General features: G+C 66.9%; 45 protein-coding genes (1 of these 45 only partly in view). 32 read left to right on the top strand and 13 right to left on the bottom strand.

The window, feature by feature from the left end; genetic code table 11:
- The 5 genes from motD to ACZ6YI_RS01135 all read left to right on the top strand — a co-directional run.
- A protein-coding gene (gene motD / locus ACZ6YI_RS01155) for a flagellar motor protein MotD (RefSeq protein WP_465777071.1) crosses the window boundary here: on the top strand, positions 1 to 183 show its final stretch. 705 nt of this gene lie to the left of the window's left edge; the window shows 183 of its 888 coding nt (coding positions 706–888); its start codon lies off the left edge, out of view; the stop codon is at positions 181 to 183.
- Positions 183 to 971: a ParA family protein gene (locus tag ACZ6YI_RS01150; protein ID WP_465777070.1), complete on the top strand. Its 789-nt coding sequence runs from the start codon at positions 183 to 185 to the stop codon at positions 969 to 971. Before motD ends, ACZ6YI_RS01150 begins: the two co-directional genes overlap by 1 nt.
- The gene (locus ACZ6YI_RS01145) at positions 968 to 1,546 is read left to right on the top strand and encodes a hypothetical protein (protein ID WP_465777069.1); all 579 of its coding nucleotides are present in this window, start codon (positions 968 to 970) and stop codon (positions 1,544 to 1,546) included. Before ACZ6YI_RS01150 ends, ACZ6YI_RS01145 begins: the two co-directional genes overlap by 4 nt.
- Positions 1,543 to 1,992, top strand: coding sequence for a chemotaxis protein CheW (locus ACZ6YI_RS01140; RefSeq protein WP_440324759.1), 450 nt, complete (start codon positions 1,543 to 1,545; stop codon positions 1,990 to 1,992). Before ACZ6YI_RS01145 ends, ACZ6YI_RS01140 begins: the two co-directional genes overlap by 4 nt.
- 137 nt (positions 1,993 to 2,129) lie before the next feature.
- The gene (locus ACZ6YI_RS01135; RefSeq protein WP_465777068.1) at positions 2,130 to 2,552 is read left to right on the top strand and encodes a DUF2802 domain-containing protein; all 423 of its coding nucleotides are present in this window, start codon (positions 2,130 to 2,132) and stop codon (positions 2,550 to 2,552) included.
- On the opposite strand, the gene ACZ6YI_RS01130 is transcribed toward ACZ6YI_RS01135, so the two are convergent.
- The 4 genes from ACZ6YI_RS01130 to ACZ6YI_RS01115 form a co-directional block, all read right to left on the bottom strand.
- Positions 2,549 to 6,298: a translocation/assembly module TamB domain-containing protein gene (locus tag ACZ6YI_RS01130; protein WP_465777067.1), complete on the bottom strand. Its 3,750-nt coding sequence runs from the start codon at positions 6,296 to 6,298 to the stop codon at positions 2,549 to 2,551. The two genes, ACZ6YI_RS01135 and ACZ6YI_RS01130, sit on opposite strands and share 4 nt — an antisense overlap.
- Before the next feature lie 11 nt (positions 6,299 to 6,309).
- Entirely contained in the window at positions 6,310 to 8,076 is a 1,767-nt protein-coding gene (locus ACZ6YI_RS01125; RefSeq protein WP_465777066.1) for an autotransporter assembly complex protein TamA, read from the bottom strand.
- Between the two features lie 216 nt (positions 8,077 to 8,292).
- Positions 8,293 to 10,893 carry a glycosyltransferase gene (locus ACZ6YI_RS01120; RefSeq protein ID WP_465777065.1) on the bottom strand — a complete coding sequence of 867 codons (2,601 nt, stop codon included), beginning with the start codon at positions 10,891 to 10,893 and terminating at the stop codon, positions 8,293 to 8,295.
- Between the two features lie 205 nt (positions 10,894 to 11,098).
- On the bottom strand, positions 11,099 to 11,566 hold the full coding sequence (locus ACZ6YI_RS01115) for a Dps family protein (RefSeq protein WP_247328329.1): 468 nt from the start codon (positions 11,564 to 11,566) through the stop codon (positions 11,099 to 11,101).
- Between the two features lie 116 nt (positions 11,567 to 11,682).
- On the opposite strand from ACZ6YI_RS01115, the gene hrpA reads away from it, so the two are divergent.
- Positions 11,683 to 15,654, top strand: a complete 3,972-nt coding sequence (hrpA, locus tag ACZ6YI_RS01110; RefSeq protein WP_465777064.1) for an ATP-dependent RNA helicase HrpA — start codon at positions 11,683 to 11,685, stop codon at positions 15,652 to 15,654.
- Entirely contained in the window at positions 15,651 to 17,774 is a 2,124-nt protein-coding gene (locus tag ACZ6YI_RS01105; protein ID WP_465777063.1) for a RelA/SpoT family protein, read from the top strand. The genes hrpA and ACZ6YI_RS01105 overlap by 4 nt, the downstream gene beginning before the upstream one ends.
- Positions 17,775 to 17,858: 84 nt before the next feature.
- On the opposite strand, the gene ACZ6YI_RS01100 is transcribed toward ACZ6YI_RS01105, so the two are convergent.
- Complete coding sequence (locus tag ACZ6YI_RS01100; protein ID WP_440328048.1) at positions 17,859 to 18,434, bottom strand: YggT family protein; 576 nt, start codon at positions 18,432 to 18,434, stop codon at positions 17,859 to 17,861.
- Positions 18,431 to 19,255 carry a pyrroline-5-carboxylate reductase gene (proC, locus tag ACZ6YI_RS01095; RefSeq protein ID WP_465777062.1) on the bottom strand — a complete coding sequence of 275 codons (825 nt, stop codon included), beginning with the start codon at positions 19,253 to 19,255 and terminating at the stop codon, positions 18,431 to 18,433. The genes ACZ6YI_RS01100 and proC overlap by 4 nt, the downstream gene beginning before the upstream one ends.
- Positions 19,256 to 19,373: 118 nt before the next feature.
- Between proC and ACZ6YI_RS01090 the strand changes: the two genes are divergently transcribed.
- Positions 19,374 to 20,411 (top strand): type IV pilus twitching motility protein PilT, encoded by a 1,038-nt coding sequence (locus tag ACZ6YI_RS01090; protein ID WP_440328050.1) that lies wholly within the window; start codon positions 19,374 to 19,376, stop codon positions 20,409 to 20,411.
- Positions 20,412 to 20,585: 174 nt separating this feature from the next.
- A complete protein-coding gene (locus ACZ6YI_RS01085; RefSeq protein WP_465777061.1) occupies positions 20,586 to 21,749 on the top strand; it encodes a PilT/PilU family type 4a pilus ATPase in 1,164 nt (387 codons plus the stop codon).
- Positions 21,750 to 21,813: 64 nt separating this feature from the next.
- Here ACZ6YI_RS01085 and ACZ6YI_RS01080 read toward each other — a convergent pair whose 3' ends face one another.
- The 5 genes from ACZ6YI_RS01080 to ACZ6YI_RS01060 all read right to left on the bottom strand — a co-directional run bounded on the left by ACZ6YI_RS01080 (position 21,814) and on the right by ACZ6YI_RS01060 (position 26,197).
- Complete coding sequence (locus ACZ6YI_RS01080) at positions 21,814 to 22,182, bottom strand: BON domain-containing protein (protein WP_465777060.1); 369 nt, start codon at positions 22,180 to 22,182, stop codon at positions 21,814 to 21,816.
- Between the two features lie 235 nt (positions 22,183 to 22,417).
- On the bottom strand, positions 22,418 to 24,166 hold the full coding sequence (locus tag ACZ6YI_RS01075) for a hypothetical protein (RefSeq protein ID WP_465777059.1): 1,749 nt from the start codon (positions 24,164 to 24,166) through the stop codon (positions 22,418 to 22,420).
- A 76-nt stretch (positions 24,167 to 24,242) separates the two neighbouring features.
- Positions 24,243 to 25,169, bottom strand: coding sequence for an aspartate carbamoyltransferase catalytic subunit (locus ACZ6YI_RS01070; protein ID WP_440324927.1), 927 nt, complete (start codon positions 25,167 to 25,169; stop codon positions 24,243 to 24,245).
- Positions 25,170 to 25,207: 38 nt separating this feature from the next.
- On the bottom strand, positions 25,208 to 25,627 hold the full coding sequence (ruvX, locus tag ACZ6YI_RS01065; protein WP_465777058.1) for a Holliday junction resolvase RuvX: 420 nt from the start codon (positions 25,625 to 25,627) through the stop codon (positions 25,208 to 25,210).
- Positions 25,628 to 25,630: 3 nt separating this feature from the next.
- Positions 25,631 to 26,197, bottom strand: coding sequence for a YqgE/AlgH family protein (locus ACZ6YI_RS01060; RefSeq protein ID WP_440324930.1), 567 nt, complete (start codon positions 26,195 to 26,197; stop codon positions 25,631 to 25,633).
- A gap of 91 nt (positions 26,198 to 26,288) precedes the next feature.
- Between ACZ6YI_RS01060 and ACZ6YI_RS01055 the strand changes: the two genes are divergently transcribed.
- Positions 26,289 to 26,618 (top strand): hypothetical protein, encoded by a 330-nt coding sequence (locus tag ACZ6YI_RS01055; RefSeq protein ID WP_465777057.1) that lies wholly within the window; start codon positions 26,289 to 26,291, stop codon positions 26,616 to 26,618.
- Between the two features lie 249 nt (positions 26,619 to 26,867).
- Here ACZ6YI_RS01055 and ACZ6YI_RS01050 read toward each other — a convergent pair whose 3' ends face one another.
- Both ACZ6YI_RS01050 and gshB read right to left on the bottom strand, forming a co-directional pair.
- Entirely contained in the window at positions 26,868 to 27,731 is an 864-nt protein-coding gene (locus ACZ6YI_RS01050; protein ID WP_440324934.1) for a cell envelope integrity TolA family protein, read from the bottom strand.
- Complete coding sequence (gene gshB / locus ACZ6YI_RS01045; RefSeq protein WP_465777056.1) at positions 27,728 to 28,669, bottom strand: glutathione synthase; 942 nt, start codon at positions 28,667 to 28,669, stop codon at positions 27,728 to 27,730. Before gshB ends, ACZ6YI_RS01050 begins: the two co-directional genes overlap by 4 nt.
- 303 nt (positions 28,670 to 28,972) lie before the next feature.
- On the opposite strand from gshB, the gene pilG reads away from it, so the two are divergent.
- From pilG to ACZ6YI_RS00935, 22 genes are all read left to right on the top strand, one after another.
- Entirely contained in the window at positions 28,973 to 29,329 is a 357-nt protein-coding gene (gene pilG / locus ACZ6YI_RS01040; protein WP_045831092.1) for a twitching motility response regulator PilG, read from the top strand.
- A gap of 32 nt (positions 29,330 to 29,361) precedes the next feature.
- Positions 29,362 to 29,733, top strand: coding sequence for a response regulator (locus tag ACZ6YI_RS01035; protein WP_247328299.1), 372 nt, complete (start codon positions 29,362 to 29,364; stop codon positions 29,731 to 29,733).
- A gap of 12 nt (positions 29,734 to 29,745) precedes the next feature.
- The gene (locus ACZ6YI_RS01030) at positions 29,746 to 30,291 is read left to right on the top strand and encodes a chemotaxis protein CheW (protein WP_440324938.1); all 546 of its coding nucleotides are present in this window, start codon (positions 29,746 to 29,748) and stop codon (positions 30,289 to 30,291) included.
- A gap of 171 nt (positions 30,292 to 30,462) precedes the next feature.
- Positions 30,463 to 32,493 carry a methyl-accepting chemotaxis protein gene (locus tag ACZ6YI_RS01025; protein ID WP_465777055.1) on the top strand — a complete coding sequence of 677 codons (2,031 nt, stop codon included), beginning with the start codon at positions 30,463 to 30,465 and terminating at the stop codon, positions 32,491 to 32,493.
- A gap of 4 nt (positions 32,494 to 32,497) precedes the next feature.
- On the top strand, positions 32,498 to 38,941 hold the full coding sequence (locus ACZ6YI_RS01020; RefSeq protein ID WP_465777054.1) for an Hpt domain-containing protein: 6,444 nt from the start codon (positions 32,498 to 32,500) through the stop codon (positions 38,939 to 38,941).
- Positions 38,934 to 40,667, top strand: coding sequence for a chemotaxis protein CheB (locus tag ACZ6YI_RS01015; RefSeq protein WP_465777053.1), 1,734 nt, complete (start codon positions 38,934 to 38,936; stop codon positions 40,665 to 40,667). The genes ACZ6YI_RS01020 and ACZ6YI_RS01015 overlap by 8 nt, the downstream gene beginning before the upstream one ends.
- Positions 40,664 to 41,134 carry a chemotaxis protein CheW gene (locus ACZ6YI_RS01010; RefSeq protein WP_465777052.1) on the top strand — a complete coding sequence of 157 codons (471 nt, stop codon included), beginning with the start codon at positions 40,664 to 40,666 and terminating at the stop codon, positions 41,132 to 41,134. The genes ACZ6YI_RS01015 and ACZ6YI_RS01010 overlap by 4 nt, the downstream gene beginning before the upstream one ends.
- Before the next feature lie 83 nt (positions 41,135 to 41,217).
- Positions 41,218 to 41,409, top strand: a complete 192-nt coding sequence (hemP, locus tag ACZ6YI_RS01005; RefSeq protein ID WP_465777051.1) for a hemin uptake protein HemP — start codon at positions 41,218 to 41,220, stop codon at positions 41,407 to 41,409.
- A 91-nt stretch (positions 41,410 to 41,500) separates the two neighbouring features.
- Positions 41,501 to 42,064: a hypothetical protein gene (locus ACZ6YI_RS01000; RefSeq protein WP_465777050.1), complete on the top strand. Its 564-nt coding sequence runs from the start codon at positions 41,501 to 41,503 to the stop codon at positions 42,062 to 42,064.
- Between the two features lie 285 nt (positions 42,065 to 42,349).
- Positions 42,350 to 43,621, top strand: a complete 1,272-nt coding sequence (locus tag ACZ6YI_RS00995) for an efflux RND transporter periplasmic adaptor subunit (RefSeq protein ID WP_465777049.1) — start codon at positions 42,350 to 42,352, stop codon at positions 43,619 to 43,621.
- A gap of 32 nt (positions 43,622 to 43,653) precedes the next feature.
- Complete coding sequence (locus ACZ6YI_RS00990) at positions 43,654 to 44,370, top strand: ABC transporter ATP-binding protein (RefSeq protein ID WP_440324569.1); 717 nt, start codon at positions 43,654 to 43,656, stop codon at positions 44,368 to 44,370.
- A 29-nt stretch (positions 44,371 to 44,399) separates the two neighbouring features.
- A complete protein-coding gene (locus ACZ6YI_RS00985) occupies positions 44,400 to 45,710 on the top strand; it encodes an ABC transporter permease (protein ID WP_465777048.1) in 1,311 nt (436 codons plus the stop codon).
- 12 nt (positions 45,711 to 45,722) lie between these two features.
- Positions 45,723 to 46,943 carry an ABC transporter permease gene (locus ACZ6YI_RS00980; protein ID WP_440324573.1) on the top strand — a complete coding sequence of 407 codons (1,221 nt, stop codon included), beginning with the start codon at positions 45,723 to 45,725 and terminating at the stop codon, positions 46,941 to 46,943.
- Positions 46,944 to 46,964: 21 nt separating this feature from the next.
- Positions 46,965 to 48,275, top strand: coding sequence for an ABC transporter permease (locus ACZ6YI_RS00975; protein ID WP_465777047.1), 1,311 nt, complete (start codon positions 46,965 to 46,967; stop codon positions 48,273 to 48,275).
- Complete coding sequence (locus ACZ6YI_RS00970; protein WP_465777046.1) at positions 48,275 to 49,495, top strand: ABC transporter permease; 1,221 nt, start codon at positions 48,275 to 48,277, stop codon at positions 49,493 to 49,495. Before ACZ6YI_RS00975 ends, ACZ6YI_RS00970 begins: the two co-directional genes overlap by 1 nt.
- A 49-nt stretch (positions 49,496 to 49,544) precedes the next feature.
- Positions 49,545 to 50,795, top strand: coding sequence for an ABC transporter permease (locus ACZ6YI_RS00965; protein ID WP_465777045.1), 1,251 nt, complete (start codon positions 49,545 to 49,547; stop codon positions 50,793 to 50,795).
- A gap of 1 nt (position 50,796) precedes the next feature.
- Entirely contained in the window at positions 50,797 to 52,011 is a 1,215-nt protein-coding gene (locus ACZ6YI_RS00960) for an ABC transporter permease (protein WP_465777044.1), read from the top strand.
- 60 nt (positions 52,012 to 52,071) lie between these two features.
- Positions 52,072 to 53,406, top strand: a complete 1,335-nt coding sequence (locus tag ACZ6YI_RS00955; protein ID WP_465777366.1) for a sigma-54-dependent transcriptional regulator — start codon at positions 52,072 to 52,074, stop codon at positions 53,404 to 53,406.
- Between the two features lie 13 nt (positions 53,407 to 53,419).
- Positions 53,420 to 54,811, top strand: a complete 1,392-nt coding sequence (locus ACZ6YI_RS00950; protein WP_465777043.1) for a sensor histidine kinase — start codon at positions 53,420 to 53,422, stop codon at positions 54,809 to 54,811.
- A 51-nt stretch (positions 54,812 to 54,862) separates the two neighbouring features.
- Positions 54,863 to 55,831, top strand: a complete 969-nt coding sequence (locus ACZ6YI_RS00945) for an SPFH domain-containing protein (RefSeq protein ID WP_440328747.1) — start codon at positions 54,863 to 54,865, stop codon at positions 55,829 to 55,831.
- Between the two features lie 21 nt (positions 55,832 to 55,852).
- Entirely contained in the window at positions 55,853 to 56,290 is a 438-nt protein-coding gene (locus ACZ6YI_RS00940) for an NfeD family protein (protein WP_465777042.1), read from the top strand.
- A 10-nt stretch (positions 56,291 to 56,300) separates the two neighbouring features.
- A complete protein-coding gene (locus ACZ6YI_RS00935) occupies positions 56,301 to 57,566 on the top strand; it encodes a threonine/serine exporter family protein (RefSeq protein ID WP_465777365.1) in 1,266 nt (421 codons plus the stop codon).
- Positions 57,567 to 57,671 lie beyond the last annotated feature (105 nt).

The raw sequence follows: 57,671 nt of genomic DNA, 5'->3' as shown, positions 1-57,671 counted from the left end.
CGCTTGCTCACGGAGCAGGGCGTGGACCCGCACCGCGTCGGCATCATGGGCTGGGGCGAGTTCCGTCCTTCCGCCCCGAACACGACCGATGACGGCCGCAACCACAATCGCCGCGTGGTCATCGTGGTGATGAGTGACAAGGGCGCGACCCCGCCGTTGCCGACGCAGGGAGTGGCACCCTGATGCAGGTCTGGGCCATCTCCAACCAGAAGGGCGGCGTCGGCAAGACGACCACCGCGATGTCGCTGGGCAGCATGCTCGCCGCCGATGGCAAGCGCACGCTGCTGGTCGACATGGATCCGCACGCGTCGCTGTCCGGCTACATCGGCGTCGAAGGCGGCGCACATGGCAGCGTATACGACCTGTTCGGCGTGAGCGGCAACCCGCTGCCCGTCGGTACGCTGGTGCACGCCACGCGGTGGGATCGCCTCAGCGTGCTGCCTGCATCCGCCGCCATGATCACGCTCGATCGCCATCTCGGCACCAAGCCGGGCATGGGCCTCGTGCTCAGCACCGCGCTCGCTGAACTCGCCTCCGATTTCGACCATGTGCTGCTCGACTGCCCGCCAACGCTTGGCGTGCTCATGGTCAATGCGCTGGCCGCGAGCGACCGGCTGCTCGTACCCACGCAGACGGAAGCCCTGGCCCTGGCAGGCCTCGAACGCATGCTGCGCAGCCTGTCGATGATCGAGCGCTCGCGGGGCAAGCCCATGCCGCGCACGATCGTGCCTACCTTGTTCGATGCGCGTACGCATGCGTCGCGCGCGTGCCTCGCGCAGCTGCGCGAGCAATACGGCGAGATCGTCAGCGAAGCGGTCATTCCTACGGATACACAGATCCGCGAAGCCAGTGCGGCGGGCATCCCGCTCGCCTCGTGGCCGGCGGCTCGCCGGGGCGGCCAGGCGTATCGCCAGCTGCTTGCGGAGCTGCTCGCAAAAGCGGGCACATCGCTCACGGACGCGGCAGCGTGATCGGCAATATGAACGACGCCGAGCAGATCGTCGCCCACTACCTCGCCGAGCTGCTGACGCCGGCGCCGGTCGCCGCCGATGCTCCTGCCGAGGTGAAGGTCGTCGCGATTGAATCCTGGCGGAACGCACCGGCTGCCCCCGATGTCGAGGAGGCGGTGCCGCCGCCGCGCTACCTGCTGTGTGTCGCGGCAGGCGTGAAGGTCGCGGTGTCCATGGCCGACATCACGCATATGTTGCCGATGCCGCCGTTGTCGCCTCCGCATCACGCCAATCCCATCTGCCTCGGCCGCTGGCGGCACCCCAGCGGTGAAGCCCGTGTCGCCGACCTGGCCGCGATTCTTTCGCCTGACATGGCGGGCGCGCACGCGCCTACGCTGGTCTTGCTGGGCGACAGGCGCTGGGCACTGGCCTGTGAAGTCACCGACGAGCCGGTCGAGATCGATAGCGCGAGCGTGATGTGGCGCGAAGGCGCGACCACGCGCCCGTGGCTCGCCGGCATGTCCAAAGAACTGCGGTGCGGCGTCATCGGCACCACCGCCCTCATCGCATGGCTGGAACAGGAGCTTGGCCCGTGAGTGATGTCAAACACGAAGGCCGGGACCTCTGGCTCGAATTCGGCCTGAAAGGGCAGCGCTACGCGGTGTCGCTCGCCGCCGTGCGCGAAGTGATCCGCCCCGGCGACATCACGCCCGTGCCTGGCGCACCATCCGACGTGCTCGGCATCGTGAACCTGCGCGGGCAGATCGTCCCGGTCCTCGACGGCCGCCGCCGCTTCGGCCTTGACGGTGTCGCCGCGGAAGACGAACAGGATGCCCAGCGCGTCATCGTGTTCGACGACGCCGGCACGACGGTGGGCCTGCGCATCGACGTGATCGGCGAAATGCTCCAGTTCGACGCCACCGAGATCGCCCCGCCACCCCCCGGCCGAGCGGCCCGCCGCGATGACCCCGTCAGTGGCGTGATCACCCGCGATGACGGCTTCATCGCCCTGGTGGACGTGCCCCGGCTCTGCAGGGCGTGAGCCGTTAGGAGCGCACCCCGCGTGCGGTTCGCCACGCGCCAGGCTGCGCCCGCGTAGGAGCGCGCTTGCGCGCGATCCCTAGTGCGCCACCACCCAATGCGCTACCGTGTCCCCGCTAACCCGGAGCCCACACCCGCATGAACGCTGCCGTCATTGGCTACGTGCTGATCGCACTGGCCGCCCTGAACCTCATCGGCCTGCTGCTCCTGTTCCGCCGGCTGGGCAACGTGCCCGCGCCGACGCCGAACCACGTGCCGGAAGCGACGCCCGCGGCCGCAGAGCCGGAGGCCGCGCCTGCGTCGGTAGCTGCCGGTGTCCAGCAGGATCAGTTGGCCGGCATGCTCCGCCGCCTGGAAAGCCGCCTGGGCGACATCGAAGACCAGGTCCGTCGTAACCCGACAGTGTCAGTCGCCGCAGAACCGGGCACCGCCAGCGATCGCGCGCTCGCACTCGCCCAGCGCCTGGCCCGACAAGGCGCCACACCGCAGGACATCGCCGAGACCTGCGGCATTTCCCTCACGGAAGCCGAGCTGCTTCACCGCCTACATTCGGCGCGCTAACGCTCCAACCGGTAATTCAAACTCGCCCGGCTGAAATCCGTCGCGTTCTGCGCTTCGAAGTTCCAGCGGTGGCTGAAGAGGTAGCGCAGCGTGATCACCTGGCCCGGATCGAACAGGCCTACGCCGTAGCTCAGGTAGAGGCGCGGCGAGAGGTATTTGCCGACGGTGAAGGCGGACGTGCCGCCAAGCGCATCGTTATTGCTCACGCCGATGTCGTCGACGCCGATGCGCGAGCCCACGCTCTTGGCGAGCAAATCGCCAGCCGCCGAACCCAGCGCCTGCGCGGCCGCGCCCACCATGTTCCCTTCGCCACCCTTCACCTGCGAGAGCGGCTTGCCGGTGACCAGGTAGGAGAGGGCGTCGGACTGTTCCATCACCGGGTTGGAGAACACGGTAAGGATCGGGCGGCGCGCCGTGCCGGACACATACAGGCCAACCTTCTGCCCGTCATCGATGGTTGCGTTCGGATTCAACGTGCGCGCAGCGCGGATGTTGAGGCCCGGATTATCGATCGGTGTACTCGCGAACAACAGCTGGCCCTGTTCGATTTTCAGGTCCTGTCCGTAAGCCTTGTACGTACCATCGACTGTCACCTGGCCCTGGCCCGTCGTCGCGCGGCCCGGGCGCTCGCGTACATCGATCACGCCGGTAATCCGGCCATCGATGCCGAAGCCGACCAGGTGCAGCTTCTGGCCGAGATTGACGCTGATGTCGGCGCTGATCGGCGAGGCTTCCGCCGCCGCCTCCTGGGCCTTGTCGTCGACGACCACGACATCGGACGATGCCTTGGTCGCGCCCGCGCCAGGCAGGCGTTCGACGTTCACGTCGGCCATGTCGATGCCGACCTTGCCCGTCACGTTCATGCCCTTGGCATCCTGCACGATCGTGAGGTCAGGGGAGACGATGGCCTTGGCCGCGGGAATATCGACGGCGGTGAACTTCGAGCCTTCGATGCCAAGCCGCATCTGCGCGCCCGCGCCCAGCGCGGCCGTACCCTTGATGCCCAGCGTGCCATCGCCGGAGCGGATCGTGCCATCGACGGCGTAATTGGTCGCGTCAGTCGTGCTTACGCTGATCCGGCCGTCGTGCAGTTTCAGGCCCGCGCTCGGCACTTCGGCGCCGAACCCGGCCAGCAGCGCCTGCCCGGTAACGGCCGGCGCGGCTATCGTGCCGCCGAGGTTGAAGTTGGCATCGAGACCGCCCTTTACAGCATCGATTTCCGTGGTGAACAGCTCGATGACGGAAAGGTTCTTCAGGTGCAGTGCAACGTTTCCGCCCAGCGCCTGCTGCGCACCGGTGACCGATACATTGCCGGCGAGCGTGCCGCCATCGTTGAGCGTGGCATTGAGGGTCGCGCGCTGGCTGTCGGGTGCGAGCTGGGCGTTGAGCGCGAGGTTGTCGTAGACGAGCAGGGGCTGCTCGCTACGGTCCGGGTAAACGATGGAACCGTGCGCGGAGGTGATGTTCGCCTGGCCCGACAAAGCGCCCGCCGCGGTGCGGCGGATGCTGCCGTCACCTTCGAGCATGCCTTCCGCGCGCATCGGCGTGTTGCCGGCTTCGGCCGCGGTCATGATGAGTGCGAGCGGGACGTGGCGCAAACGGTAGCTGGCGTCGAGGTTGCCACCCTTGTCCTGTTTCGCCGCGACGCACAGCAACGGATCGCCCGCGGTAAGGCACAGGTCGCTCATGCTCATGGCGCCATCCTTGAAGGCGAGCTGGCTGGCGTTCTGCAGGCGGAACTGCGGCAGGCCCTGGAAGGTGATGTTGAGCGCGGAGAGCGTGCCGTTCCAGGCGTTGTCCTTGTAAGAACCTGACAGCTTCAGGTCGGTCGTCAGCGGCTTGCCGCGCGCATCGATCGATAGCTGGTGGCGATCCTGCGTCCCGTCGGCATTTACGGCGATACGATCGAACACGAGGCCACCCGTGTTGGCACCGGTAGCGACGACATCGAGCTTGCCACCCGGCGCACTGATATCGGGGATATCGGCGTTCACGGTGAGCGTGTCGACCTTCTGTCCCGCGTAGACGATGGCGCTGCCGCGCAGATCGGCCTTCACTGCGAGTTTCGGCACGTTGCCCTTCGCATTGATCGTGCCCTGCACGCGGCCACCGGCATCCGGCAACCAGTCGCCGAGTGACGCGATGGCCAGTTTCAGCTGCGCATCGTTCGCGGTATCACCCTTCGCGTCGAGCGAAATAGTGCTGCCGCCGGAAGCCAGGTCGAGCTTGCCATTGACGACCTGGTGCGGTTTCAACTCAAGCTTGCCGTTGCCGCGCAGGGGGCGCTGGCGCAGCGTGCCGTCGAGCTTGCGCAGCTCCAGCGTGCCGAGCGGCTCATCGTTGACCAGCCGGCCTTCGGTGGAGAGATCGAGGTTCAGTGCGCCGGCCCACTCGGCGAGGAGCTGGCCCGGATCGAAGCGATCGCCCTTGAGGTCGAGCTTCCAGGCGATGCCGGGCTTGAGCGTGACGCTGCCACTGGCAGCGAGATCGCCGTTCGGCTGTTTCAGTTCCAGCGTGTGGATATCGATGACGTCCGGCTTGCCGTTCACATCCAGGGTGAACTTGCCGAGGTGATCCGGCGGGCCGATGTCGACGTCGCCCAGTGCGTGGTAGGACTCCGTGCCACCCTGGAAGGTGAGCTTGCCGGAGCTCGCCAGTACCTGTCCGGCAACGTCCTCGGGTACGAGGACATCCTTCCACTGCAGCGCAAGATCCGCGGTGAGCGGGTTGGCGGCGATCTCGACGGTGCCTTTCGCCGTGAGCGAACCCTTGACCTGCGGCGATCCGACCGTGAGTTCGTTGAGCGTGAGCCGCTTGTACTCGTGATCGAAGGCGGCATCGATCGGTGCCAGGCGCACCTGGTAGTCGTTGATGCCGACGTCGCCCGTGAGCTTCGCGCTGTAGCGGTCGCCGGAACCCCGCAGCGCCAGGCTCAACGCATCAAGACTGCCATCGCCCAGCAGTGGCTTCGGGTCGAAGCGTGGCGCATCGATCGATGCGGTCCAGGCGAAATCGCCGCTCTGCACGAGGTTGGCGTCCACCTGCGCGACGAACGGCAGGCGCAGCTTGATGATGGTGTGCGCTTTCGTGCCATCGCTGTGCGCTTCCAGGTCGCCGGCGTAGTCGATATCGCCCACCTTCCACTGGAACCCGGCCTTGCCGTCGCCTTTGTAACCCTTGCCTACGGCGAGGTTGCCCGAGAGATCGGCCTGGCCATCCGGAGCGCGCAGGGCAAGCCGGCTTACGGCGATGCCCTTGCCGGTCCACGACGCCGCGAGATCCAGTGAGTTCGATTCGAAGACCGGCTGCCCGGCTTGCGTGACCTTCACGTGCCCGACCTTCACGTTGTCGAGCACGATATCCAGCGGCGGTTCGAGCGAGAAAGGCTCGCTGGGTTCGTTCGTTTCCGGCTGGCTCGGCGGCAGCGCGACGTCAACGCCATCGACCGTCAAGGTGTAAACATGCGCCGTCTTGCCGAGCAGCGCGCTGAAGGAGAAATCCACGTGCGCTTTCGCCACGCGCACGTCGAGTCCCTTGCCATCCTTGTAGCGCACGCCCGAAAGGTCGAGCGGACCCGCGAGGCGGCCCTCGGCCTGCGTCACGCTCAGCGCGTTATCGGTGAAGCCAGCGGCCTGGCGCAGCGCGAAGCGTAGCCCGCTCGCCGTTCCCACGAGCCACCAGAGGCCCAGCGCGACGACGAGGACAAGGATGCCCAGGGCGATGCCGGCGCGGATCAACCATTTCATGCCCGCGCTCCTCACAGGTCCGGCCCGATCACGACATGCAGGTGGATGCCATGTTCGTTCTTGTCATGCACCGGCACGGCGACATCCAGGCGGATCATGCCGACCGGCGATAGCCAGCGTACGCCGAGGCCGGTGCCGACGCGCGGCCGGTAGTCGGTGCCGGTGAAGGCATTGCCCGCATCGACGAAGGCGGCCATGCCCCAGTTGCGCGTGAAGTAGTGTTCGACCTCAGTGCTGCCGACCAGCAGGCTTTCGCCGCCGATGACCCGTCCATATGCGTTGCGCGGGCCGATGCTCTCGAAGTCATAGCCGCGCACGCTACGGTCGCCACCGGCGAAGAAGCGCAGCTGCGGGGGCAGGGCGCTGAAATCGTTGGTCCAGGTCTTGCCGGCGGTGCCGCGCAGGATCAGGCGGTTGCGGCCCCAGAACGACTGGATCCACTTCGCATCGCCCATGATCGTGGAGAAGCTCGCATCGGAGAGCAGCGTGCCGACCGTGCTGCGCGCGGTAAGGGTCAGCGACCAGCCGCTGCGCACGAACGTCGGGTTATCGCCCTTCTTGCGGCTGAGCGAAATCTCCGGATAGAGCAGGGTGCTCGTGCCGTGTTCCAGGCCCAGCGCGTTGTCGCCTTCGCCACCGCGCTTGCCCACGGTGAACGTGCCGGTGAGGGCATTCATGCCGATCGTACGGGTCCAGCCGTGCCACAGCCGCGTTTCGTTGGCGACCAGTTGCAGCGTGCGCGACTTCGAGGTGACCGTGTTCGCATCGCGATAGTTTGCGCCGAAGTTGAAGCTGCGCTGGTTGGGGCCCGGCATGGGGATCTGGTACAGCGTGGAAAGCGTCTTCAGCCGCTGCGCCACGACCAGTTCGTTCTTCCACTTATGGCCGCGGTCATTGATCCAGCGTTTCTCGATGCCGCCGCGCAGGCCAGGCCCGGTGTCGGTACCGAAGAACGGGCCGCCGGTGTAGATCGTGCGCTTGGCCGGGGCCAGCTCGACGTTGACGTCGACCGTGCCGTCCTTCGCGTTATCGGTGTCGGGGATCACGTTGACCACGGCGAAATAGTCCGCGCCGTTCAGGGCCTGCTGCAGCTGGAGCATCTGGTCCTGCGAGAAATAGTCGCCGCTCTTGAACGGAAGGTAGCGGTTGAGGAAGCCATCACGGAACTGCGAGTTCTTGAAGTTCACATGGCCGTAGCGGTAGCGCTCGCCGGTCTCCCACTTCAGGTCCACCTTCGCGCTGTGCTCGGCGCGGTTCACCTCGACGCGATGCGTGACGAGCTTCGCATCAAGGAAGCCCGTGGCAGTGAGCGCGCCGCTGACCGCGTCGCGTGCCGCATCGTACTGCCCGTCGTTCATGGGCTTGTCTTTCAGGTTATCGACGCCGCGCAGGGCACGGCGGATCGCCGGGACCTTCGCTGCCGTATCGTCGATGGCGACGTTAACCGCCGTGACCTTCACTGGAGTACCGGGGACCACGTGCAGGGTGACCTGCCAGTTGTTGCCGACCTGCTTGAGATCGCCCGTGGCCGTCGCCTCGTAATAACCATACGGGCGCAACGCCGCCTGCACCTGGTCGGGCGCGTTCGCATAGAGGCGGCGGATCTGCGCATCGGTGACATCGCGCGCAGCGTACTGGCTGAGCTCGACGCCCGCGACGACGGCGTTCTTCAGGTTTTCGTCCACGCCATCCACGTTCAGGACGACGCCCGCTTGCGCGGCAGCGGGGAAGAGGAACCACGGCAGAAGCAGCAGTCCATGGCGTCTGGTTAGGCGCATGTGCGTCCTTCCGGTCGTGATCCAAGGCCATGCAGGCGGCATGGCCGCCCGGGGCGGGCGCATCCGGGCGCCCCTGAGTAAGGGTCTAACTTACAGCGCGGATGCGCCCGGGTCGATAGATACAGGAAGACAAAGCTGAATGGCGTGAAGGCCTTCGCGTAAACCCATCGCGCGCAAGCGCGCGCCCACAAGAAAAATCGGGGCGCGCCTGCTGCCTTAGCCTGCTTCATCGCCCGATTGGTGGGCGATCCACGCGCCAGCCATCGCCGATACGTACGGGATGGATTGCGCACCCAGGATGAACATCCACAGCGTGCTCTCGACGTACTGCGTGCCGTAATGCATCGCCATGCCGATGATCGCGAGAAGCAGGGCGAGTGCCATGAGGACTTCCTCACGCACCGGGCTGAATGCCGCGAAGCTGCTGCCACCCATGCGACGGCTCTTGGCCGTCACCACGAACGCGGTCTTCTCGCGGGTCAGCCCGTGCAGGATGCCGCGCGCGATGGCATGCGAAAGGCCCATGCTGGCCACCGAGGCCATGAGGGTGTCGTACCAGCTGCACGGGACGCGCGCACGGTAGAGCACCACGCCGAAGATGGCCTTGGCGAAGAAGAACCCGATGACCGGGATCATGAAGAGCTGCATGGGCAGGTTGAAGTAATCCGGCGCGGCGATCATGCCCGCGGTCCAGAACAGGCCCATCATGGTGAAGATGTAGTGCAGCGCATCGGCGAACCAGCTGAACCAGCCGGTGAGGAAGTGGAAGCGCTGGCCGGCGGACAGCGGACCCTTGCCGGTCATCCAGTGCCAGCGACCTTTCAGGATCTGCATGGCGCCGAACGCCCAGCGGTAGCGCTGGCTCTTGTAGGCCTTGAAGTCGGCAGGGGTCAGGCCCTTGCCCATGAGTTCATCGACATAGACGAGCTCATACCCCGCGTGCATCAGGCGCAGGCCGAGCTCGGCGTCCTCGCAGATCGTCCACTCGGACCAGCCGCCGGTGCCTTCCAGCGCCGAGCGGCGCACCATGGTCATGGTGCCGTGCTGGATGATCGCGTTGCGCTCGTTGCGATGGTGCATGCCGATGCGGAAGAAGCCGTCGTACTCCCAGGCCGTCATGCGGCGGAAGCGGTTCTTCTCGAAATCGCGATGCGCCTGCGGGCACTGCACCACGGCCACCTTCGGGTCGTGGAAATAGCCGGTCAGCGTGGCGAGCCAGTCCTCGCGCACCACGTAGTCGGCATCGATCACCGCGACCACGTCGGCGCGCTCGTCGGTGGCGGTCAGGCCGAAATTCAGCGCGCCCGCCTTATAGCCCGGCCACGGCTCGAGATGGAAGAAGCGGAACTTCGGGCCGAGCTGCTGGCAGTACTCCTCGACCGGCTTCCATACCGCTGGGTCCTTGGTGTTGTTGTCCAGCACCAGGACTTCGAAGTTCTCGTAGTCGAGCGCCGCCAGCGAATCCAGCGTGATCTGCACCATCTCCGGCGGCTCGTTGTGGCAGGCCAGGTGGATGGAGACGAACGGCTGCCGTTCGACCGGATCGGGCGGCAGCATGCCGGCGTGGCGGATCCACTTCCGCCGCCACAGCACTTCGGTGAATTCGAAGCCGTTGATCAGCAGGATGCCGAGGATCGCGACCTGCGCCGGGAACAGCAGGATGAGCATGGCCCAGTCGAACGGGCCAAGGTAGAAATTGAACGGCAGGGTGGCCGACCACACGATCAGGCCGCAGGCCAGCTGGATCAGGCCCATCATGAACAGCAGGCCGGCGAGCTTGAAGCGGCGGAACGCGATGCCGAACCACAGCATCGGGATGAAGGCGAGTGCGGAAGCCGCGATCGCCTTCCAGGGCCACTTCACGTCCTCGGTGACCGGGCCCGTGAACGGGAACTTGAGCTGGCGGTCGGCGTTGAACATGCCCCAGTACGCGCCGGTGCGGCCTTCGCCCAGGTTTTCCTTCCACGGCTGGTCGATCGCTTCCAGCACGTAGTAGTCATCGATCTTGTTGGCCCTGGCCATGTTGAAGAACGAGCGCAGGAAGATCGCTTCGTTCGACACGCTGGGATAGGCGCGCTTGAAGCGGTCGCCGTTGGACGGCCAGCCGATCTCGCCGATGACGACGTGCTTGCCGGGGAACCGCTGCACCAGGGCCTTGTAGCTCTCGATCGCGTCGACGACGCCATCGCGGGCGGCGATACCGTTCCAGTAGGGGAACAGGTGGACGGTGATGAAATCGACGTGGTTGGCGAGCTCGGGGTTCTGCAGCCAGATATGGAACGGCTCAGCGACCGACACCGGCTGCTTCACCGCCGCACGGACGCGGTCGAGGTAGCCCATGACTTGCTCGGGCTTCAGGTCGCCGCGGAACAGGACCTCGTTGCCGACGATGACCCGGGTGATCGTCTTCGGATAACGACGGGCCTGGGCGACCAGCGCATCGATCTCGCGCTCGTTGTTTTCCAGCCGGGTATCGATCAGGGCGCCAGCCATCAGGTCCAGGCCTTCCTTGTCGGCAAGGCGGGCGACCTGCGGGTTCTCGAGCATCGAGTAGGTGCGAATGCGCGGCGAGTAGCGCTTGATCAGCCGCAGGTCACTGTCGATCTCGGGATCGGTCGACGCGTCGCCCTTCATCGGGTTCTGGTAACGCTGGTACGCGGTGAACGCGAAACCGGGCACCGGCGCGTTCCAGTCGGACGGGCCATTGGGGAGGTTGGCCACGAGCCACAGGCCATAATTCAGGCCGGCAACGACGATCGCGAGGATCACCGCGACGAGGATGGGGTGGCTTCGGTCGGTCGTGGTGGCAGCGCTCAAAACATTCCCCGGACCGATCGGCCCCCGAGTGGCTTCAATGAGGTAACCGGGGGAGCTTAACGAACGGTGGGGAATGGCTCAACGCCGGGCTGAATGGCCGGTCAGGGTTGCCTCAGTGAAAATGGGGTTAAGCGATAAAAAAGCCCGGCTTTCGGGCCGGGCCTTTATCGCGCGCAAGCGCGCCCCCACAAGGGGTGGATAAGGCTTATTTGAGGAGGCTACGGAGCATCCAGGCGGTCTTCTCGTGTTCCTTCAGGCGGCCGGTGACCATGTCGGCGCTGCCCTCGTCGCCGGCCTCGTCGGCCGCCTTGATCACCTCACGGGAGGTCGCCGCGGCGATTTCGTGGCCTTCGACCAGCTGGGCCACCATGTCCTTCCACTCGGGCACGCCCGACTCTTCCTTGATCGAGGTCAGCTTGCCGAACTGGCTATAGGAGCCGGGGGCGAACACGTCGAGGATGCGGATGCGCTCGGCGATTTCATCGGCCGCCGTCCACAGCTCGTTGTACTGGACCTCGAACATGTTGTGCAGGCTGTTGAACTGGGGACCGGTGATATTCCAATGGAAACTGTGGGTCTTCAGGTAAAGCGAATACGTGTCGGCCAGTAGCTTGGAAAGGTGCTTGGCGACCGCTTCGCGGTCCTTCTTGGCAATGCCGATATCAATGGCCATCTCTCGACTCTCCTTGGTTTAGCAGTGGAATGGGACCATGGTACCGGCCACCCCCGTGGCCGTGAAATGAAAGGTTCTGATCCTATTGATAGGCACACGCTATCATTAGCGTCCCCATGAGTACCCCGCAGACCCCTACCCGACACCCGCCCACCGACCCGCGCATGAAAGAGCTGCGCGATGCGCTACCGCGCGTGGCCAGCCGCGACTACGGGCGCCTGCTCGGGCGCTGGCGGGGCCTGCAGCGCAAGCCGGAGGCCGGCCGCATCGAGCAGCTCGGCCAGGAGATCGCCGCGTCGATGGCCCGCCGTGCGGCCCGGGCCGCCAGCAAACCCGTCATCGCGGTCGATGAATCACTGCCGATCGCCGCGCGCGCCGACGACATCATCAAGCTCATCCGCGAGAACCAGGTCGTGGTCATCGCCGGCGAGACCGGCTCCGGCAAGACCACCCAGCTGCCGAAGCTGTGCCTGGCCGCCGGGCGTGGCGAGGCCGGCCTGATCGGCTGCACCCAGCCACGCCGGCTGGCCGCGCGCTCGGTGGCCGCCCGCGTGGCCGAGGAGCTCTCGACCCCGCTGGGCGACAAGGTCGGTTTCCAGGTCCGCTTTACGGAAAAGGTCTCCGACCAGGCCCTGGTCAAGTTCATGACCGATGGCATCCTCCTGGCCGAAACGCAGGGTGATCCATGGTTGTCCGCCTACGACACGATCATCATCGACGAGGCCCACGAGCGCAGCCTCAACATCGATTTCCTGCTCGGCTACCTGAAGCGGCTGTGCCAGCGCCGGCCTGACCTGAAGGTCATCGTCACTTCGGCCACGATCGATACCGCGCGTTTCGCGGAGCATTTCGGCAATGCGCCCGTCATCGCCGTGGAAGGCCGCACCTTCCCGGTGGAGGTGCGCTACCGCCCGCCCGGCGAGAAGGGCGAGGGCAATCTTTCCCAGCAGATCGCCGATGTCATGGACGAGATCACCCGCGAGGACCCGCGCGGCGACGTGCTGGTGTTCCTGCCGGGCGAGCGTGAGATCCGCGACGCACACCTGTTGCTGTCGCGCCGCCAGTATCGCGAGACCGAGGTGCTGGCGCTGTATGCGCGCCTCTCGGCCAATGAGCAGGATCGCGTGTTCCGGCCCGGGCCGAAGCGCCGCATCGTGCTGGCCACCAACGTCGCCGAAACCTCGCTCACCGTACCGCGCATCCGTTACGTGGTGGATCCCGGCACGGCGCGCGTAAAGCGCTACAGCCAGCGCGGCCAGCTGGAGCGGCTGCACATCGAACCGATCTCGCAGGCCGCCGCCAACCAGCGCAAGGGCCGTTGCGGCCGCGTAGGTCCCGGCATCTGCTATCGCCTGTATGAAGAGCAGGATTTCATCCTGCGCCCGGAATTCACCGACCCCGAGCTGCTCCGTTCGTCGCTCGCCAACGTCATCCTGCGCATGCTGGCGCTGGACCTGGGCGAGGTCGAGGACTTCCCGTTCCTGGAAGCACCGGACCCGCGCGTCGTCGCCGACGGTTACCGTCGCCTCGCGGAGATCGATGCGATCGACGATGCCCGCAAGCTCACGGCCATCGGCCGGACCGTCGCGCGCCTGCCGATCGACGTGCAGCTGGCGCGCATGCTGGTCGAGGCACGCCGCCTCGGCAGCCTGGCCGACCTGATGACCATCGTCGCGTTCCTTTCCATCCAGGACCCGCGGGAACGGCCACCCGAGGCGCGCGGCCAGGCGGATGCCGCGCACGCCCAGTTCGCCGATCCGAAATCCGACTTCGTCGGCGTCCTCAACCTGTGGAAGGCGTACCTCACCGCCGCGGAGGAGCTCACCTCCTCGAAGCTCCGTGACTGGTGCTCAAGGCACTTCCTGTCATTCATGCGCATGCGCGAGTGGCGCGAGCTGCACCGCCAGCTCGCGCTGGTGACGCGGGAGATGAGCTGGGATTCGGCCGTCGCCGAGTCCGCGCCTGTGGGAGCACGCTCGCGCGCGCTCGCGCGCAAGCGCGCTCCCACGGAAGAGCAACCGGAGACGGCTGCGCCACCGACTGGCGATGCATTGTTCGAATCGATCCACCGCAGCCTGCTCGCCGGCCTGCCCACGCAGGTGGGCCACAAGGATGAGAAGGGCGTGTTCCGCGGCACCCGTGAGCGCCGCTTCCAGGTGTTCCCGGGCTCGGCGCTCGCCAAGGCGCCGCCGGCGTGGATCTTCGCCGCGCAGATCATCGATATCGGCGGCCGCGTATGGGCCATGATGAATGCGCGTATCGACCCGGCATGGGTCGAGCAGCAGGCCAGCCACCTGGTGCGCGCCACCGCGCGCGATGCGCACTGGTCGCGCAAGCGGGGCACCGTGGTCGCCTACGAACAGGTGACGCTGTTCGGGCTGGTGCTCGTCGAGCGCCGCCCCGTGACGTTCCAGAAGCAGGATCCGCGCCTCGCCCACGAGATCTTCGTGCGCGAGGCACTGGTCCGTGCCGACCTCGACAGCCGCGCGGACTTCGTCCGTGCGAACCAGCGCGTGCTCGAGCAGGCCCACGATATCGAGGCGAAGCAGCGCCGAGCCGGCCTGCTGCGTTCCGATGAAGACCTCGCCGCGTTCTTCGACGGCAAGTTGCCCGAATCGATCGCCGACACGCGCGCGCTGGATGCCTGGTTCCGCAAGGCATCGCCGGGCGAGCAGGCAGCCCTGCGCTGGACACTGGCCGACGTGATGGATGCGGGGGCCGGGCTCGATCCCAAGGCGTTCCCCGCTTCCATGGACATCGGCCAGCACCGTTACCGGCTCGAGTACCGCTTCGTGCCGGGCGATCCGGCGGATGGTGTCACCATCAACGTTCCGCTCGCCTTCCTCAACGCCGTGCCTGCGGCGCGGGGCGAATGGCTGGTGGGTGGCCTGCTGGCCGACAAGGTCGCCGAACTGATCCGCGGCTTGCCGAAGGCGCTACGCCGGAATTTCGTTCCGGCTCCCGACTTCGCACGTGCGTTCACGGAAGCAGAGGCGCCACGCGATGAGCCACTCGCGAAGGCGCTCGCCGCGTTCCTCAAGCGCACCACGGGCGTCGACGTGGATGCGGCCGCGTTCGCCGAGGCCGAGGTGCCGGCGCACCTGCTCATGCGTTACCGCGTGCATGACGAGAACGGCCGCACGGTGGCCGAAGGCCGCGACCTGGCCGCCATCCGCGCGCAATGGGAAGGCAAGGCGCGGGAAGCGTTCTCGCGCAAGACCGACATCGAACTCACCCGCGAGGACATCCTCACCTGGGATTTCGATGCGATCCCCACGGAGGTGCGCTCCGAAGCGGGGCTCAAGGCCTATCCCGCGCTCGTGGACCTGGGCGAGGCGGTCGCGCTGCGCGTCTTCGAGCGTGCCGACGAGGCTGCCGAGGCGCACGTGGCAGGCGTCGAGCGCCTGTTACGCGGTGCGCTGGCGCCTGAGTTCAAGCGCGCCCGCCGGCAGCTGCCGATCAGTAACCCGCTTTCGCTGAAGTACGCGCCACTGGGCAGCGTGGACGCGCTTCGCGATGACCTGGTCGAGGGCGGTTTCGCCGACATGCTGGCCGATGCGAAGCTCAACGTACGCACGCTCGCCGATTTCGAGCACCTCAAGGGGGAGTTTGCGCGCGGCCTGTTCGGCGCGGCGATGGCCCGGCAGAAGCTTGCCGAACCGATCATCGAGGCGCAGGCCGAACTCAAGCCGTGGATGGAGCCGCCGCTGATGGGCTTTGCCAAGGCGAGCTACGACGACCTGCGCGAGCAGCTGGCGGCGCTGCTCCTGCCGGGCTTCCTGCGTGAACTGCCGGTCGGACGCCTGGCCCATATTCCGCGCTACCTGAAGGCGATGCGCCTGCGTGGCGAGCGCCTGCGCCAGGATCCACAGCGCGACCAGGCGCGTATGCTGCAGGTGCTGCCGTACTGGCGGGCGCTGTTGAACGCCAACGGTACCGCGCTGGATGCGGTGGACTGGGCCGAGCTGCGCTGGCTGGTCGAGGAGTGGCGCGTGTCCCTTTTCGCGCAGGAACTGAAAACGGCCGAGCCTGTCTCGGCCAAGCGCCTCGCCCGGGCCCTGGAAGCCGCACAGGCACATACCGCATGAAGAGTTCGCAGGCCAACCCGGGTAGGGAAAACGCGACCGATGCGGCCGTGCGTTCGCCGCTGACCGACCAGGCACGCGAGGCATGCGTAGTGCTGCCGGCGGCCGCGCGTGCCGAAGCGGATACGATCATCGAGCTGCTGCGCCAACTGGGGTGCGACGACGAAACCTGCGCCTCGGCGATGTGGTTCTCGCTGATGCGCGGGTTGCCCGGCGCCGCGGACGCCGCCGCGGCGTCATGGCCGGCGTCGCTCAGGCGCCTCGTGGATGGACAGGGCGAAGCGGAGAAGGTCTGGACGCTGCACGCGGAACGCGGCCCCGCCACCGGCTCGGAGGGCCTCCGCCGCCTGCTGCTGGCGATCATCCGCGACCTGCGCGTCGTGTTCGTCCTGCTCGCGCGGCAGCTCGCCGCCATGCGCACCGCGATGTCGCTGCCGGATGCGGAGCGCCGCGAACTGGCCCAGCTCACCTCGGATATCCATGCGCCGCTAGCGAACCGGCTCGGTATCTGGCAGCTGAAGTGGGAGCTCGAGGACCTGGCGTTCCGCTACCTCGAACCGGAAACCTACCGTCGCATCGCGCGCCTGCTCGACGAGCGCCGTGCGGACCGCGAGAGCTTCATCGCGGAAAGCCTCGCACAGCTGCGTGAGGTGCTTGGCCATGCGGGCATCCGCGCGGACCTGGCTGGGCGGCCGAAGCACATCTTCTCCATCTGGAAAAAGATGAAGAAGAAAGGCCTCGAGTTCTCCGACCTGTACGACATCCGCGCGGTGCGGATCCTGGTGAATTCGGTGGCCGACTGCTATGCGGCGCTGGGCCTGGTGCACAGCCTGTGGCCGCACCTTCCCGGTGAATTCGACGATTACGTGGCCCGGCCCAAGGGCAATGGCTACCGTTCCTTGCATACCGCGGTGATCGGACCCGAAGGCAAGACGCTCGAGGTGCAGATCCGGACGCATGAAATGCACCGCGCCAACGAACTGGGCGTGGCCGCGCACTGGCGCTACAAGGAAGGTGGCGGGGCGGATGCCGAGTTCGAGGCCAAGATCGCGTGGATGCGCAAGCTGCTCGAACCGCGTGGCGAAGACGATGCCGAACTGGCCGCCGGGTTCGAAACCGAACTGATGGAAGACCGCGTGTACGTGCTTTCGCCCAAGGGCGAAGTGATCGACATGCCACGCGGCGCCACGGTGCTCGATTTCGCGTACCACATCCACACCGAGGTGGGGCACCGCTGCCGGGGCGCCAAGCTCAACGGCCGCATCGTCCCGCTGACGACGCAGCCGCGTAGCGGCGACCGTGTCGAGATCCTCACGACCAAGATTTCCGAACCCAGCCGTGACTGGCTCTCGGTGCACCACGGCTACCTGGCGACATCGCGTGCCAGGGAGAAGGTGCGCGCGTGGTTCCGGCGCGAGGCGCACGAAGCCAACATCATCGCCGGCAAGGCCACGCTCGAAAAAGAACTACGGCGGCTTGCCGTGGACGATGTGGATCTTGCTGCGCTGGCGGCGCATTTCCGCCTGAAGGGCGTCGAGGACCTGTTCGTGACCGTGGCGCTGGGCGAGGTATCCCTCGGCCAGATCGCGCGGCACCTGCAGGAACCGGCCGAGGTGGATTTCACCCAGTCGTCGGCACCGGTGGCCGCGCGTGGTGCCCAGCACGACCGCGGCGCCCTCTCGATCGAGGGCATTGGCAACCTGCTGACGACGCTCGCCCGCTGCTGCCAGCCGCTGCCGGGCGATCCCGTGCGCGGCTTCATCACCCGGGGACGCGGGGTGTCGGTGCACCGCACCGATTGCGCGTCGCTGGCCCGGCTCGCCCGCAAGGATCCCGATCGCGTGATCGAGGTGAGCTGGGGCAGGGTGGAGGTGCAGAACTACGAGGTCGACATCGAACTGCGCGGGTACGACCGCAAGGGCCTGCAGAAGGATGTCGCCACGACCATCAACAACATCGGCCCGCACATCGTGGCCTCGTCGAGCCGGGTGAACACGCGGACCAGCGAGGTCGATATGCGCTTCACCCTGCGCGTGCGCGACTACGAGCAGTTGTCCTTGCTGCTGGGCAGGCTCTCGGCGCTGCCCAACGTCACGGATGCCCGGCGAGTGGGCGGGCGGTAGGGGTTTCGCGTCACCGCTTCGTTGGCTTATCGCGCGCAAGCGCGCTCCCACAAGCCTCTGTGGGAGCGCGCTTGCGCGCGATGCTTACATCCCGCCCAGCAGGCTGGCGCCGGCATTCTGCAGCGGCGCCACGATCAGCATGCGGGCCAGGAACAGGCCGATCAGCACCACCGTCGGCGAGAAATCCAGCCCGCCGATCGTCATGCGGCCGCGCAGGGGGCGCACCAGCGGCTCGGCCAGCGCGGTGACGAAGCGTGCGACGGGGTGGTAGCGATCGGTCGAGAGCATGCTCATCAACGACCACACGAAGACCACCACGATCCAGGTCAGCAGGAAGAAGTCGAGCAGGTCCGCGATGCTGAGTACCAGCAGGCCCAGCGGCGCGGGCATCACACCCGCGAGCAGCAGGTGCAGCAGCCACTTCAGGCATTCCAGCAGCAGGGCCACGACCAGCGCAGCAAGGCTGATCCGGCGGACGCTGGGGAGTGCCTTGCGCAGCGGGCGCAGCACCGGGTTGGTGAAGCGGTAGAGGAACTGGCAGATCGGGTTGTTGAAGTCGGCACGATTGGCTTCGGCCAGCAGGCGAAGCACGAAGAGCGCGACAAGGGCCCCGAAGAGCGTATTGAGCAGGAAGTCCCCTGCGTTTGCCAGGTAGTTCACGAGTTCGATTCCATCTGTTCGGAGAGCTCCACGCCACGGCGGCGGGCGGCATCGACCGCGCGCGCCACGATGGCGGGGAAGTGGTCGGCCTGGAAACTTTCCAGGGCGGCCTGGGTGGTGCCGTTGGGCGAAGTTACCTTCTGGCGGAGGGTGGCGGCGGTGTCGCTCCCTTCCACCAGCATGCGGCCCGCGCCGAGCACGGTGTGCGCAGCCAGGGCTCGCGCGGTCTCCCGGGACAAGCCCTGCGAGAACGCCGCGTTTTCCAGTGCCTCGGCCATGAGGAACAGGTAGGCCGGGCCGGAGCCGGAGAGCGCCGTGACGATGTCGAGCTGGTCTTCCTCCGGCACCCAGACGGTCAGGCCGGCGGCATCCAGCACGTGCTGGGCCTCGGCACGCTGCGGGGCGCTGACCCGCGCGTTGGCGTAGAGGCCGGTCGCGCCGGCGCCAAACATGGCCGGCGTATTCGGCATGCAACGCACGACGGGCAGGGCGGCGTCCAGCCAGCGCTCGATCTGGGCGATGCGGATACCCGCGGCGATCGAGACGACCATGGGGCGGTGCTGTTGCACCACCGCGCGCAGCCCGCGGCAGACCTCGGCCATCATCTGCGGCTTCACCGCCAGGACGAGCAGGCCAGCCCCCTCGGCCGCCGCGGCGTTATCGGTATATGTCGCCACGCCGTACTGGCGTGACAGTTCCTGCAGGGCCTCGGCGCGCGGCTCCGCCACGGCAATGCCGCCGGGCTGGGCGCCGTGGCGGACAAGGCCGGCGACCAGGGCCGTGGCCATATTGCCGCCACCGATGAAGGCGATCCGGTTCATGGGGTGTGTTCGCTCCATTCGCGACGTCTTTCACATACCTACGAAGCATATATGCTGCGCCGCCTTGCGCCGACCCCCGGGGGTGGTTACCTTTGGCCCACAAAGAAAGGGGACCCCAATGGATATCGCCGAACTCCTTGCCTTCTCCGTGAAGAACAAGGCCTCCGACCTGCACCTTTCCGCAGGCCTGCCGCCCATGATCCGCGTGGACGGCGACGTTCGACGGATCAATATCCCGCCCCTCGAGCACAAGCAGGTCCACTCGCTGATCTACGACATCATGTCGGACAAGCAGCGCCGCGATTACGAGGAATTCCTCGAGGTCGACTTCTCCTTCGAGATCCCGGGCCTGGCCCGCTTCCGCGTCAATGCGTTCAACCATAACCGCGGCGCGGGTGGCGTCTTCCGTACCATTCCGTCGGAAGTGCTCACCCTGGAAGACCTGGGTGCCCCCCGGATCTTCCGCGAACTGATCGAGCAGCCGCAGGGCCTGGTCCTGGTTACCGGCCCGACCGGTTCCGGCAAGTCGACGACGCTGGCGGCGATGGTCGACCACATCAACAAGAACGAATACGGCCACATCCTCACCGTCGAGGATCCCATCGAATTCGTGCACACCTCGCAGAAGTGCCTGGTCAACCAGCGCGAAGTCCACCGCGATACCCACGGGTTCAACGAGGCGCTGCGTTCCGCGCTCCGCGAAGATCCGGATTACATCCTGGTCGGCGAGCTTCGCGACCTCGAGACGATCCGCCTGGCCCTGACCGCCGCGGAAACCGGCCACCTTGTGTTCGGCACGCTGCATACGTCGTCGGCCGCCAAGACCATCGACCGTATCATCGACGTGTTCCCGGCGGGCGAGAAGCCGATGGTCCGCTCGATGCTTTCCGAATCGCTGCGCGCCGTCATCTCGCAGTCGCTGCTGAAGAAGGTAGGCGGTGGCCGGCTGGCCGCGCACGAGATCATGGTCGGCATCCCGGCCATCCGTAACCTGATCCGCGAGGACAAGGTGGCCCAGATGTACTCGGCCATCCAGACCGGCCAGCAGTACGGCATGCAGACCCTGGACCAGAACCTGCTCGACCTGGTCAAGCGCGGCCTCATCACCCGCCAGGAAGGCGCCATGTACGCCAAGAACAAGGAAGGCTTCCGCTAAGCCAGAGGCGAACCACCGGCGGCACGCTCCCCCTGTGGGAGCGCGCTTGCGCGCGATGCCCCCAGGGTGCCGCGCCGCGCCCGCCCGTGTGATAACCGTCGCTGCAGCCACCACCGGGCAGGTATATGATCCGCCCAAGGGTGCCGGCCCATCCCGGCAACGGGGATCCAGGCCATGAGCGAGTTCGATTTCACCTCCTTTCTGAAGCTGATGGTGCACAAGCAGGCATCCGACCTGTTCATCACCGCCGGCGTCGCGCCCTCCATGAAGGTGCAGGGCCGTATCGTGCCCATCACGCAAAGCCCGCTGTCCGCGCAACAGTCGCGCGATATGGTGCTGAACGTGATGACCCCGGCCCAGCGCGAAGAATTCGAAAAGACCCACGAGTGCCAGTTCGCGATCAGCGCGTCGGGCGTGGGCCGCTTCCGCGTGTCGTGCTTCTACCAGCGCAACTGCGTGGGCATGGTCCTGCGCCGCATCGAGTCGAAGATCCCGACGCCGGAAGAGCTGAACCTGCCGCCGATCATCAAGCAGCTGGCGATGACCAAGCGCGGCATCATCATCTTCGTGGGTGGTACCGGTACCGGTAAGTCCACGTCGCTCGCCTCGATGATCGGTTACCGCAACCAGAATTCCACGGGCCACATCATCACGATCGAGGACCCGATCGAATACGTGCACCGCCATGAAGGCTGCATCATCACCCAGCGCGAACTCGGCATCGATACCGATAACTGGGAAAACGCACTGAAGAACACGCTGCGCCAGGCGCCCGACGTGATCATGATCGGCGAAGTGCGTACGCGCGAGACGATGGAGCACGCGATCAACTTCTCGGAAACGGGCCACCTGTGCCTGTGCACGCTGCACGCGAACAACGCCAACCAGGCGCTGGACCGCATCCTGCACTTCTTCCCGGAAGACCGCCGCAGCGCGCTGTTCATGGACCTTTCGCTGAACCTGAAGGGCATCGTGGCCCAGCAGCTCATCCCCACGCCCGACGGCAAGGCACGCCGCGTCGCCGTGGAGGTGCTGCTCGGCACGCCGCTCGCGCAGGATTACATCCGCCAGGGTGAGATCCACAAGCTCAAGGAGCTGATGCGCGACTCGAACCAGCTGGGCATGCGCACCTTCGACCAGAGCCTGGTCGAGCTGTACCACGCTGGCGAGATCTCGTACGAAGATGCCCTGCGCCACGCCGACAGCTCGAACGAAGTGCGCCTGCGCATCAAGCTCGCCCAGGGCGGCGATGCGCACACGCTCTCGCAGGGCCTGGAAGGCGTCGAGATCGACAAGGCCAACGACAAGAGCACGTTCGGCGGCATGCTGCACCGCTAAAAAAGAAACTGTGCAAAAAAAGGGAGCCCGTGGGCTCCCTTTTTCATTCACACGTCTGCTCGACTTACTTGTCGGCAGCAGCCGCCGAGACGGTCAGGCCGCTCGCATCCACGCTCTTCACGCCCTTGATCTTCTTGGCGATCATTTCAGCGTGGCTCTTTTCCTTCGCCGTGGCGACGGTGCCCGTCAGGGTCACGACGCCTTCGGTCGTGCTCACCGAGATATCGGTGGCCTTGACGCTCTTGTTGGCGGCGAATTCGCTCTTCACCTTGGTGGTGATCCACGTATCGTCGGCCTTGCCGGCGACCGTCTGGTTATCGCCCTTCGAAGCGGCGGCCGCGGAGTCCTGGGCATACGCCGAGGCAAACGGGACCGTGCCGAGACCGGCAACGAGAGCGGCAGCGAACAGGGCCTTGCGAATGTTGGCGTTCATCATGGGGAACTCCTTTCTACGGATCTGTGAGGGTTCGGCGACCGGCGCCACGCACTGTGGGCTGCCTTCGTCGCGGAGCCATATCACCAGCGCATCCGTGAACGATTCGTGCCGGAAGAATCACTTGATTCAGCTTTGCCGAATACGTCTTCACATGCCTTTCGTCGCCGTTAAGCACAAAAAAAAGCCCGGCGCTAAGGCCGGGCTTTTTAGAGCGTTGTGAAGCGCGAGTGGCTTACTTGTATTCCACGGCGCCCGAGATCACGAGGCCCTTCTCATCCATGTGCGCCTCGCCGCTCACCTGCACGACGCGCGCGGCCTGGGCCTTCATCGCATCGAACTGCGCCTTCGAACGCTGCGCCGTCGCGGTATCCGCCGCCTGGTCCGCCGGGGCGCCATCCGCCGTCGCGGCTTCGGCCATGGCCGACGCATAGGCCTGGGCCTTGTCCGACATCACATCGACCCACGTGCGGTACATATCACCGTTCAGATGCAGGCGGCCGAGGCGGCCCGCATCGCCGGTGCTGCCCATCAGCACGTCGTCGAGCTTGTTGTCCTCGCCGTCGCCCAGGCCGATCGCGATCGCCTGGCCGTTCATCGCGGCCCAACCCGGCATGCCGAGCGACTGCGTCAGGTTCGCCGGCAGCGGTGCCGGCTTGCCGTCGGCGGCCAGCTTGAACTCGCCGCCCAGCACCGCCTGGCTCATCGCCAGCAGGCCGGCCGGGTTACGCGTGGCGAGCACCACGCGGCCGGTGATCTGCGGGATCGCCGCGCCCGGCGCACCCGGCTTGTACGAGTCGATGACCAGGCGCACGCCACGGATGTCGCCGAACGGCGGGATCGCCGCCTGCTGCATCGTCGAACCCATCTTCGCGAAGCTGTCGTTGAGGTTCGCGAACGCCGGGCAAGCGAACGGCTTGGCGGCGACGGCCTCGGACTGCGTGGTGAAGAAGGTGCGCAGCTGCTCCACGGGCAGGGCGATGCTGGCATCGAACGGGCCGGTCCCGGTGCTGCCGAGGCCCGGCAGTTCCACCTTCAGGCCCGAGAACGCGCTGGTGATATCGCTGGCCATGGCCACGTCCACGCGCTGTTCGACGTGGTGCAGGTCGAGCTTGGTGTAGCCGAAGCTGAAGGACGGCACGCGCGCGGCGACGCGGGTGGCTTCTTCCTGGCAGCTGGCCGGGATCTGCGGCACCGGCTCGCCGGTCTTCTGCGACTGGTGCTTCAGGAACGTCGAGAACAGCGGGTCCTTGCCGGTCGCGACCAGCGGGAGCAGGCGGGTGAGATCCACCTGGCCGACGACGTAATCCTTGTAACCCTTGTCCTTGGCAAGGTCGGCGAGGCGGCCGTCATCCTGCAGGTTCTTTTCCGGGCGGTCAGCGCCCAGGGCCTGGCGGATCAGCGGCTGGCCGGCGTCGGCCGGGAGCAGGGCCGCCACGGCGTTCTTGCCGACGGTGGCGATGATGAGCTGCGTGCCGGAATCGCCCAGGGCGACGTGGCGGTAGGCCTGGCCACCGGCGTCCGCGGTGTCCAGCTTCTTGCCGTAAGCGGTCTCCAGGCGGCCCACGAAGGCCTCCCAGGCAGCCGGATCGGCCAGGGCGGCGCGGGCGACCGGGCTGAGGCCCACGCCATACACCGCCGAGCCGGTCTTCAGGTCGATGCCGAGGTTCTTCAGCACGGTTTCGGCATTCTTTCCGTCCAGCTCGGCCACCAGGGCGCGCAGCAGGCGCGCCGCATCGGCATTGCCCTTGGCATCGAATTCCTGGGCGTACGACTTCAGCTGGGCTACCTGGCCCGGGGCCTCGTTGTTGAGCTGGGCCAGCACCGCCTCGTAGGTATCGTCGTCCAGCTTGTCGAGGCTGGCCACCACGTACGGTGTATCGGCCGGCACGAAGGCCAGCGGGGCATCCTTGTCCTTGTGGCCGCAGGCCGCCAGCAGCACGCTGGCGACGCCGAGCGCGAGAAGTCGCTTCGTCGGTCGCATTCTGTATCCCGTTGATTGATCCCTTGGAACCGCCATTATGCCGGAAGCCGCGCCGTAGCGCGGCCCGGCATGGGTCTTACCGGCCCATCACTTCGCAAAGCACGGCCATGCGCACGAAGACGCCGTTGCCGACCTGCTCGAGGATCCGCGACTGGGCGCCGTCGGCGACCTCGGGAGCGATCTCGATGCCGCGGTTGATCGGGCCGGGGTGCATCACGAGGGCGCCCTTGGCGGCGCGGGCCAGGCGCTTGCTGTCGAGGCCGTAGCGCTCGAAATATGCGGCCTCGTCCGGCAGGTCCGTGGAGGCCATGCGCTCCTTCTGAAGGCGCAGCATGATCACGGCGTCGACCCCTTCGATCGCCTGGTCGAAGTCTTCGTGGAGCGTCACGCCCTTGAATTCACCTTCCGCCGGCAGCAGGCGCGAGGGGCCGACGATGCGGATGTCCTTGGCGCCCAGTGCCGTCAGCACGTGCACGTCGGAGCGGGCGACGCGCGAGTGACGGACATCGCCGCAGATGGCGATCTTCAGCTTGCGGAAATCGGGGTGGTGGTTGCGGATGGTGAGGGCGTCGAGCAGGCCCTGCGTGGGGTGGGCGCGGTTGCCGTCGCCGGCGTTGACGATCGAGACGGCGCTCATCGCGTGCTTTACCAGTTCCTCGGGCGTGCCCGACACCTTGTGGCGCACGATGATCGCATCGAGGTGCATCGCTTCAAGCGTGTGCAGCGTATCGAACAGTTCCTCGCCCTTGCTGGTGGACGAAAGACCGATGTCGAAGTTGATCACGTCGGCGCCCATGCGACGGGCAGCGAGCTCGAACGACGTGCGTGTGCGCGTGGAGGGCTCGAAGAACAGGTTGAGCACGGTGCGGCCGGCGAGGATATCGAGCTTGCGCGTGCCGTGCGCCGACTGGTCGCGCAGGTGGATCGCCTTGTCGAGCAGGCGTTCGATGGTCTCGCGGGGCAGGTTCTCGAGGGTGGTCAGATGGCGCAGGCGGTTTGACATGACGTCCTCAAGGCTAACGGTGGAGATGGCGTGCGATTTTACGCTTGCAGCAGGTAGGACTCGAGGATGACGGCGGCAGCCTCGGCGTCGATGGACCTGGCATCCGAGCGCTTGCGGGTGCCGGCGGCGCGCCCCGCGGCGAAGCGCCGGGCAGCCTCCTGCGAACTCATGCGCTCATCGGCGAACGCGACGGCGATACCGTAGCGCTCGGTGAGCTTCTGGGCGAACCGGCGCGCGGTGCGCGTCATCGGCTGTTCCTGGCCCTCATTATCCAGCGGCAGGCCCACGACCAGCTCGGCGGGCAGCCACTCCCGGCGCAACTGGTCGAGCGCCTGCCAGTCAGGCACCCCATCGCGAACGGGCAGGGCGGCAAGCGCGCGTGCCGTGCCGGTCAGACGGTTGCCGACGGCGACGCCGACCACCTTGGTGCCGACATCGAAACCAAACAGGCAGCTCATGGATCAGGCGTGCCCCGCGTAACCGGTCAGCTGCGTCGGATCGCGCACGCCCATGGTGCGGGTGGCGGCGAACCAGCGTTCCTCGATCGGTGTATCGAACACGATGCGCTCATCGGCGCGGGTGTTTAGCCACGCGTTTTCCATGACTTCCTGCTCGAGCTGGCCCGCTTCCCAGCCGGCGTAGCCCAGCGTGACCACTGCGCGCCGCGGGCCGTCGCCGCGGGCCATGGCCACGAGGATGTCGCGCGAGGTCGTCACCGACCACTCGTCGTTGATGCGGTAGCTGGAATCCCAGTGGCCGTGCTCACGGTGCAGCACGAAGCCGCGCTCCTGCTGGACCGGGCCACCGATGAGGACGGGATAGTCAGCAATCTCGGGGTCTTCGCACGGCAGTTTCATCTGCGCGAGCACATCGCCCAGGCGGTACTCGGAGATCTGGTTGATCAGCAGGCCCACCGCGCCGTCCTCGCCGTGCTGGCAGAGGAAGGCCACGCCACGCGCGAAGGGCGGCTCCGCGATGGATGGCATCGCGATCAGGAACTGGCCGGCAAACGTGTTGGCGATACTCATGGCTTCATTGTAGCCGCAGCGAACGTTAGCCGTGCGCAAACGTTCATCCCCGCAAGCGTACCTTGTCCGCCGGTTCACATGGAGGCAACTCATGCCGAAGATGATGTTTGTTAAGGGTTTTGTATTCGCGGCGGCGGCAGGTGGCGCGCTCGCGGCGCACGCTTCGGCCCCCTCTGCCTGGAAGGACTATGACCAAAGGGTAACTCGCGCATGCGTGGCCGCCAGCGGATTGAAGGAGGCAAAGCCGGTGGGTGGCCTGATCCAGTACGACGACCGCGTGCCGGTCACCGCGCTGGTGCTGGCCGGGCGCTACCCGCAGAAGCACATGAAGAATGCGCCGGGCCGCGAGCTGTGCGTATGGGACCGCAAGGCGGAAAAGGCCTACGTGAGCGAGGCCGATCAGCTCCTGCCCAAGCCGTAAACCGAGTCCCTGTGGGAGCGGGGGGGGGGGCCCGCCCCCCCCCCCCCCCCCCCCCCCCCCCCCAACCCCCCCCCCCCCCCCCCCGACCCCCCAACCCCCCGGCAATACAAACCCCGCCGCCGACCCCCACAGCCGCGGCCGCCGCTGGGGGGTTCCCGAATCATCCCACCCCGGGGGGGGGGGGGGGGGGGCGGGGTGGGCGCCCCCCCCCCCCCCCCCCCGCCCACCCCCGCTCCCACACCCGAAGGCTCAGTAATTTCGGAGAACATTGCCCGGCAGGAACTGCCACGTCCGGGTGATGTACAGCTCGTCCACTTTCTCCTTGCTGTCCTTCGGCAGTGCGGGGAAGGGGGCCGAAAGGCGCACGATGCGCTGGGCGGCGTCATCAAGCAGCTTGTGGCCGGAGCTCTTGATCACGTCGATGCTCTTGATCGAGCCATCGCGGTTGAGGCCCACCGTGAGCACCAGCTCGCCGTAGACACCCTGGCGGCGCGACTCGTCCGGGTAATTCAGGTTGCCCACCCGCTCCACGCGGTTCACCCAGCCCTTCATGTAGGCGGCGTAGACGTATTCGCGGGTATTCGACGAGATGAACTTCTTTTTCGGGCGCTTGGCGTAGGCCTCGGATTCGTCCCGCACTTCAGCCGCCAGCTTCGCCATCTCCAGCTTGCGCTGGATCTCCTTGTCCGACGGTGGCAGCGGGCGCTCCTTCTGCTCGGTTTGCTGCTGCGTGGTATCCACGTGGAAACCGGTCTGACCCGCGGTGGTCAGCACCTGGTCCGGGGTGGCCTCGCGGGGCGAGGGCGCCTGGGCCTCCTCGACCTGGGGCGAAACGCCCTGGTTACGCGTGGGCAGCGGCCCGCTCACCGGTTCCGACGGGCGTGATGCCTTGTCACGGTCGCCGCCGCCCGAGTTGCTGGCCTGGGCAAGGAAGTCCGCCTTGTCCGGCTGCTCCTGGTTGGCGACGTCCACGAGGGTAACGTCCAGCGTCGGAACGCTGGGGGCGGGTTTTTCGGCCTGGAACGTGACGCCGAGGATGACGACACCGTGCAGCAGCAGCGAAAACAGCAGGGTCGCGCCGATCAGGTCGGCGCCGGTGGTGCGGGTCGTCATCGGGCCTCGATCGCGTCGAACATCAGCCCCGCGATATTAAGGCCGAACTGGGCATCCAGCTCGCGGATGCACGTCGGAGATGTGACGTTGATCTCGGTCAGGTAATCGCCGATCACGTCCAGGCCGACGAAGCGCAGGCCCCGGCGGACCAGTTCGGGCCCGACCTGGGCCGCGATCCAGCGGTCCCGCTCGGAAAGCGGGACGCCTACGCCGCGTCCGCCCGCCGCCAGGTTGCCGCGGAACTCGTCCCCTTGGGGGATGCGTGCCAGGGCATAGGGCACCGGCTCGCCATCGACCAGCAGGATGCGCTTGTCGCCCGAGGTGATCTCCGGGATGTACTTCTGGGCGATGGTGAAGTGGTGGCCGCCGTCGAGCAGCGTCTCCAGCATCGAGTTGAGGTTGCTGTCGCCGGCTTTCACCCGGAAGATCCCGCGCCCGCCCATGCCGTCCAGTGGCTTGAGGACCGCCTCGCCGTGCTCGGCCACGAAGGCCTTGAGCTGGTTGCGATCGCGCGAGACGAGGGTGGGGGAGATGCACTGCGGGAACTGCAGGGCGAAGAGCTTTTCGTTGCAGTCGCGCAGGCTGCGCGGGTCGTTCACGACCTTCACGCCCGCCCGCTGGGCGGCTTCGAGCACCATGGTGTCGTAGATGAACTGCTCGTCCACCGGCGGATCCTTGCGGGCCAGCACGATGTCCACCTCGGCCAGCGGGCGCCAGGCGGGGTCGCCCAGGGTGAACCAGCCCGACGGGTCGTCCTTCACGGCCAGCGGGCGCAGGCGTGCCCAGGGCTCCCCGTTACGGAGCTCCAGGTCACCTTCTTCCATGTAGAGGAGGCCGTGGCCACGGCGCTGGGCCTCCAGCAGCATCGCGAAGGTCGAATCCTTGGCGATCTTGATGGCGCGGATCGGGTCCATCAGGACGGCGACGGAAAGCGGCATGGGGAGGGGCCCTGGGCGGTCTGGAAAGGTGTCAAGTTTAGTGGAGCGGTGCCGATGATTTCACAAGGCATTGTCCCTTTAGGAACAATTCATCTTGACGGAATCCCGGCCACCCATTAAACAGCGTGGCACGGGCCGCCGAAGAGCGGTGACCGGCACCGGGGGTGCCGGGCTTTACGACCTGGCGCACGGATACCCGGCGACATTAGGGCTATCCTCCTGCCGGGACTTGCAGTTTTTTCGTGTGACGGGGGCGCAGTGAACGACAACGGACGCGGTACGGACCTGGCCGGCCTGCGGGTCATGGTCATCGATGACTCGAAAACCATCCGCCGTACGGCAGAAACCCTGTTGAAAAAAGAAGGCTGCGACGTGCTTACCGCCGTCGATGGCTTCGAGGCGCTGGCCAAGATCTCGGACCAGAAGCCCAACATCATTTTCGTCGACATCATGATGCCGCGCCTGGATGGCTACCAGACCTGTGCGCTCATCAAGAACAACGCCCAGTTCCGCGGCACGCCGGTGATCATGCTGTCCTCGAAGGATGGCCTGTTCGACAAGGCGCGCGGCCGCATCGTGGGCGCCGAACAGTACCTCACCAAGCCGTTCACCCGCGACGAGCTGCTCGGCGCGATCCATCGCTATGCGACGGCCGGCTGACCTACCCAATTCGTAAGCGTCCAGGGGGACGTGTGGCAAATATCCTCATCATTGACGACTCGCCCACCGACGTCCGCGTGTTCACCACGCTGCTCGAGAAGGCGGGTTTTTCCGTTTCCAGCGTCGATAACGCCGAGGCTGGCATCGACCGCATCCGCGCGAGCAAGCCGGACCTGGTGATCATGGACGTGATCATGCCGGGCATGAACGGCTTCCAGGCCACGCGCACGCTGAGCCGCGACCCGGCCACGGCGGACGTGCCGGTCGTGATGATCACCACCAAATCGATGGAAACCGACCGCGTGTGGGGGCTGCGCCAGGGCGCCAAGGCCTTCATCACCAAGCCGGTGAACGAGAAGGAACTGCTCTCGACCATCGACGACCTCCTGCCGAAGCAGAACTAAGAAGGGCACGCCATGAGCGAGAACGCCGCACTGACGCCCTTCGAGCTGCTCGCCCACTACGAGCGCGCGTGCCTTGCGCACTCGGCCGGTACGCCCGAACGGGTGGAGAACCTGGGCCTGTGGCGTGGCATCGGCTTCCGCGTCGGCCGCCGTGCCTTCGTGAGTGGCATCGATGAGATCAACGAACTGCTCGCCGTGCCCGCCCTCACCAACGTGCCGGGCACCCAGCCCTGGCTGATGGGCGTGGCGAACGTGCGTGGCAACCTGGTGCCGGCGATCGATCTCGGCCGGTTCCTGTTCGACGAACGTACACCGTCCTCCGAGCGCATGCGTTTGCTGCTGGTACGCCAGCACGGCGGCACCGTGGGCCTGCTGGTCGATGAAGTCTTCGGCCAGCGCACCATGGACGACGACCAGCGTGGCACCGGCGAGGACGAGCAGGACCCGCGCCTGGCGCGCTTCGTGACGGAGAACATCCAGCTCGGCGAGCAATCGTTCGGGTTGTTCAGCATGAACCGACTGGTTCGTGCGCCGGATTTCCGGCAGGCGGCGCTGTAAGGCGCCCAGTAAGGGGGACGGGACGGCCGGATGGCCCTCCCGCACAGGATAAGCGTTGCCGGGTAGCCGGCAACGCAACGGGAACGAGGGGGTGGTCCTGTTGCAGGGCCACTCGTCTGCCGGGGGCTGCCAGAAGCCTCGGTCACCAGGTTTTGTTTGGGTGAGGTGGATATGAGCACGACAACAGGGGGCGCAGGCCGTGAAGGTGGCTACACGATGGTTATCGTGTTCCTGCTGCTATCCATTGGCCTTGCATCGGTTGACTTCTGGCTGTTGAACAGCAAGAACGGCGAAGACCGCGAAGCGATCGCCTTGACCACGCAGGTGCAGGTGCTGTCGCAGCAGACCGCGAAGTACGCGCTCGAGGCCTCGGACGGCAACCGCGATTCGTTCAACGAACTCGCCGTCACGCGCAACACCATCGATTCGGCGGTGCAGCGCCTGGTGGCCGGCGACGAGAAGACCGGCATGCCGGCCTACCAGCAGCAGGCGGGCGGCACCGGCCGCGCCATCGGCGCGCTGGCCAACGCCTGGCACCAGCTCGACGCGGACATCGGCAAGATCCTCTCCAACAAGCAGCTCGTGCTTGCCTCGGGTGAGCGCGCGGACCTGTTCTCGAAGCAGATGCCGCTCCTCAACGCCCGTACGGACGAAGTGCTCAACATCGTCCAGCAGAAGAACGCCTCGGTGGAGCAGACCTTCACCATCGCGCGCTGGATGCTCATGGCTGACCGCATGATCCGCCGCGTGCAGGAGATCCTGCAGGGTGGTGATGGTGCGCAGTCGGCGGCCGATGGCCTGTCCCGCGACGCCCAGCTCTACGGCTCCGTGCTGAAGGGCCTGCTCGAAGGCAACCCGGATGGTGGCGTCCGCGCCATTTCCGACGCCAACGCGCACAAGATCCTGGCCGACATGCAGACCTCCTGGGGCGACCTGGTCGACCCGGTGAGCCAGCTGGTCACGGCTTCGCCCAACCTGCAGGACGTGAAGCGCGCCGGCAACCAGGCCTCGCTCGATTCGCAGACCGTGCTGCTGCGCGCGAACGAGTCCGCCGACCAGATCGCCAAGCTGCCGCTGACCCGCCTGTTCCCGAACGTGTGGGCCGGCTTGCTCGGCGCGATCGCCACGGTGGCCTTCGCCCTGGTCCTCGTCTTCAGCCTGGTCCGCGACCAGCGCCGCCGCCTCGAGACCACCAGCGAACTGAACCAGCGTAACCAGACCGCCATTATGCGGTTACTGGACGAGATGGGCACGCTCGCCGAAGGCGACCTGACCATCAAGGCCACGGTGACCGAGGACATCACGGGCGCCATCGCGGACGCCATGAACTCCGCCGTGGACGAGATGCGCAATCTCGTAACCACCATTAACGAGACGGCGGTGCGCGTATCGGCCGCTGCGCAGGAAACCCAGGCGACCGCCATGCACCTGGCCGACGCGGCCGAGCAGCAGGCGCAGCAGATCACCTCCGCGACCTCCGCGATCAACCAGATCGCGACCTCGATGGATACGGTGTCGAAGGATTCCGCGGAGTCGGCCGACGTGGCGCAGCGCTCGGTGCAGATCGCATCGCGCGGTGCCGAAGTGGTGCGCGAGACGATCCAGGGCATGGACTCGATCCGCGACCAGATCCAGGAAACCTCGAAGCGCATCAAGCGCCTCGGTGAGTCGTCGCAGGAAATCGGTTCGATCGTGGAACTGATCAACGACATTGCCGAGCAGACGAACATCCTCGCGTTGAACGCCGCGATCCAGGCGGCTTCGGCCGGTGAGGCGGGCCGCGGCTTCGCGGTCGTCGCGGACGAAGTGCAGCGCCTCGCGGAACGCTCCGCGAGCGCGACCAAGCGAATCGAAACCCTGGTGCAGACGATTCAGAGCGATACCAACGAAGCGGTGAGCTCCATGGAGCAGACCACGGCGGAAGTGGTGGCGGGTGCCCGCCTCGCCGAGGATGCCGGTACGGCACTGGGCGATATCGAACGCGTGTCGAACGACCTCTCGGCGCTGATTCAGAACATCTCCGCGGCAGCCCGCCAGCAGTCGGCGGCGGCAACGGATACGTCCGCAACGATGAACGTCATCCAGGAGATCACTTCGCAGACGTCGCTGGGTGCCAGCCAGACGGCCGAATCGATCGGTAACCTGGCCCAGCTCGCGAACGACCTGCGCCTGTCCGTCGCGAACTTCAAGCTGCCGGGCTAATGCAGTGAGACTTCAAGACCATACCGATTTCACCACGCTGCACTGGGTCAAGGCGGAGCTCGACGACGCCTTGTCCAAGGCACGCCAGGCGCTCGAGTCGTACGTCGAGGATTCCCGCGATACCTACGTCATGCACACCTGCGCCGCGGACCTGCACCAGGTCCACGGCACGCTGCGCATGGTCGAGCTGTATGGCGCGGCCATGGTCGTGGGCGAAATGGAGCAACTGGTCGCGGCGCTGATCAGCGACCGCGTGGCCAATCGCGATGAAGCCTATGCCGCGCTGATGCGCGGCATGATGCAGATGCCCGATTACCTCGAGCGCCTGCAGAGCGGCCACCGCGATGTGCCCATCGTGCTGCTGCCGCTGCTGAATGACCTGCGTGCCAGCCGTGGCGAACAGTCGCTGGATGAATCCGCGCTGTTCACCCCCAACCTCGATGCCCCGTTGCCGCTTGGCGCGCCGGGCGCGGCCGATCCGGCCGTGGCCGAGGCGCACCGTGGGGAACTGCCCGAACTGCGCGCGCGTTTCCAGCAGCAGCTGCTTGCCTGGTTCCGCGGGCAGGGCAACGAACGCCAGCTGCTCGGCATGCGCGCCACGCTGGATAGCATCGCCGCGCGTTGTTACACCATTGCGGGCCGCCGCCTGTGGTGGATTGCCGCGGGCGTGCTGGAAGGCCTGGAGCGTGGCGTGCTGCGCGCCCACGAAAAGGACGTGCGCCAGTTGATCGGCCGCGTCGACCGCTCGATCCGCGAACTCGTGGATGGCGGCGAAGAGGCCATGCTCACGGGCGATTCCGATGAGCTGGCCCGCAAGCTCCTCTATTACGTTGCCCAGGCCAAGGCCGGCAGCGAACGCATTGATGAACTGCGCCAGGCCTATCGCCTGGACGGCCTGCTGCCGCGCGCTGCGGAAGTGGAACATGCGCGTGGCTCCATGTCGGGCCACAACCGGGCGCTCCTCGATACGGTCTCGGCCGCGATCAAGGAAGACCTGCTGCGCGTGAAGGAATCGCTCGACCTGTTCCTGCGCCGTCCGGACGGCGACCCGGGCCAGCTGGGCCCGCAGGCCGACGTGCTCGACCGCGTGGGTGACACGCTGGGCATGCTCGCGCTTGGCGTGCCACGCCGCGTCGTGGGCGAGCAGCGCCGGATCCTGGGCGAGATCGCCAGCGGTACCCGCGCGCCGGATGAAGAATCGCTGCTGGATGTCGCTGGCGCGCTGCTTTACGTCGAAGCCTCGCTGGATGACCACATCGAGCGCCTCGGCGCCGAAGGCGAGACCCCGATCTCCGACAGCGGCCCGTCGCCGCTGCCGCGCAGCGAGGCTCGCCATATCCTCACCGCGCTGATGCGCGAGGCCACGGCGAACACGTCGAAGGTGAAGGACGCGATCGTCGCCTTCGTCGAATCGCAATGGGATCATGACCAGCTCGCCGGCACGCCGGAGCTGATGGCCGAGATCGGCGGTGCCATGCGCATGCTGGGCGCGCCGCGCCCCGGCGACCTCGCCGATGGCATCGGCCTGTTCATCCACCGCGAACTGCTCGGCGACCGCCGCGTGCCGAACGGCGCGCAGATGGATCGCCTGGCCGACGCGGTCGCTGCACTCGAGTACTACCTGGAAGCGGCGCGCGAACACCGCGGCGGCCTGGATCACATCCTCGATGTCACCCAGCAGAGCCTCTCCGAGCTCGGTTACTGGCCCGTGCCGGTCGACGAGGAAGGCGAAGCACTCGGCAGCGAAGCGCTGGACCAGATCGAGGCGGAAGCCGTCGAACACATCGCCGTACCGGCGAGCAGCGAAGACGCCGGCGAAGCGGTGTCCAGTTTCGCCGACACCTTCGACCTCGTCGACGAACCGCTCGTGGCCGCGCAAGAACCGGTCGCGCCGGTTGCCGCCGAAACCACCGCTCCCGATGAAGACTGGGTGGAGATCGAGGAAGAGATCGAACAGGAAGTGGGCGGCGCCGCCGGCGTGGCCGACTTCGCGGGCTTCCAGATCACGGTCGACGGCATCGACGACGAGATCCGCGAGATCTTCCTGGAAGAGACCCAGGAAGAGATCGACAACCTGCGCAAGGCCCTGGCGGCATGGCTGCCGGCCCCCGAGCGCGCGGATGCGTTGATCCCGATCCGCCGTTCGTTCCACACCCTGAAGGGTTCCGGCCGCCTGGTCGGTGCCCGCCTCCTGGGCGAGTTCGCCTGGAAGGTCGAGAACATGCTCAACCGCGTGCTCGATGGCTCGATCACGCCGCACGAAGGCGTGCAGGCGCTGGTCGGCCACGCGGTCGAGGCGCTGCCGCAGCTCAAGGCCGCGCTGGAAGGCGATACCCACGTCACGGCGCCGATCGCCGCGATCATGGAAACCGCCGACCGCCTCGCCATGGGCGACATGGCGTTCGTGGAAGAGGTGGCGCGCAACTCGGTGCAGAAGGTCCGCACCAAGGTGAAGCGCCGCGTCCTGCGCGACACCATCGCCGCCGTGCCGACGGCCGCTTTCGCGGGCTATGGCCACACCGCGCCGGTCGAGCCCGAGCCGGCACCGGCCGAGGAGCCGATCTACGTCGCGCCGCCGTTGCCGCCGGTCGATGCCGTGCTGCTCGATATCCTGCGCACGGAAGTGGCGCAGTACCTCAATGTGATCCGTGCCAACCTGGCGCGCGCCGGCGACGGCGAGCTGCCGGTGGACGATGGCCTGCTGCGCGCCGTGCATACACTGCATGGCGCGATCGGCATGGTCGACATCCCGGTGCTGATCCAGGTGCTGGCGCCGCTCGAAGGCCTGATCAAGCGGGTCCGCGCGAGCGGCGTGCCGCTGCGCCCGGCGGGCGTGGATGCGCTCACCGACGCCGCCGACCTGGTCGACCACGTGATGGAACTCTTCGACACCGAAGATCCGCGCGTGCCCGACGTCTCGGCGCTTGCGGCCCAGATCATCGCGCTGCGCGATGAGCAGCCGGAAGCCACGGTTGCGCACATCCTGTACGAACCCGATCCGCTTCCGCTGGACGACGAACAGCCGGCGCACCACGCGCAGGCGGTCGATGCCCCGGTCGTGGAAGAACGGGTCGCCGACGAGCCGGAAGCGGACGAATCCGTCGCCGATGAGGCCTACGTGGATGAGCCCACGGTGGCCGCGTTCGACGAACCAGAGGTGGCCACGCCGGCCGCGGAGCCGCTTTCGGCGCTGGACGAGGCCGAGCTCGATGCGTTCATCAACGAAGATGTCCGCTTCGATGCCGAGGTCCGCGAAGCCGAAGCCCACCTCGCGAGCGATGCCGCCGGCGCGGCTGCCCATGCGCACCCGGCCGACGATGTCGTGCCGGCTGAAGCGGGCAACGACACGCTCGAGGCGGAACTGGAAGCCATGCTGGCCGGTGAGCTCGCCGACCTGGATGCGGTGGTCACGCCTGCACAGGCCGATGAGCCGGTGGCGGAACCGCTCGTGGAGCCGGCGTACGCGTCGCTCGACGAAGCCGATCTGCAGGGCACGACTGACGAGCCCATCGCCGTCGATGCGGAACTTACGCCGATCGAGCTGAGCCCGATCGACCTGGGCGAAGGCGAGCACGACCTCACCGCGGAGCTGCTGGCTTCGCTCGAAGGTTTCGCCGTCGAACCGCCGCCGGTCGATGTCACGCCGGTCAACGTCACGCCGGCCGCGAACTACGACGCGAACGAAGAGGCTGCCTGGCGCGCACTCATCGGCGAAGCCGAGGCCAACGCCGAAGCCGGCACCGAAACCGAGGCCGAAGCGGCAGCTGAAGCAGACGCAGAGCCAGCCGCGGAGACCGGAGCTGATTTCACTGCCGAAACAGACCTGCCGCAGCCGATGTCCCACGACGGCGACGTGCTGCACACGGACGATGGCGTCATCGAGGACGAACCGGTAGCCGAATCGCTCGACGCCGCGACCCCGGAATCCGAAGCGACCACCGAACCGGAGTTGGAAGACACCCCGGTCACCATCGAAGACCAGTCGCACGAGCCGATCGCCGAGCCCGTGCACACGCCTGTCGAAGCCGAAGCCCCGGCCCTGGTGCCCGAGCTCTCGCCGTACGCCGACATCGACCCCGACCTGCTCGAAGTGTTCGTCGAAGAAGGCCGGGAGATCCTCGATCATGCCGATGCCTCGCTCGCCGCATGGCGTGCGGAGCCGCAGCAGGGCGAGCACGTGGCGGCGCTCCAGCGCGACCTGCACACGCTGAAGGGCAGCGCGCGCATGGCCGGGCTGGCCACCGTGGGCGATTTCGCCCATGCGATGGAAGCGCTGCTCGATGCCGTGGCCGGTGGCCAGCGCGAGAGCGATGGCCCCGCGATCGAAGCGATGGAAAGCGGCTTCGACCGCCTGCATCGCATGATCCTTGCCATCGCCAGGCACCAGCCGATCACGCTCAACGAAGCCGACATCGAGCCGTTCGCACGCCTGGCCGGCGCCCCGATCGCGCCGGATACGCTCACCGCGGAAAGCTACCGCGAGGAGCGCGAGGCCGCGGCCCAGCCGGAGGCGTGGACGCCGCCGGCCCCGCAGCCCGAGCCGATCCCGGTCCTCGACCGCGTCCTGCCCGACCTGCTTCCGGAAATGGAAGAGGAAGAGATCCAGCGCGCGTCGCAGGAACAGATCCGCGTCCGCGCGGACATGCTCGATACGCTGGTGAACCATGCGGGCGAAGTGTCGATCTACCGCTCGCGCCTGGAACAGCAGACGGCAAGCTTCCGCTCGACGCTGACCGAGCACGAGCAGACGGTCAGCCGCCTGCGCAGCCAGCTGCGCATGCTGGAAATCGAAACGGAAACGCAGATCATCGCGCGCTACCACCAGGAGCACCGCGATACCGCGGCGACGTTCGATCCGCTCGAACTCGACCGCTTCTCGCAGCTCCAGCAGTACTCGCGTGCGCTGGCCGAGTCGGTATCCGACCTTGTGTCCCTGCAGACCATGCTGGACGACCTGACCCGCCAGACCGAAACGCTGCTGTTGCAGCAGCAGAAGGTCAACGCGGAGCTCCAGGAAGGCCTCATGCAGACGCGCATGTTGCCGTTCGATGCGATGGTGCCGAACCTTCGCCGCACGCTGCGCCAGGCCGCCTCCGACGTGGGCAAGCGCGCCCAGTTGGTGGTGGAGGGTGCCAACGGCGAAATGGACCGCAACATGCTCGACCGCATCAAGGCGCCGTTCGAGCACATGCTGCGCAACGCGGTCGCCCACGGCATCGAAGCACCGCAGGCTCGCGAAGACGCAGGCAAGAACCCGGAAGGCACCGTCCGCATCCAGGTCGCGCGTGAAGCGACGGAAGTGGTCGTGCGCCTTTCCGACGACGGTGCCGGCATGGATCGCGATGCGATCCGCGAGAAGGCGATAGAGCGCGGCCTGCTGCGCCCGGATGCCCGCGTGTCCGACGACCAGATCTACCAGCTCACCCAGGTGCCGGGCTTCTCCACCGCGGAGAAGGTCACCCAGGTGGCCGGCCGTGGCGTCGGCATGGACGTGGTCGCCAACGAGATCAAGCAGCTCGGCGGCACGCTCGCGATCGAGTCGCAGCGTGGTACCGGTACGACCTTCGTGATGCGCCTGCCGTTCACCCTCGCGGTGACCCAGGCCCTGATCGTGCGTATCGGCGAAACCAACTTCGCGATCCCGATGACCTCGGTGCACGGCGTGGCCAAGGTCGAGCCGAACGAGCTCGCCCACCGCATGGCCGACAGCGATCCTCTGTTCGAGTATGCCGGCGAGGATTACGCGATCCACGACCTGCCGCAGCTGTTGGGCGTGCATGTCATCGGTTCGCCGGACGAGGGCGATATCCCGCTCCTGCTGGCCCGCTCGGGCGACCTGCGTGCCGCCATCCGCGTGGATGCCGTGCTGGGTTCGCGCGAAATCGTGGTCAAGCCGGTCGGTCCGCAGGTCAGCTCGGTGCCGGGCATCCTCGGCGCGACGATCATGGGCGACGGTTCGGTGCTCATGATTCTCGACCTCGCCCCGCTGGTGCGCCACGGCGTCGCCCGCCGCGCGTTCGAAGCCGAAGCCGCTATCCCGCAGGCCCCGCGCAAGCAGGACGAGGTGCGCGTGAAGCCGCTGGTGATGGTGGTCGACGATTCGATCACCATGCGCAAGGTGACCGGCCGCGTGCTGGAGCGCCACGAGTTCGAGGTGATGACGGCGAAGGACGGCATCGACGCACTCGAGAAGCTCAACGAGCGCGTGCCCGACCTGATGCTGCTCGATATCGAGATGCCGCGCATGGATGGCTATGAGCTCGCCACGGCCATGAAGGCCGACGAGCGCCTCGCCGGCGTGCCGATCATCATGATCACCTCGCGTACCGGCGATAAGCACCGCCAGCGTGCATTCGACATCGGCGTCGACCGTTACATTGGCAAGCCCTACCAGGAGAATGACCTGGTCGTGCAGATCAACGACGTGCTCGGAGTAACCCATGGTTGAACGCGAGCCGTCCGTCGCGCTGCTTTTCGATGACGCGGCCCTCTCGGCCCACCTGCGCGACGCCCTTGTCGCGCAGGGCGCGCGCATCGTCTACGAGTCCGACCTGAAGGCTTTCGCTCCGGCAGAACTCGTCGGCTCGTCGGCCGATGTCGTCGTGGTGGACCTGGATGACCCGAGCGACGCCGACCTCGACCGGCTCTACGAGACCGTCGAGGGCGGCCACCCACGCCTCGTCTTCAACGATGCCGACGCGAGCCGTGACCTGGAAGGGTGGGACCGTGCCCGCTGGGCACGCCACCTCGCGGCAAAGCTGGTGGGCGGCACGCCGCTCGACCCGCCGCGCCCGGGGGATGCCCGCGCCATCGAGCCGCGCGTCGCCGCCATCGCGAGCGAACCTGCACCGGCTGAAGAACTGCTCGCCGAGCCGATCACCGAGGACATGGCGATCACGGGCGTGCATGGTTATCCCGAAACGCCCATGGCGACGGCCGATACCGATCTCGTTGCCGTCGATGACACGGTGTCGCTCGACGCCGTGGCGGATATCGAAGGCGACGTCGCCAGCGAGCTGGAATTTTCCACGCCGCAGACCGACCCGCTGGAAGACGATGAGCGCCCGGGCGCCGAAGACCTCGCCGCGGAGCTGGAAGCCGCGCTGGCAGCGTCAGGCGGCGGCAACGTACAGGGCACCGACGGCATCGACGATCTGCCGTCCATGCCGCTCGAGCTGACGGATCTCGCCTCGCTGGATCTTTCCGGGTTCGAGGTCGTGGACGACGAACCCTCGGCGCCGGCCGCCGTCGAACGTGAATTCGATGCGAGCCAGTTCAGCCTCGCGCCTTCCGATGAGCTGGTCGCGGATGTGGGGCAGGGCGATATGCCCACGCTCGAGATCACCTCGCGCTCGACCGACTATGTCGCGCCGCCGGTTCCCGAATGGGACCTCGTCGATCACGACACCATCGTGCCGGAAGCGCCGCCGCGTGCGGATGCCGCCGAGTTCGGCATCGAGACGATGAGCGCGGCGGAGTACCTCGCGCAGGATGTCGTCGATGACGGCAGCGTCGCGATCGAGGCTGGCCTGAAGCTGGAACTGGTGTCGATGGAGGAGGCGATCGCGCCGAGCACCGACGGCAAGTTCAGCCACGAGATGATCCTCGAGACCAGCACGCGCGCGGTTCGCCGCGTGGTGGCCCTCGCTGGCGCAGCGGAGAGCGAAGACGCGATCCGCCTGTTCCTCGCCGCCTTGCCGGGTCGCCTCCCGGCCACGGTGCTCGTCGTGGCCCACCATGGCGGCGACACCGCGGCGTTCGCCGAACGCCTGGGGCGTGGCCGCGTCGCGGCCGATGGCGTCCCCACCGCGCATGGCGAGGTACTCGTCGTGCCGCGCGGCGCCCACGTACAGATCCGTCGCGATGGCAGCGTTACCGTGCGTGACGACGGCAGCGCGTTGAACGCGACCGGCCCGTCGATCGACGGCATCTTCAGCACGCTCGCGGGTGGCTTTGGCGCCGACGCCCTGGCCATCGTGTTCGCTGGCCGCGGCAACGATGCCGTCGCCGGTTCGCAGGCGGTGTACGACGGCGGCGGCCGCGTGTGGGTGCAGGCGGTGGCGCCCGAGGACGAATCAGGACAGATGGTCACGGGTATCCGCGAGGAGCGCGTGGCCGGCTACGCAGGCGATGTCGCCGCGCTGGCCCGTAAATTGAACGAGGAATTCCCATGAGCGAGCCGTTACCGCGCGAAATCCGCTGCGTCCTGATCCCGAGCGGCGGCGTGCGTCTCCTGCTGCCCAACGCGGCCGTGGCCGAAGTGATCACGCTGGCCGGCGTCGAAGCCGTGGCCGATGCGCCGGAGTGGCTCCAGGGCCGGATCGAATGGCGTGGCTGGCACATTCCGTTGGTCAGCTTCGACCACGTGGCGAAGCTCGCCGACGATGCGCCCCCGCAGGCCGCGCGCGTGGCCGTGCTCAAGGCGATCGGCAACCGCGCCGACATGCCGTACATCGCGGTCCTGACCCACGGCTTCCCCCGCCTGACCACGCTCAATGCGGAGCTGCTGCTGCCGACCCATGACGGCCATGACCTGCCGTTCGGCGTCCGCGCCCACGTGCTGGTCCGTGACGACACGGCGGTGATCCCCGACCTGGAAGGCATCGAGTCGACCCTGGTGGAAATGCAGGAAGCCGCCTGACCGCGTAAAAAAATGCTTGACGCGTAATTGAGAATCATTATCATCAACTCCGCACCCTCACTTGCGGAGCGTTAGCCATGTTGATGAGAAGCCTTCCCCTGAACGACGCCGCGGGCCGCGACAAGATCGTCCCGCTGCGCGCCGTCGCGACCACCACCCGTCGCATCGAAAGCAAGAACCTCCTCGACGGTTCGCGCGAGCTGGTCATCGAGCACCAGGGGGCCGAGTACCACCTCCGCCTCACGCGCAACGACAAGCTCATCCTCACCAAGTAATCCTGGTTTCATCTCCCCGACGCCAAGCCACGCGGGCCTCCCCTCGCCGCCAGCCAGGCATCTTTTCCCAGGCCGTCACCGGGAGACGCCCATGTTCGGTTGGCTCGCATCCTTTGGCGTGCAGGCGCGCGCCCGCAACGGTTCCACGACCCGCTGGCTCGCGGTGCCACCGCGCACGCTGGTGGAAGGCCTTGGCCAGCTCGGTGGCGTGCTCTACCTAGCCCCGCGGCCGACGCGCTGCCCGGCGAGTGCCGTGCCACCGGCCGGCTGTCTCGTGGAAAACGCCGAGCTCGCGCCGCTCATGGCCACGCGTTACGTCGGCCTCACCTGCGCCATCACGGCCGAAGGCCCACGCGAATGGCTCGATTGCGTAGGAGGCGAGGGCGATACGCTCGCCCGGATCTATCTCCTGCCCGATACCGATTACCTCGCCTGGGACGGGCTGTTCGCCGGCGCGACGCCGGTTGATGCGCCCGAACGCCACGCCCCCGATCGCGAATGGCTGCGCGCCTGCCAGGCACGCGTGCTGAGTTTCCAGCGTCGCCGCCTCGTCGGGTTCGACGTGCTGGGCGCGCGTGAAGTCGCCATCTCATCGCTCGGCCGCGGCGTCGCCCGCGATATCGCCGTCTCCGAATCCGTCGCCATTTCAGGCTGACCCCGCGCTTTGCCCAGTACTTCGTGGGAGCGCGCTTGCGCGCGATGGGGGCTGCCGCAAGCCTCATCGCGCGCAAGCGCGCTCCCACAGTGGTTTTAGAGTGGTTTCAGCGTGGTTCCACAGTGGCTCAACGGGCCGTACGCTGCACGCGGTCACTGTCCGGACACCTGTCCGCGGACACCGCTCCTACCCGGACGCGCGCAGGTAACTCGCTGAAATAAAGCCATTTCCCCGGTTGGCACGCGGCTTGCTGAAGACTTCATCAAGTTCTTCAGGGAAGCCCACATGATCCGAGATACCTCCGCCCAGGACCGCCTTGTCGTGGCTGGCCCGAACCGTCACCGCAAGCTGCTGATCGCCGGCGGCGCGGTGGCCGTCCTGGTGGCCATTGGCTTCGCCATCCCGAAGATCGGGACGATGTTCTCGGCCGATTCGTCCGTGAGCGCTTCGCGCCTCTCGTTCGGCACCGTGACGCGCGGTCCGTTCGTCCGCGATATCGCGGCGGAAGGCAAGGTCGTCGCCGCCGTCAGCCCGACCCTGTACGCGCCGTACGGCGGCGCGGTGGTGCTCCAGGTCCATGCCGGCGATGTGGTGAAGAAGGGCCAGGTGCTCGCCGTGGTAACCAGCCCCGAGCTGACCAACAAGCTGGCGCAGGAACAGTCGGCCGCCGACGCGATGGAAGTGGACTACCTCCGCGCACAGGTGGATGCGAAGAAGAAGCGCTCCGAATTGCAGAAGGCTTTCGACAACGCCGTGGTCGACCAGACCGCGGCCGATCGCGACCTCAAGCGCTACCAGGGCGCGTTCGACAAGGGCGCCGTGTCGAACTTCGATGTCGACAAGGCCAAGTCCACGCTGGAGAAGGCGGCGATCACGCAGAAGCACGCCGAGAGCGACCTGCACGTCGACACTGACAGCCTCACCTTCGACATCCAGGCCAAGAAACTCGCCCACGATCGCCAGGTGCTCCTGGTGAAGGACCTGCAGCGCCAGGTCGACGACCTCAACGTGAAGTCGCCGGTGGATGGCCAGGTCGGCCAGCTCTTCATCGCCGAACGCGCCACCGTCGCGAAGGATGCGCAGCTGGTCAGCGTCATCGACCTCACCGCGCTGGAAGTCGAGATGAAGGTGCCGGAAAGCTTCGCCCGCGATCTCGCCATCGGCATGCCGGGTGAGATCACCGGCAACGGCAAGGAGTGGAAGGGCAAGGTGAGCGCCATCTCGCCCGAGGTGGTGAACGGCGAAGTCGCCGCCCGCCTGCGCTTCGATGGCCAGTCGCCGCAGCAGCTGCGCCAGAGCCAGCGCCTTTCCGTCCGCATCCTGCTCGATCGCCGCGACAACGTGCTCACCGTGCAGCGTGGCTCGTTCGTCGATGAAAGCGCCGGCCGCTACGCCTATGTCGTCAACGACGGCATGGCCGACCGCCGTGACATCCGCGTCGGTGCCAGCAGCATCGACAAGGTAGAAATCCTGGACGGCCTGAAAGAGGGCGACAAGATCGTCATCTCCGGTGCCGACACCTTCGGCGACGCCAAGCACGTCGCCATCGCCCGCTGACCGTTCAAACCATTATCCAAGAGGGAACCGCCATGCTGAAGATGAACCACCTCGCCAAGGTCTACCGCACGGAAGTCGTCGAGACCTACGCGCTGCGCGATTTCAACATCGACGTGAAGGAAGGCGAGTTCGTCGCCGTCACCGGTCCGTCGGGCTCGGGCAAGACCACCTTCCTCACCATCGCCGGCCTGCTCGAGACCTTCACCGGCGGCGAGTACCACCTCGACGGTATCGAGGTGAGCCAGCTCAACGACAACGCGCGCTCGAAGATCCGCAACGAGAAGATCGGCTTCATCTTCCAGGCGTTCAACCTGATTCCCGACCTCAACGTGTACGACAACGTGGAAGTGCCGCTGCGCTACCGCGGCATGAAGGGCCCGGAGCGCAAGCAGCGCATCATGGACGCCCTCGAGCGCGTCGGCCTGGCCGCGCGTGCCCGCCACTACCCGGCGGAACTCTCGGGCGGCCAGCAGCAGCGCGTCGCCATTGCCCGTGCGCTCGCTGGCTCGCCGCGCCTGCTCCTGGCCGACGAACCGACCGGTAACCTGGATACGCAGATGGCCCGCGGCGTGATGGAACTGCTGGAAGAGATCCACCGCGAGGGCGCCACCATCGTCATGGTCACCCACGATCCCGAACTGGCGGCGCGCGCACAGCGCAACGTCCACGTGATCGATGGCCAGGTGGTCGACCTGTCCGAAGAGCCGCGCTTCCACGCGCACACGCACGCCCACACCGTCCGCTCCTGATCCCTGGCCCCGCGCCGAAGGTGGTACCCATGTTCGCCTATTACCTCCAGCTGGGCCTGCGCAGCCTGCGCAAGAACCCGATGCTCACCGCCCTCATGGTGATGGCCATCGGCTTCGGCGTGGCCGCCTCGATGACGACGTACTCGGTGTACCGGGCGACGTCACGCGACCCGATCCCGCAGAAGTCCAGCGTGCTGTTCAACACGCAGGTCGACGCGTTCGGCCCGGAGAACATCGAGAACGGCGAGCCGGCGCCCGCGCTGACTTACACGGATGCCACCGCCATCCTGCGGGCGCACAAGGCCGCGCACCAGGCGATCATCTACCCGGTGAACGTCTCCGTGATCCCGGATGACGCGGCCCGCCTGCCGATGCGGCAGACGGCCTACGCCAACGGGGCCGACATGTTCGGCATGTTCGACATGCCCTTCCTGCAGGGGCGCGCGTGGACCCGTGATGACGACGAGAAGCATGCGAGCGTCGTAGTGATCACCAAGGACCTCAACGACAAGGTGTTCAACGGCGGCCAGAGCGTCGGCAAGCAGCTCAACCTCGATGGGCGCCTGTTCACCGTCGTGGGCGTCATGGATAACTGGGCGCCGCAGCCGCTGTTCTTCGATGCACCCAATACGGGCGGTTTCGTCGACGAAGGGGCGTCGGTGTATATCCCCTTCACCCGCGCCATCGACCTTCAGCTCGGCACCAACGGCAACAACAACTGCGTCAAGGAGCCCGAGCAGGGCTGGGATGGCTACCTGCGCTCCGAATGCGTATGGCTCTCGCTCTGGACGCAGCTGGATAGCCAGGCCGAAGTCGATGCGTACCGCAACTACCTCAACGGCTACGCGGCGGAGCAGCAGCGCGCAGGGCGCTGGAGCTGGGCACCGAACGTCAAGGTCCGCAACGTCACCGACTGGCTCGACTTCCAGAAGGTCGTGCCGAAGGAATCGACCATCTCGCTGGTCGTGTCGCTGGGTTTCCTCGCGATCTGCCTGGTGAACACCATCGGCCTGCTCCTCGCGAAGTTCATGCGCCGCTCCCAGGAGATCGGCGTGCGTCGCGCACTGGGCGCCTCACGCGCCACGATCTACGCGCAGTTCCTGATCGAAGCGGGCGCGGTCGGCATCGCCGGTGGCGTGCTCGGGTTGATCCTGACCGGGCTGGGCATGCTGGGCACCACGCTGGTTTTCCCGTCCGATATCGCCCGCCTGGCAGCGCTCGATCCCACGCTGATCCTCCTGACGCTGCTGACCTCCATCGCAGCCACGGTGATCGCCGCTTTCTATCCCACGTGGCGCGCCGCTCAGGTGCAGCCGGCGTGGCAGCTGAAGTCCAACTAAGGGCACGCTGGCATGAACCTCCAGATCAAACCCATCCTCTCCGCGCTGCGCCGGCACAAGGCGGGCACCATCCTCATCGCGCTGCAGATCGCGCTCACCCTGGCCATCGTCTGCAACGCGCTGTTCATCGTGCACCAGCGCATCGAGCGGTCGAACCGCCTGACCGGCATGGACGAGAGCAACGTCATCGCCGTGCAGAACCGCTACGTTGGCAAACCGGATTCGTTCCTCCCGCTGATGCAGACCGACGTGGCGGCGCTGCGCAATATCCCGGGCGTCGAGTCGGCCTATGTGACCAATGCGTATCCGCTGCGCCGTGGCGGCTGGTCGACCGGCATGCAGACCGACCCGACCAAGACCAAGGACAGCCTGCCGAGCGCCCTGTACTTCGTGGACGAGCAGGCGTTGAAGACGCTCGGCGTCAAGCTGATCGCCGGGCGCAACTTCACGCCCTCGGAAATCGTGAACCTTGCCCCGCAGAGCACGCCGGCACCCGCACAGGTCATCATCACCAAGGCGATCGCCGACAAGCTGTTCCCCAACGGCGATGCGCTCGGCAAGTCGATCTACTACGCGAAGAACAAGCCATCCACGGTCATCGGCATCGTCGAGAAGCTCACGGTGCCCTGGATCGAGTTCGAGCACATGGATAACGTGACGCTGATGCCGATCCGGTTCGACAGCGGCTACCAGCACTTCCTGGTGCGCGCCCGCCCGGGCCAGCAGGATGCCGTCTACAAGGCGATCCCCAATGCGCTGTACAAGGTGAGCCGCATGCGCGTGCTGCCGGAGAAGTACGGCCTGCGTACGTTCGATGTGGTGCGAGCCAATGCCTACGAGGCCGACCGCGGCATGGCGATCCTGATGACGGTGGTGTGCGCCGTGCTGCTGGCGATCACCGCGGCGGGCATCGTCGGCCTGTCGAGCTTCTGGGTGGGCCAGCGCCGCAAGCAGATCGGCGTGCGCCGCGCGCTCGGCGCCCGTCGTTCGGACATCCTCAGCTACTTCATGACCGAGAACTTCCTGATCGCATTGGGCGGCGTGATCGTCGGTACCGTCCTCGCGCTGGGCCTCAGCCAGTGGATGCTGAAGTACTTCGAGATGCCGCGCGTTTCCGTGACCTATGTCGCCGTCGGCGTGGTGCTCCTGCTCGTGCTGGGCCAGGCCGCCGTCTTCGCACCCGCCCTGCGCGCATCGAAAGTGTCGCCGGTCGAAGCGACCCGTAGCGTCTGATCCGGAACACCAGGAGTAGTGATGTTCGGTTATTACCTCGAGCTGGCCCTGCGTAGCCTCAAGCGAAGCAAGGCCCTGACGGCGCTGATGGTGCTGGCGGTGGCCATGGGCATCGGCGCCTGCATGACCACGCTCACGGTGCTGCACGTGGTGTCGGGCGACCCGATCCCCAGCAAGAGCCAGCGGCTGTTCTATCCGCAGCTCGAGCCGCGCGACACGGACAACGGGTTCTACAGCAAGGGCGAGCCGCCGTCGCAGGTCTCGTGGCAGGACGGCATGGCGTTGCTCAAGGCGGGCCGTGCCGACCGCCAGGCCCTGATGACCGGCGGCACGGCGCCGGTGCAGCAGGATGGCAGCCAGGCGGAGCCCTTTTTTGCCCGGGCGCGCTATACCACCGCCGATTTCTTTCCCATGTTCGAGGTGCCGCTTCGCTATGGGCACGCGTGGTCCAAGGCCGAGGATGAGGCTCGCGCGCGCATCGTCGTCATCAGCAGCGTGCTGAACAACCGCCTGTTCCACGGCGAGGACAGCACCGGCCGCACGCTGCGCTACAACGGCGTGACCCTGCAGATCGTCGGGGTGATGAAACCCTGGCGGCCGCATCCGCATTTCTACGACCTGAACGCCGATAGTTATGCGGACACGGAAGAGCTGTTCATGCCGCTCAGCACGTCGCGCGACCTGCATGGCCCGCGCAACGGCTCACGCGATTGCTGGGGGCAGGGCGGCAAGGTGCAGGAAGATGTGCTCGAGACCGCGAATTGCACCTGGATGCAGCTGTGGGTCGAGATCGACGATCCGGCGAAGGTCGCCGACTACAAGGCGTTCCTGACTCACTATTCGGAAGAGCAGCGCGCCGCCGGCCGTTTCAAGCTCCCGGTGAACGTGCGCCTGCGCAACGTGACCCAGTGGCTGGATTACAACCAGGTCGTTCCGAGCGATGTTCACCTGCAGGTCTGGCTGGCCCTCGGCTTCTTCGTCGTGTGCCTGGTGAATACCGTGGGCCTCATGCTCGCGAAATTCCTGCGCCGTTCCGGGGAGATCGGTGTTCGCCGTGCCCTGGGCGCGTCGCGCGTGGCAGTGTTCGCGCAGCTGCTTACCGAGGCAGGGATCATCGGTCTAAGCGGTGGGCTCGCCGGGCTGGTCATGGCGGTCGGCGGCCTGTGGCTGGTCCGCCAGCAACCGGACGACTATGCCTCGCTGGCGCACCTCGACCTGCCCATGCTGGCGGCGACGTTCGCCATCGCCATCACCGCCACGCTGGTCGCCGGCCTGCTGCCTGCCTGGCGCGCGTGCCAGGTCACACCCGCCCTGCAGCTGAAGAGTTCGTGATGCTGGATATCCGACCCATTCTTTCGACGCTCAAGCGCCACAAGGTCACCGCGATCCTGCTGGTGCTGGAAATCGCGCTGACCTGCGCCATCGTTTGCAATGCCGTGTTCCTGGTACGCCAGCGGCTCGACTGGATGGCCATGCCCAGCGGCATCGACGAGGCCAACGTGGTGGAGGTACGGCCGGTCAACATCGGCTCGACGCCGGCCATGCATGCGCGTGTGGATGAAGCCCTGAACGCCCTGCGGCAGATCCCCGGGGTGGAGCACGCGGCCCTGGCCAATGAAATCCCCTTCGGTGGCGAATCCTGGAACGACGGCATCAAGCTGGACCCGGATGTGGTTACGCCCGCCATGCATGTCACGGCGTTCTACGGCGACAACCTCATCGATGCGTTTGGCTTGCAGTTGCTGAAGGGTCGCAACTTTGCGTCCGACGAGTACGCGTGGCTCGATGACATCACCAGCGGTCGGAAGGATGTGGTGATCCCGCACGTGGTCATCATCACGCGGTTCATGGAAGACCGGTTGTTCCATGGCAACGCGCTGGGCAAGACGCTTTACTACGGCGGCGAACCGATGCGGGTCGTCGGAGTGGTAGGCGACGTGGCGCGGCCCAGTATCGCGGACCGCTCACTCACCTATGGCAGCATGATCCTGCCCGTCCACATGAGCGAAGGCCTCGGTGCGACCTACGTGATGCGCACGGCGCCGGGCCAGTCCGATGCCGTCCTGAAGGCAGCGGCCGCGAAGTTGCGCGAGCTCGACCCGAACCGGGTGATCCAGCGCAAGCGGCACTACAGCGAGGTGCGTGCCGCTTTCTTCGCCAGCGACCGTGCCATGGCCGGCCTGCTCGTCGGGGTATGCATCGCGCTGCTTATCGTGACCGCCCTGGGCATCGTGGGGCTGGGCAGCTTCTGGGTGGCGCAACGGCGCCGGCAGATCGGCGTGCGCCGCGCGCTGGGTGCGACGCGCAGCGATGTCCTGCGTTACTTCCAGACCGAGAACTTCCTGCTCGCCACCATGGGCATCGTCCTCGGCATGGTGCTCGCCTACGGCATCAACATCGTGCTGATGGTGTTCTACGAACTGCCCCGGCTACCGCCGCATTACCTGCCGCTGGGGGCTGTCGCCCTCTGGCTGCTGGGCCAGGCCGCCGTGTATGCCCCCGCGCGACGTGCATCGTGCGTACCACCTGTCGAGGCCACGCGTGGGAACTGAGTTCGCGTATTACCTGGAAATGGCGGTCCGTAGCCTGCGACGGAACCCCATGCTCACCGCCCTGATGATCCTCGCCGTGGCCCTGGGTATTGGCGCCTGCATGACGACGCTGACGGCGTTGCATGTGCTGAGTGGCGATCCGCTCCCCGGAAAGAGCGGCAGCATCTACATGCCGCGCATTGATCCGACCGCCCTCGAGTCCAGCAATGACCCGCTGCCGCCGGATGAGGTGACCTGGATCGATGGCATGGCCATGCTGCACGCACGCCGGGCGACGTACCAGGCGCTGATGGTGGGCGGGCTGGGTACCATCCGCCCGGAAGATCCGGCCGTCGATCCGTTCATGGCCCCCGCGCGTTACACGACCGCCGACTTCTTCCCGATGTTCGACGTGCCGTTCCGCTTCGGTGGCGACTGGAATGCGGTGGACGATGAACGGCGTGCCCGTGTGGCCGTCATCAGCGACACACTCAACCAGCGGCTGTTCGCCGGCGCCAACAGTATTGGACGGTCGATCCATGTGAACGACGCCACCTTCCGCATCATCGGCGTCCTCGCCCCGTGGCGGCCCGTGCCGCATTTCTACGACACGAACACCGGTGACTACACCACGGCCGAAGACATTTTCGTGCCGCTCGGTGCCGCGCGAGACACGCAGCTGCCACGCGACGGAGGCATCTCGTGCTGGGGCCAGGGGAGTGGGCAGGAGGAGCAGATGGAATCGGCGTCATGCGTCTGGCTGCAGTTCTGGGTGCAGCTCGATACCCCGGCGGCGGTCAGCGCCTACCAGTCGTTCCTCGATGGTTACGTCCGCGAGCAACACGCGTCGGGTCGCTTCGAACGCCAGACGCCGGCATCGCTGACGAGCGTGCCTGCGTTCCTGGACGAGAAGAAGGTCGTACCCGACGACGTGCGCCTGCAGTTCTGGCTGGCCGTATCCTTTTTTGCCGTATGCCTCGTGAACACCGTGGGGCTGATGCTCGCGAAGTTCCTGCGCCGTGCGGGTGAACTGGGCGTGCGCCGTGCCCTTGGCGCGTCACGACGGGACATCTTCGCGCAGCTCGTGGTCGAGGCCGGAATCATCGGTTTCGTCGGCGGGCTCGTCGGCCTCGGCTTCGCCTGGATCGGGCTGATGCTCATACGTATCAATCCCGACCACAGCGCGCAGCTCGCCCACCTGGATCTCACCATGCTGGTGACGACCTTCCTCCTCTCGGTCGCGGCGGCCATGCTGGCCGGGCTGTTTCCCGCGTGGCGCGCCTGCCAGGTGCCGCCGGGCCTCCACCTCAAGAGCCAGTGACATGCGCCTGGATATCGCCCCCATCCTCGCGGCGCTTGGCCGCCACCGGATCACGGCCACCCTGCTCGTGCTGCAGATCGGCCTGACCTGCGCGATCGTCTGCAATGCGCTGTTCCTCGTGAACGACCGGCTCCGCTGGATCGATACCCCCAGTGGTGTCGAGGAAGACCGACTCGCGAACATCGACCTTTCGTCGCCCGGGAAGAACGTGGATATCCACGCGCGCACCGAGGCGGACCTGGCGGTTCTTCGTGCCGTACCCGGCGTGGAGGGCGCGGAAGCGGTCAATTCGGTTCCCTTCGGCTCGCGCTCCTGGAGCACCAATGTCCGGCTGTCACCCGATGAGAAGCAGTCACGGGCCAGTGTCGCGGAGTACTACGGCAAGGGCGTCGGTGAACTCTTCGGAGCGAAACTGCTGGAGGGGCGCTGGCTGCGGCCGGATGAATACCAATGGGTCGATGATGTCGTCGCCAGGAAGGCCGAGGCGGCGCACGTGATCGTGGTGACCGCCGCCGTGGCGCGCCGGTTGTTCCCTGGCAAGGATGCATTGGGCCAGGTCCTCTACATGCATGGTGCGGACTACCGGATCGTGGGCGTGGTGGCCCAGCTCGCACGGGCCTCCGGCATGCGCGACAACGTGAACGAGGTCATCCTCACCCCGTGGCGCATGCTGCCGACGTACGGCGCCGGCTACGTCATCAGGACGGCCCCAGGCAAGGCAGGCGAGGTGCTCGAAGCGGCCGCCGCGGCGCTGAAGAAGCAGGATCCGCGGCGCGTCATCCTGGAGAAGGTGACTTTCCGTGAGATCCGCGAGCGCTTCTTTGCGAGCGACCGTTCGCTCATGGCCATGCTGATCGGTGCTTGCGTGGTGCTGCTCGCGGTCACGGCCCTTGGCATCGTCGGCCTTGCCAGCTTCTGGGTGGCGCAAAGGCGTCGGCAGATCGGCGTGCGTCGCGCGCTCGGTGCGACGCGTGGCGACGTGCTGCGCTACTTCCAGACCGAGAACTTCCTCCTGGCCAGCATGGGCATCGGGCTCGGGATGGTGCTCGCCTACGGCATGAACCTCGTGCTCATGCTGCATTACGAGATCCCGCGACTCCCGCTGGCCTACCTGCCCGCCGGGGCGCTGACCCTCTGGCTGCTGGGCCAGGCCGCCGTGCTGGCCCCGGCGCTGCGTGCGGCCGCGGTCTCGCCCGTGGAGGCCACCCGTGGATAGAATGGGGATTGCAACCTTTTCCGGGGGAGATGCATCCATGACGGCATGCAAAGGGACAAGATGCGCTGCGTACTGATCATTGACGACAACCCCGCCGTGGGCGAGGCCCTGTCGCTCGCGCTGAGCCTGCGCGATATCCGGCCGCTGGTGGCCCTGACGCCCGAAGACGGGCTGGCCACGCTCGCGCGCGAGCGCGTCGACGTCGTGATCCAGGATATGAACTTCACCGCCGACACCACGTCCGGTGAAGAGGGTGCGGCGTTGTTCAAGGCCATCCGGGCCCGCCACACCGACCTGCCGGTCATCCTGCTTACGGCCTGGACCCATCTGGAAGCGGCGGTCGAACTGGTGAAGGCCGGTGCGGCCGACTATCTCGCCAAGCCGTGGGACGACACCAAGCTGCTTGCGACGGTCGAGAACCTGCTCGAGCTTTCCGAGACCACGCGCGAGGTCACCCGGGCGCGTAACGAGCGCCGCCGCCGACGCGAGGCGCTGGAAAGCAAATACGAGCTCGACGGCCTGGTGTTCGCTTCCGAGGCCATGAGCCGCACGGTCGAGCTGGCCTGCCAGGTCGCGCGTTCCGATGTACCCGTGCTCATCACCGGCCCGAACGGTGCGGGCAAGGAACGGATCGCCGCGATCGTCCACGCGAATTCCCCGGTCCGCCGTGGCCCGTTCATCGCGGTGAACTGCGGCGCGCTGCCTGGTGAACTCATCGAAGCCGAGCTGTTCGGTGCCGATGCGGGCGCCTACACCGGTGCGAACAAGGCCCGTGAGGGCCGTTTCGAGCTGGCCGATGGTGGCACGCTGTTCCTCGATGAAATCGGCAACCTGCCGCTGCCGGGGCAGATGAAGCTCCTGCGCGTGCTGGAGACCGGCCAGTTCGAACGGCTCGGCTCGGGGCGCACCCGCCAGGTCAAGGTGCGCGTCGTCAGCGCGACCAATGCGGACCTGAAGGCGATGATTGCCGCGGGGACGTTCCGCGAGGATCTCTACTACCGCCTCAACGTCATCGACGTGAACCTGCCGCCGCTCTCGGAGCGTTGCGACGATATCCTTCCGCTGGCCGAGTTCTTCCTGGATGGGAAGGCCGAGCTGAGCGAGGATGCGCGCGAGGCGCTGCTTGCGCATGCGTGGCCGGGCAACGTCCGTGAACTGAAGAACGCCATGGCGCGCGCCGCGCTGCTGGCGGCGGGTGGCCGCATCGAGCCTTCGCACCTCAACCTGCCCATGCCCACCGCTTCCACCAACCGCAACCTGGATGAACCCAGCCGCGAATCGGTCGAAGCGGCGCTGGCCACGGCCGGCGGTGTCGTCAGCCGCGCCGCGAGCAGCCTGGGTCTCTCGCGCCAGGCGCTATACCGGCGCATGGAGCGCTACGGGCTCGCGGTCTGATACGTTCCCTGCCATGAAGCGCTTCTCGCTGGAAGGTCGGATGGCCATCGTCGTCGCTGCCTCGGCGGTGATGGGAGCGCTCGTCTTCGCAGGCGTCGCGATCTGGCCCTTTCCGCAGGCGGTCGCCTGGCTCGACGAACTGGCGAAGAACCCCGGCCACGCCGTCGTGCCTGGGCCGTCGGCGCCGGTGGATACACGCACGGCGCTCATCATCTGCTTCCTCCTGCTTGTGCCCCTCTCCGCATGGATGGCGCATGTGCTGGTGGAACCGATCCGCCGGCTCATGCGCGCGCTGGAAAGCGCCGTGGCCAGTTACCGCGACGGCGACTACAGCATGTCCATCGGCACCGACCGCATGGACGAGCTCGGTGACCTGATCCGCATGCACAACCAGCTCGGCACGATCCTGCGCGAACAGCGGCAGAACCTGGCCCAGCGTGAGCTCCTGCTGGATACCGTCGTGCAGAACACGCCAGTGGCGCTGGTGTTGACCGACGCTTCGGGCAAGGTCACCTACGCCAACATCGCCGCGCGCCATCTCTTCAACGAGGGCAGGGCACTCGCGGGGCTCGACTTCGCCAGCGTGCTCGCGGCGATGCCGGAGAACCTGCGCGTCGCGGCGGCGGCGGGCGAGGATGCGCTGTTCACCGTGGAGATGGAGGGTAGCGAGGAGACCTTCCATCTTTCGCAGCGCGGGTTCCGCCTGCAGGGGCGGCCGCATCGCCTGCAGCTGTACCGGCGCATGACCCGGGAGCTCTCGCGCCAGGAAGTGCACACGTGGAAACGCGTGATCCGCGTCATCAGCCACGAACTCAACAATTCGCTGGCGCCGATCTCCTCGCTCTCGCACTCCGGTGCCGAGCTGGCGCGGCGCGGTGACCTCGAACGTCTTCCGGGCGTATTCGCCTCGATCGGCGATCGGGCGAAGCATCTGCACGGGTTTATCTCCGGCTACGCCAGCTTCGCCAAGCTGCCGGCCCCCCAGGCGCGTGAGATCGCCTGGGAGCCGTTCCTCGAGGCACTGGGCCTGCACGCGCGCTTCGAACTCAGTGCGCCGCCGCCCAAGCAGCCGGGCTGGTTCGACCCCACCCAGATCGAGCAGGTGCTGATCAACCTGATCAAGAACGCCCACGAGGCGGGTGGCGACGAGAAGGATGTCACCGTGGGTGTCCATATCGTGGGGCGTGACTGCCTTATCGATGTGTCCGACCGCGGCCCCGGCATGAGCGAGACAGTCCTCGCCCAGGCGCTGTTGCCGTTCTATTCGACCAAGCGCTCCGGTACGGGGCTGGGCCTTGCCCTGGCCCGCGAAATTTCGGAAGCCCATGGCGGCCGCATTGCGCTGGCGAATCGCGAAGGTGGTGGCCTGCGCGTGACCCTGGTGCTCCCCGCCGGCCCGCACTGATTCGCTTCGCCTATACTCCGGTTGAATTCACGCCGAAGGGAGTAGGGCACCATGGGAAGCATCGTCGCGCTGGTCGTGATCGTCGTCGCGGTCATCGTCCTGGCCAAGTTGATCCGCATCGTGCCCCAGGGCTACGAATGGACCGTGGAAATGTTCGGCAAGTACACGGGCACGCTGACGCCCGGCCTGCATTTCCTCATCCCGTTCGTCTACAACATCGGGCGCAAGATGAACATGATGGAGCAGGTGCTCGATGTCCCCTCGCAGGACGTGATCACCAAGGACAACGCCGTCGTCCGCGTGGATGGCGTGGTGTTCTACCAGGTGCTCGACGCGGCCAAGGCGGCGTACGAGGTGGCGAACCTCGAGATGGCCGCGCTCGCGCTCATCATGACCAACATCCGTACCGTGCTCGGCTCCATGGACCTGGATGAAAGCCTGAGCCAGCGCGATGCCATCAACGCCAAGCTGCTCACCGTCATCGACGAGGCCACGCACCCCTGGGGCGTGAAGGTCACCCGCATCGAGATCAAGGACATCTCGCCGCCGCGCGACCTCGTGGACGCGATGGCCCGGCAGATGAAGGCCGAGCGCGAGAAGCGCGCCAACATCCTCGATGCCGAGGGCTTCCGCCAGGCCGCGATCCTCAAGGCCGATGGCGAAAAGCAGTCGGCGATCCTCGAGGCCGAGGGCAAGAAGGAGGCGGCATTCCGCGAGGCCGAAGCGCGCGAGCGCCTGGCCGAAGCGGAAGCGAAGGCCACCACGATGGTCTCCGGCGCCATCGCCAGCGGCGATGTCAACGCACTGAATTACTTCGTCGCCACCAAGTACGTCGAGGCGCTGGTGGAGATGGCCAAGAGCCCGAACCAGAAGACCTTGCTGCTGCCGATGGAGTCGGTGGGCATCCTGGGTTCGCTGGCCGGCATCGCTGAACTGGCGAAAGATTCGCTCACCAGCCAGCGCGTGCAGGCACCGCAGGTCGGCCCGCAGCCGCCGCGCACGCCACCGCTGGCGCGCTGAGCCACCATGGGGGAGGTCGCCATGCATTACATCTGGTGGATCGTGGCATTGCTGCTCATCGGCGGCGAAGTGATCATGCCCGGCTATTTCATGCTGTGGATCGGCATCGCCGCCGCGGCGATGGGTATCGTGCTGTTCGCCGTCCCCGAACTGGGCCCGCTCACGCAAGCCGTGCTGTTCGCGGTCTTCACCTTCGTTTCCTGTTTCGCGTACTGGAAGTTCGTGCGGCCGCGGATCGCCCGCGTGCCTTCGGGCAACGAGCGCCTGAACCGCCGGGGCGAGCAGCTGATCGGCCAGCGCTTCACGCTGTGCGATGCCATCGTCAATGGACGCGGCAAGGCGAAAGTGGGCGATGGCATGTGGCTGGTGAACGGCCCCGATCTGCCCCTGGGCGCCACGGTCGAGGTGACCGGGATCGAGGGCACCACGCTACGGGTCAAGGCGGTGGAGGTTGGCTGACATCCCGCCGATGGCGGTGCCGGTGAGCTTCGCCACCACGGCGATCAACACCCGCATCGCCTTCCTGACCGAACTGGCGCGGCGCCTGCACCAGTACGGCACCACCGCGCCCCGCCTGGAAACGGCGATCGCGCGATCCGCGCAGCGTATCGGTCTCTCGGCCGAGGTGTGGTCCAGTCCCACGGCGATCATCGTCTCGTTCGCCGACCTGGGCCAGGGTGAGGACGGCGTGGCGCAGGTGACCCAGGTCATGCGCCTGCCGCCCGGCGACGTGAACCTGGCCCGCCTTGTCGAGGCCGACCGCATCGCGGATGCGGTGATCGACGGTCAGATGGAATTGCGCGAAGGATTCCACCTGCTCCGCAAGCTCGGCGCGCCGGAGACCTTCCGCGCGGAGCTGGGCGTGATCGCCAGTTATGGGCTGTGCGCCGCCAGCGTCGTGGCGCTGCTGCTGCACAGCGCGTGGCCCGACCTGGTCACGGCCGGCATCATCGGGGTGATCATCGGCTGCATTACCGTCGCCTCGGGGAGCCGCCCGCGCCTCGCCGCGGCCAGCGAGGCGATCAGCGCCATGGTTGCCACGGCGATCGCTACCGTGGTCGCCGCTTACATCGTCCCGCTGGCGCTGAAGTCGGTCATCCTGGGCAGCCTCATCGTGCTGCTGCCCGGCATGGCGCTCACCACGGCCGTCCGCGAGATCTCCAGCCAGCACCTCGTTGCGGGCGTTGCCCGCATGGGCGGCGCGGTGGCCACCCTGCTGAAGCTCACCTTCGGCACCGTGGCAGCGACCCAGATCTGCGAGGCACTCGGCATCGTGCCGCACGACTACGCCCTCCCGCCGCTGCCGGGCTGGGCGGACTGGCCTTCGCTCGTCCTCGGCGCGTTCTCGTTCGCGATCCTTTTCCGCGCGGCCCGGCGCGACTGGCTGGTCGTCATGGGCGCGGTCATCCTGGGCTACCTCGCCACGCGCTGGGGCGGCCAGATTTCCGGTTCGCTGCCCGGCGCCCCGTTCGGCGTGTTTATCGGCGGCGTGCTGCTGGGCTCGCTGAGCAACGTGTATGCTCGCTTCGCGCAGCAGCCCGGCGCGGTGGTGCGCGAGCCCGGCATCATCCTGCTGGTGCCCGGGTCGGTGAGCTTCCGCAGCGTGTCGTTCCTGCTCGACCACGATACGTCGCTGGGCATGGACACGGGCCTGCTCGGCGTCACCCTGCTGGTCTCCCTCGTGGCCGGCTTGCTGTTCGGCGACCTGATCATCGCCCCCCGGCGCTCCCTATAGCCCGCCCGTCCCCTTGTGGGAGCGGGGGGGGGCGGGGGGGGGGGGTGGGGCACACACCAAAGGGCGCCAGCGCGCGGCCCCAGGGAACAAAAAAGGCCCCGGTTT

It is taken from the genome of Luteibacter sp. NPDC104163 (assembly GCF_055584245.1).
The sequence above is the reverse complement of the archived record's forward strand: the minus strand, read 5'-3'. Positions and strand labels throughout refer to the sequence as shown.

What these genes read in the sequence shown, in the direction of transcription:
- ACZ6YI_RS01150 (WP_465777070.1), top strand. Translation starts at nt 183, where the DNA reads ATGCAGGTCTGGGCCATCTCCAACCAGAAGGGCGGCGTCGGCAAGACG.
- ACZ6YI_RS01135 (WP_465777068.1), top strand. Translation starts at nt 2,130, where the DNA reads ATGAACGCTGCCGTCATTGGCTACGTGCTGATCGCACTGGCCGCCCTG.
- ACZ6YI_RS01130 (WP_465777067.1), bottom strand. Translation starts at nt 6,298, where the DNA reads ATGAAATGGTTGATCCGCGCCGGCATCGCCCTGGGCATCCTTGTCCTC.
- ACZ6YI_RS01125 (WP_465777066.1), bottom strand. Translation starts at nt 8,076, where the DNA reads ATGCGCCTAACCAGACGCCATGGACTGCTGCTTCTGCCGTGGTTCCTC.
- ACZ6YI_RS01115 (WP_247328329.1), bottom strand. Translation starts at nt 11,566, where the DNA reads ATGGCCATTGATATCGGCATTGCCAAGAAGGACCGCGAAGCGGTCGCC.
- hrpA (WP_465777064.1), top strand. Translation starts at nt 11,683, where the DNA reads ATGAGTACCCCGCAGACCCCTACCCGACACCCGCCCACCGACCCGCGC.
- ACZ6YI_RS01105 (WP_465777063.1), top strand. Translation starts at nt 15,651, where the DNA reads ATGAAGAGTTCGCAGGCCAACCCGGGTAGGGAAAACGCGACCGATGCG.
- proC (WP_465777062.1), bottom strand. Translation starts at nt 19,255, where the DNA reads ATGAACCGGATCGCCTTCATCGGTGGCGGCAATATGGCCACGGCCCTG.
- ACZ6YI_RS01090 (WP_440328050.1), top strand. Translation starts at nt 19,374, where the DNA reads ATGGATATCGCCGAACTCCTTGCCTTCTCCGTGAAGAACAAGGCCTCC.
- ACZ6YI_RS01085 (WP_465777061.1), top strand. Translation starts at nt 20,586, where the DNA reads ATGAGCGAGTTCGATTTCACCTCCTTTCTGAAGCTGATGGTGCACAAG.
- ACZ6YI_RS01080 (WP_465777060.1), bottom strand. Translation starts at nt 22,182, where the DNA reads ATGAACGCCAACATTCGCAAGGCCCTGTTCGCTGCCGCTCTCGTTGCC.
- ACZ6YI_RS01075 (WP_465777059.1), bottom strand. Translation starts at nt 24,166, where the DNA reads ATGCGACCGACGAAGCGACTTCTCGCGCTCGGCGTCGCCAGCGTGCTG.
- ACZ6YI_RS01070 (WP_440324927.1), bottom strand. Translation starts at nt 25,169, where the DNA reads ATGTCAAACCGCCTGCGCCATCTGACCACCCTCGAGAACCTGCCCCGC.
- ruvX (WP_465777058.1), bottom strand. Translation starts at nt 25,627, where the DNA reads ATGAGCTGCCTGTTTGGTTTCGATGTCGGCACCAAGGTGGTCGGCGTC.
- ACZ6YI_RS01060 (WP_440324930.1), bottom strand. Translation starts at nt 26,197, where the DNA reads ATGAGTATCGCCAACACGTTTGCCGGCCAGTTCCTGATCGCGATGCCA.
- ACZ6YI_RS01055 (WP_465777057.1), top strand. Translation starts at nt 26,289, where the DNA reads ATGCCGAAGATGATGTTTGTTAAGGGTTTTGTATTCGCGGCGGCGGCA.
- ACZ6YI_RS01050 (WP_440324934.1), bottom strand. Translation starts at nt 27,731, where the DNA reads ATGACGACCCGCACCACCGGCGCCGACCTGATCGGCGCGACCCTGCTG.
- gshB (WP_465777056.1), bottom strand. Translation starts at nt 28,669, where the DNA reads ATGCCGCTTTCCGTCGCCGTCCTGATGGACCCGATCCGCGCCATCAAG.
- pilG (WP_045831092.1), top strand. Translation starts at nt 28,973, where the DNA reads ATGGTCATCGATGACTCGAAAACCATCCGCCGTACGGCAGAAACCCTG.
- ACZ6YI_RS01030 (WP_440324938.1), top strand. Translation starts at nt 29,746, where the DNA reads ATGAGCGAGAACGCCGCACTGACGCCCTTCGAGCTGCTCGCCCACTAC.
- ACZ6YI_RS01025 (WP_465777055.1), top strand. Translation starts at nt 30,463, where the DNA reads ATGAGCACGACAACAGGGGGCGCAGGCCGTGAAGGTGGCTACACGATG.
- ACZ6YI_RS01015 (WP_465777053.1), top strand. Translation starts at nt 38,934, where the DNA reads ATGGTTGAACGCGAGCCGTCCGTCGCGCTGCTTTTCGATGACGCGGCC.
- ACZ6YI_RS01010 (WP_465777052.1), top strand. Translation starts at nt 40,664, where the DNA reads ATGAGCGAGCCGTTACCGCGCGAAATCCGCTGCGTCCTGATCCCGAGC.
- hemP (WP_465777051.1), top strand. Translation starts at nt 41,218, where the DNA reads ATGAGAAGCCTTCCCCTGAACGACGCCGCGGGCCGCGACAAGATCGTC.
- ACZ6YI_RS01000 (WP_465777050.1), top strand. Translation starts at nt 41,501, where the DNA reads ATGTTCGGTTGGCTCGCATCCTTTGGCGTGCAGGCGCGCGCCCGCAAC.
- ACZ6YI_RS00995 (WP_465777049.1), top strand. Translation starts at nt 42,350, where the DNA reads ATGATCCGAGATACCTCCGCCCAGGACCGCCTTGTCGTGGCTGGCCCG.
- ACZ6YI_RS00990 (WP_440324569.1), top strand. Translation starts at nt 43,654, where the DNA reads ATGCTGAAGATGAACCACCTCGCCAAGGTCTACCGCACGGAAGTCGTC.
- ACZ6YI_RS00985 (WP_465777048.1), top strand. Translation starts at nt 44,400, where the DNA reads ATGTTCGCCTATTACCTCCAGCTGGGCCTGCGCAGCCTGCGCAAGAAC.
- ACZ6YI_RS00980 (WP_440324573.1), top strand. Translation starts at nt 45,723, where the DNA reads ATGAACCTCCAGATCAAACCCATCCTCTCCGCGCTGCGCCGGCACAAG.
- ACZ6YI_RS00975 (WP_465777047.1), top strand. Translation starts at nt 46,965, where the DNA reads ATGTTCGGTTATTACCTCGAGCTGGCCCTGCGTAGCCTCAAGCGAAGC.
- ACZ6YI_RS00970 (WP_465777046.1), top strand. Translation starts at nt 48,275, where the DNA reads ATGCTGGATATCCGACCCATTCTTTCGACGCTCAAGCGCCACAAGGTC.
- ACZ6YI_RS00965 (WP_465777045.1), top strand. Translation starts at nt 49,545, where the DNA reads ATGCTCACCGCCCTGATGATCCTCGCCGTGGCCCTGGGTATTGGCGCC.
- ACZ6YI_RS00960 (WP_465777044.1), top strand. Translation starts at nt 50,797, where the DNA reads ATGCGCCTGGATATCGCCCCCATCCTCGCGGCGCTTGGCCGCCACCGG.
- ACZ6YI_RS00955 (WP_465777366.1), top strand. Translation starts at nt 52,072, where the DNA reads ATGCGCTGCGTACTGATCATTGACGACAACCCCGCCGTGGGCGAGGCC.
- ACZ6YI_RS00950 (WP_465777043.1), top strand. Translation starts at nt 53,420, where the DNA reads ATGAAGCGCTTCTCGCTGGAAGGTCGGATGGCCATCGTCGTCGCTGCC.
- ACZ6YI_RS00945 (WP_440328747.1), top strand. Translation starts at nt 54,863, where the DNA reads ATGGGAAGCATCGTCGCGCTGGTCGTGATCGTCGTCGCGGTCATCGTC.
- ACZ6YI_RS00940 (WP_465777042.1), top strand. Translation starts at nt 55,853, where the DNA reads ATGCATTACATCTGGTGGATCGTGGCATTGCTGCTCATCGGCGGCGAA.
- ACZ6YI_RS00935 (WP_465777365.1), top strand. Translation starts at nt 56,301, where the DNA reads ATGGCGGTGCCGGTGAGCTTCGCCACCACGGCGATCAACACCCGCATC.